This is a genomic window from Rhizobium sp. SRI_017 (genome assembly GCF_057586295.1).
In genome coordinates, this window is sequence record NZ_JBYCZP010000001.1 from 891,052 (window position 1) to 941,133 (window position 50,082).

At 61.7% G+C, this 50,082-nt stretch carries 48 protein-coding genes, 1 tRNA gene and 1 pseudogene (1 of these 50 only partly in view); 18 read left to right on the top strand and 32 right to left on the bottom strand.

What is annotated here, in order from left to right:
• On the top strand, nt 1-626 hold the 3' portion of the coding sequence (locus tag AC2YI2_RS04525; protein WP_487385220.1) for an SDR family oxidoreductase. 298 nt of this gene lie to the left of the window's left edge; the window shows 626 of its 924 coding nt (coding positions 299-924); its start codon lies off the left edge, out of view; its stop codon occupies nt 624-626.
• 255 nt (nt 627-881) lie between these two features.
• Here the strand turns inward: AC2YI2_RS04525 and AC2YI2_RS04530 are convergent, their stop codons facing one another.
• A complete protein-coding gene (locus AC2YI2_RS04530) occupies nt 882-1,766 on the bottom strand; it encodes an NAD(P)/FAD-dependent oxidoreductase (RefSeq protein ID WP_487385221.1) in 885 nt (294 codons plus the stop codon).
• 1 nt (nt 1,767) lies between these two features.
• Nucleotides 1,768-2,223 carry an Rrf2 family transcriptional regulator gene (locus AC2YI2_RS04535; protein WP_487385222.1) on the bottom strand — a complete coding sequence of 152 codons (456 nt, stop codon included), beginning with the start codon at nt 2,221-2,223 and terminating at the stop codon, nt 1,768-1,770.
• A 197-nt stretch (nt 2,224-2,420) separates the two neighbouring features.
• Between AC2YI2_RS04535 and AC2YI2_RS04540 the strand changes: the two genes are divergently transcribed.
• On the top strand, nt 2,421-2,906 hold the full coding sequence (locus AC2YI2_RS04540; RefSeq protein WP_487385223.1) for a VOC family protein: 486 nt from the start codon (nt 2,421-2,423) through the stop codon (nt 2,904-2,906).
• Between the two features lie 153 nt (nt 2,907-3,059).
• On the opposite strand, the gene AC2YI2_RS04545 is transcribed toward AC2YI2_RS04540, so the two are convergent.
• The gene (locus tag AC2YI2_RS04545) at nt 3,060-5,621 is read right to left on the bottom strand and encodes a GcvT family protein (protein ID WP_487385224.1); all 2,562 of its coding nucleotides are present in this window, start codon (nt 5,619-5,621) and stop codon (nt 3,060-3,062) included.
• Between the two features lie 381 nt (nt 5,622-6,002).
• Here AC2YI2_RS04545 and AC2YI2_RS04550 point away from each other — a divergent pair, with 381 nt between their 5' ends.
• Nucleotides 6,003-6,245, top strand: a complete 243-nt coding sequence (locus AC2YI2_RS04550; RefSeq protein ID WP_487385225.1) for a hypothetical protein — start codon at nt 6,003-6,005, stop codon at nt 6,243-6,245.
• A gap of 116 nt (nt 6,246-6,361) precedes the next feature.
• Here the strand turns inward: AC2YI2_RS04550 and AC2YI2_RS04555 are convergent, their stop codons facing one another.
• The 4 genes from AC2YI2_RS04555 to AC2YI2_RS04570 are packed head-to-tail and all read right to left on the bottom strand — an operon-like array spanning nt 6,362 to nt 9,934.
• Nucleotides 6,362-6,718 carry a hypothetical protein gene (locus tag AC2YI2_RS04555; RefSeq protein ID WP_487385226.1) on the bottom strand — a complete coding sequence of 119 codons (357 nt, stop codon included), beginning with the start codon at nt 6,716-6,718 and terminating at the stop codon, nt 6,362-6,364.
• A 24-nt stretch (nt 6,719-6,742) separates the two neighbouring features.
• On the bottom strand, nt 6,743-7,150 hold the full coding sequence (gene mce / locus AC2YI2_RS04560; protein WP_487385227.1) for a methylmalonyl-CoA epimerase: 408 nt from the start codon (nt 7,148-7,150) through the stop codon (nt 6,743-6,745).
• A complete protein-coding gene (gene scpA / locus AC2YI2_RS04565) occupies nt 7,150-9,291 on the bottom strand; it encodes a methylmalonyl-CoA mutase (RefSeq protein ID WP_487385228.1) in 2,142 nt (713 codons plus the stop codon). The genes mce and scpA overlap by 1 nt, the downstream gene beginning before the upstream one ends.
• Nucleotides 9,284-9,934: a hypothetical protein gene (locus AC2YI2_RS04570; protein ID WP_487385229.1), complete on the bottom strand. Its 651-nt coding sequence runs from the start codon at nt 9,932-9,934 to the stop codon at nt 9,284-9,286. The genes scpA and AC2YI2_RS04570 overlap by 8 nt, the downstream gene beginning before the upstream one ends.
• Nucleotides 9,935-10,004: 70 nt before the next feature.
• On the opposite strand from AC2YI2_RS04570, the gene AC2YI2_RS04575 reads away from it, so the two are divergent.
• Entirely contained in the window at nt 10,005-10,274 is a 270-nt protein-coding gene (locus AC2YI2_RS04575) for a type II toxin-antitoxin system ParD family antitoxin (protein WP_487385230.1), read from the top strand.
• Nucleotides 10,275-10,629: 355 nt separating this feature from the next.
• Here the strand turns inward: AC2YI2_RS04575 and AC2YI2_RS04580 are convergent, their stop codons facing one another.
• The 5 genes and pseudogenes from AC2YI2_RS04580 to AC2YI2_RS04600 form a co-directional block, all read right to left on the bottom strand.
• Nucleotides 10,630-11,178 carry a biotin/lipoyl-containing protein gene (locus AC2YI2_RS04580; protein WP_487385295.1) on the bottom strand — a complete coding sequence of 183 codons (549 nt, stop codon included), beginning with the start codon at nt 11,176-11,178 and terminating at the stop codon, nt 10,630-10,632.
• Nucleotides 11,163-12,633, bottom strand: a pseudogene (locus tag AC2YI2_RS04585) (acetyl-CoA carboxylase biotin carboxylase subunit); the annotation flags it as partial. The gene AC2YI2_RS04580 and the pseudogene AC2YI2_RS04585, both read right to left, overlap by 16 nt.
• An 85-nt stretch (nt 12,634-12,718) precedes the next feature.
• Entirely contained in the window at nt 12,719-13,615 is an 897-nt protein-coding gene (gene yghU, locus AC2YI2_RS04590; RefSeq protein ID WP_487385231.1) for a glutathione-dependent disulfide-bond oxidoreductase, read from the bottom strand.
• A 113-nt stretch (nt 13,616-13,728) separates the two neighbouring features.
• Complete coding sequence (locus AC2YI2_RS04595) at nt 13,729-14,031, bottom strand: hypothetical protein (protein WP_487385232.1); 303 nt, start codon at nt 14,029-14,031, stop codon at nt 13,729-13,731.
• 341 nt (nt 14,032-14,372) lie between these two features.
• The gene (locus AC2YI2_RS04600; RefSeq protein ID WP_487385233.1) at nt 14,373-15,905 is read right to left on the bottom strand and encodes an acyl-CoA carboxylase subunit beta; all 1,533 of its coding nucleotides are present in this window, start codon (nt 15,903-15,905) and stop codon (nt 14,373-14,375) included.
• Nucleotides 15,906-16,051: 146 nt separating this feature from the next.
• Between AC2YI2_RS04600 and AC2YI2_RS04605 the strand changes: the two genes are divergently transcribed.
• Both AC2YI2_RS04605 and AC2YI2_RS04610 read left to right on the top strand, forming a co-directional pair.
• Nucleotides 16,052-17,470: a helix-turn-helix domain-containing protein gene (locus AC2YI2_RS04605; RefSeq protein ID WP_487385234.1), complete on the top strand. Its 1,419-nt coding sequence runs from the start codon at nt 16,052-16,054 to the stop codon at nt 17,468-17,470.
• Between the two features lie 104 nt (nt 17,471-17,574).
• Nucleotides 17,575-18,315 (top strand): TerC family protein, encoded by a 741-nt coding sequence (locus tag AC2YI2_RS04610; protein ID WP_487385235.1) that lies wholly within the window; start codon nt 17,575-17,577, stop codon nt 18,313-18,315.
• A 259-nt stretch (nt 18,316-18,574) separates the two neighbouring features.
• Here the strand turns inward: AC2YI2_RS04610 and AC2YI2_RS04615 are convergent, their stop codons facing one another.
• From AC2YI2_RS04615 to AC2YI2_RS04660, 10 genes are all read right to left on the bottom strand, one after another.
• On the bottom strand, nt 18,575-19,555 hold the full coding sequence (locus tag AC2YI2_RS04615; protein WP_487385236.1) for a type II secretion system F family protein: 981 nt from the start codon (nt 19,553-19,555) through the stop codon (nt 18,575-18,577).
• A 13-nt stretch (nt 19,556-19,568) separates the two neighbouring features.
• Complete coding sequence (locus tag AC2YI2_RS04620; protein ID WP_487385237.1) at nt 19,569-20,579, bottom strand: type II secretion system F family protein; 1,011 nt, start codon at nt 20,577-20,579, stop codon at nt 19,569-19,571.
• A gap of 12 nt (nt 20,580-20,591) precedes the next feature.
• Complete coding sequence (locus AC2YI2_RS04625) at nt 20,592-22,076, bottom strand: TadA family conjugal transfer-associated ATPase (RefSeq protein WP_487385238.1); 1,485 nt, start codon at nt 22,074-22,076, stop codon at nt 20,592-20,594.
• Between the two features lie 30 nt (nt 22,077-22,106).
• On the bottom strand, nt 22,107-23,393 hold the full coding sequence (locus AC2YI2_RS04630; protein ID WP_487385296.1) for a CpaE/TadZ family protein: 1,287 nt from the start codon (nt 23,391-23,393) through the stop codon (nt 22,107-22,109).
• Nucleotides 23,394-23,446: 53 nt separating this feature from the next.
• The gene (locus AC2YI2_RS04635; RefSeq protein WP_487385239.1) at nt 23,447-24,127 is read right to left on the bottom strand and encodes a CpaD family pilus assembly protein; all 681 of its coding nucleotides are present in this window, start codon (nt 24,125-24,127) and stop codon (nt 23,447-23,449) included.
• A 14-nt stretch (nt 24,128-24,141) separates the two neighbouring features.
• Nucleotides 24,142-25,716 carry a type II and III secretion system protein family protein gene (locus AC2YI2_RS04640; protein ID WP_487385240.1) on the bottom strand — a complete coding sequence of 525 codons (1,575 nt, stop codon included), beginning with the start codon at nt 25,714-25,716 and terminating at the stop codon, nt 24,142-24,144.
• Nucleotides 25,717-25,733: 17 nt separating this feature from the next.
• On the bottom strand, nt 25,734-26,552 hold the full coding sequence (gene cpaB / locus AC2YI2_RS04645; protein ID WP_487385241.1) for a Flp pilus assembly protein CpaB: 819 nt from the start codon (nt 26,550-26,552) through the stop codon (nt 25,734-25,736).
• A 118-nt stretch (nt 26,553-26,670) separates the two neighbouring features.
• Entirely contained in the window at nt 26,671-27,177 is a 507-nt protein-coding gene (locus AC2YI2_RS04650) for an A24 family peptidase (RefSeq protein ID WP_487385242.1), read from the bottom strand.
• Nucleotides 27,178-27,355: 178 nt separating this feature from the next.
• Nucleotides 27,356-27,526: a Flp family type IVb pilin gene (locus AC2YI2_RS04655; RefSeq protein WP_487385243.1), complete on the bottom strand. Its 171-nt coding sequence runs from the start codon at nt 27,524-27,526 to the stop codon at nt 27,356-27,358.
• Nucleotides 27,527-27,739: 213 nt separating this feature from the next.
• On the bottom strand, nt 27,740-27,913 hold the full coding sequence (locus AC2YI2_RS04660) for a Flp family type IVb pilin (RefSeq protein ID WP_487385244.1): 174 nt from the start codon (nt 27,911-27,913) through the stop codon (nt 27,740-27,742).
• Nucleotides 27,914-28,365: 452 nt separating this feature from the next.
• Between AC2YI2_RS04660 and AC2YI2_RS04665 the strand changes: the two genes are divergently transcribed.
• The 6 genes from AC2YI2_RS04665 to AC2YI2_RS04690 all read left to right on the top strand — a co-directional run bounded on the left by AC2YI2_RS04665 (nt 28,366) and on the right by AC2YI2_RS04690 (nt 32,850).
• Nucleotides 28,366-28,782: a pilus assembly protein N-terminal domain-containing protein gene (locus tag AC2YI2_RS04665; protein ID WP_487385245.1), complete on the top strand. Its 417-nt coding sequence runs from the start codon at nt 28,366-28,368 to the stop codon at nt 28,780-28,782.
• Between the two features lie 127 nt (nt 28,783-28,909).
• Nucleotides 28,910-29,527, top strand: coding sequence for a TadE/TadG family type IV pilus assembly protein (locus tag AC2YI2_RS04670; protein ID WP_487385246.1), 618 nt, complete (start codon nt 28,910-28,912; stop codon nt 29,525-29,527).
• Nucleotides 29,524-30,138 carry a TadE/TadG family type IV pilus assembly protein gene (locus AC2YI2_RS04675; protein WP_487385247.1) on the top strand — a complete coding sequence of 205 codons (615 nt, stop codon included), beginning with the start codon at nt 29,524-29,526 and terminating at the stop codon, nt 30,136-30,138. The genes AC2YI2_RS04670 and AC2YI2_RS04675 overlap by 4 nt, the downstream gene beginning before the upstream one ends.
• Before the next feature lie 72 nt (nt 30,139-30,210).
• Nucleotides 30,211-31,431, top strand: a complete 1,221-nt coding sequence (locus tag AC2YI2_RS04680; RefSeq protein WP_487385248.1) for a phosphopentomutase — start codon at nt 30,211-30,213, stop codon at nt 31,429-31,431.
• A 126-nt stretch (nt 31,432-31,557) separates the two neighbouring features.
• Nucleotides 31,558-32,187, top strand: a complete 630-nt coding sequence (upp, locus tag AC2YI2_RS04685; protein WP_487385249.1) for a uracil phosphoribosyltransferase — start codon at nt 31,558-31,560, stop codon at nt 32,185-32,187.
• Between the two features lie 144 nt (nt 32,188-32,331).
• Nucleotides 32,332-32,850 carry a TIGR02281 family clan AA aspartic protease gene (locus AC2YI2_RS04690; RefSeq protein ID WP_487385250.1) on the top strand — a complete coding sequence of 173 codons (519 nt, stop codon included), beginning with the start codon at nt 32,332-32,334 and terminating at the stop codon, nt 32,848-32,850.
• Here AC2YI2_RS04690 and deoA read toward each other — a convergent pair.
• From deoA to AC2YI2_RS04715, 5 genes are read right to left on the bottom strand one after another with little or no spacing between them, the layout of a single operon-like run.
• On the bottom strand, nt 32,843-34,153 hold the full coding sequence (gene deoA / locus AC2YI2_RS04695) for a thymidine phosphorylase (RefSeq protein ID WP_487385251.1): 1,311 nt from the start codon (nt 34,151-34,153) through the stop codon (nt 32,843-32,845). The two genes, AC2YI2_RS04690 and deoA, sit on opposite strands and share 8 nt — an antisense overlap.
• Nucleotides 34,154-34,156: 3 nt before the next feature.
• Nucleotides 34,157-34,561, bottom strand: a complete 405-nt coding sequence (locus tag AC2YI2_RS04700) for a cytidine deaminase (RefSeq protein WP_487385252.1) — start codon at nt 34,559-34,561, stop codon at nt 34,157-34,159.
• Between the two features lies 1 nt (nt 34,562).
• Nucleotides 34,563-35,534: an ABC transporter permease gene (locus AC2YI2_RS04705; RefSeq protein ID WP_487385253.1), complete on the bottom strand. Its 972-nt coding sequence runs from the start codon at nt 35,532-35,534 to the stop codon at nt 34,563-34,565.
• Between the two features lie 3 nt (nt 35,535-35,537).
• Entirely contained in the window at nt 35,538-36,665 is a 1,128-nt protein-coding gene (locus AC2YI2_RS04710; RefSeq protein ID WP_487385254.1) for an ABC transporter permease, read from the bottom strand.
• Entirely contained in the window at nt 36,662-38,197 is a 1,536-nt protein-coding gene (locus AC2YI2_RS04715; protein ID WP_487385297.1) for an ABC transporter ATP-binding protein, read from the bottom strand. Before AC2YI2_RS04715 ends, AC2YI2_RS04710 begins: the two co-directional genes overlap by 4 nt.
• A gap of 113 nt (nt 38,198-38,310) precedes the next feature.
• Between AC2YI2_RS04715 and AC2YI2_RS04720 the strand changes: the two genes are divergently transcribed.
• Nucleotides 38,311-38,544, top strand: a complete 234-nt coding sequence (locus AC2YI2_RS04720) for a SlyX family protein (RefSeq protein WP_487385255.1) — start codon at nt 38,311-38,313, stop codon at nt 38,542-38,544.
• A gap of 89 nt (nt 38,545-38,633) precedes the next feature.
• Here the strand turns inward: AC2YI2_RS04720 and AC2YI2_RS04725 are convergent, their stop codons facing one another.
• Both AC2YI2_RS04725 and AC2YI2_RS04730 read right to left on the bottom strand, forming a co-directional pair.
• Complete coding sequence (locus tag AC2YI2_RS04725) at nt 38,634-39,629, bottom strand: BMP family lipoprotein (RefSeq protein ID WP_487385256.1); 996 nt, start codon at nt 39,627-39,629, stop codon at nt 38,634-38,636.
• A gap of 224 nt (nt 39,630-39,853) precedes the next feature.
• The gene (locus tag AC2YI2_RS04730) at nt 39,854-40,171 is read right to left on the bottom strand and encodes a hypothetical protein (RefSeq protein ID WP_487385257.1); all 318 of its coding nucleotides are present in this window, start codon (nt 40,169-40,171) and stop codon (nt 39,854-39,856) included.
• Between the two features lie 218 nt (nt 40,172-40,389).
• On the opposite strand from AC2YI2_RS04730, the gene AC2YI2_RS04735 reads away from it, so the two are divergent.
• Nucleotides 40,390-40,479, top strand: a tRNA-Ser gene (locus tag AC2YI2_RS04735).
• A gap of 73 nt (nt 40,480-40,552) precedes the next feature.
• Here AC2YI2_RS04735 and AC2YI2_RS04740 read toward each other — a convergent pair.
• Nucleotides 40,553-41,332 (bottom strand): phosphodiester glycosidase family protein, encoded by a 780-nt coding sequence (locus AC2YI2_RS04740; RefSeq protein ID WP_487385258.1) that lies wholly within the window; start codon nt 41,330-41,332, stop codon nt 40,553-40,555.
• A gap of 107 nt (nt 41,333-41,439) precedes the next feature.
• Complete coding sequence (locus AC2YI2_RS04745; protein WP_487385259.1) at nt 41,440-41,679, bottom strand: DUF6074 family protein; 240 nt, start codon at nt 41,677-41,679, stop codon at nt 41,440-41,442.
• A gap of 214 nt (nt 41,680-41,893) precedes the next feature.
• On the opposite strand from AC2YI2_RS04745, the gene AC2YI2_RS04750 reads away from it, so the two are divergent.
• Entirely contained in the window at nt 41,894-42,469 is a 576-nt protein-coding gene (locus AC2YI2_RS04750; protein ID WP_487385260.1) for a hypothetical protein, read from the top strand.
• An 8-nt stretch (nt 42,470-42,477) separates the two neighbouring features.
• On the opposite strand, the gene AC2YI2_RS04755 is transcribed toward AC2YI2_RS04750, so the two are convergent.
• Complete coding sequence (locus AC2YI2_RS04755) at nt 42,478-46,101, bottom strand: FecR domain-containing protein (protein WP_487385261.1); 3,624 nt, start codon at nt 46,099-46,101, stop codon at nt 42,478-42,480.
• Nucleotides 46,102-46,392: 291 nt separating this feature from the next.
• Between AC2YI2_RS04755 and AC2YI2_RS04760 the strand changes: the two genes are divergently transcribed.
• The 3 genes from AC2YI2_RS04760 to AC2YI2_RS04770 all read left to right on the top strand — a co-directional run.
• The gene (locus AC2YI2_RS04760) at nt 46,393-48,360 is read left to right on the top strand and encodes a CHASE2 domain-containing protein (RefSeq protein ID WP_487385262.1); all 1,968 of its coding nucleotides are present in this window, start codon (nt 46,393-46,395) and stop codon (nt 48,358-48,360) included.
• Between the two features lie 27 nt (nt 48,361-48,387).
• Nucleotides 48,388-49,089 carry a Crp/Fnr family transcriptional regulator gene (locus AC2YI2_RS04765; protein ID WP_487385263.1) on the top strand — a complete coding sequence of 234 codons (702 nt, stop codon included), beginning with the start codon at nt 48,388-48,390 and terminating at the stop codon, nt 49,087-49,089.
• 711 nt (nt 49,090-49,800) lie between these two features.
• Nucleotides 49,801-50,082 (top strand): helix-turn-helix domain-containing protein (locus tag AC2YI2_RS04770; protein WP_487385264.1); only part of this gene is annotated, 282 nt, incomplete at its 3' end.

The window sequence follows — 50,082 nt, forward strand, 5'->3', positions numbered from 1 at the left end:
TGCTGGTCAATGATATCTGGGGCGGCGAGACCATGTTCGAATGGGACAAGCCGGTCTGGGATCACGACCTCGACAAGGGGCTGAGGATGATGCGGCTCGCGATCGACACACATCTCATCACCGCTCATCATGCTTTGCCCTTGATGATCGAGAGGCCGGGCGGGCTGCTGGTCGAGGTGACGGACGGCACCTCTGACTATAATGCTACCCATTATCGCATCTCGCCCTTCTACGATCTCTGCAAGACCTCGGCGACGCGGATGGCATGGTGTCACGCCAAGGATCTGGAAAAGCACGGCGCGACCGCGGTCTGCATTACGCCGGGATGGCTTCGATCCGAGATGATGCTGGAGGCTTTCCAGGTGACCGAAGCCAACTGGCGCGATGCGACAAAATTCCAGCCGCATTTCGTGATCTCGGAAAGCCCGCATTTTGTCGGCCGCGCAGTGGCAGCGCTGGCCGCCGACCCGGACCGGGCGCGATGGAACGGCCAGTCGCTGTCGAGCGGACAGATGGCCAAGGTCTATGAATTCGACGATCTCGACGGGTCGCGGCCGGACTGCTGGCGCTATCTCGACGAGGTGCAGGAGGCCGGCAAGCCCGCCGATGCGACGGGGTATCGGTGAACTGAGTAGTCGCATGTGGGCTTTGAGACGAGCCAGCGGCTTCCCCCTCTCGCCTTGGTGGCCCGAAGGGCCGGATGAGGGGTTCTCATCAAGGTCGAGTATGCCTCTGGAAACCCCTCATCGCCTCGCATTCGCTCGGCACTCGCCGGGGTCGAGACACCGGTCTCGCCCCGTCCTTCGGACCCCCAAGGGGAGAAGCGGGGCGCCCGCCAAGCGCCCTCAACTCCATATGCGATTGTCCTCCGTCGCTGCCCCTCACCCAAACATCAGCTTGCGATGCGTCGCAGCACCTGCCATGGCGCCATCACCCACAGCCATCGCGACGTTACCTGCAGCACGGGCGGCATCGCCGCAGGCGAAGACACCGGGGACGGATGTGGCCTTCATCTCGTCGGTCCTGATGTAGCGGCCGGTCGGGCCATCGGCGAAATCGCAGCCGAGCTGGCCGGCGATCGGGCTCGACACTTCGGTCTTGGTCGCAGTGAAGAGGCCGTCGAGGGCGACGCGGCGGCCGCTCTCGAACACGACGTCGACGGGGTCACCCTCCAGCGCACGGATCCGTTCATGCTCGACTGCGACGCCGCGTGCGGCGAGCTGAACCAGTTGCTCCTCCGACGGCTCGAAGGCACCATTGATGAAGAAGGTCGTGGCGCCCCAGTCGGGCAGCATCAGCGCGTGGTGCATCGAGATTTCGGAAACCGCGAGCACGCCGATCCGGCCCTGGTTGAGCTCATATCCGTGGCAATAGGGGCAATGGAACACCGCCTTGCCCCAGCGTTCGGAAAGGCCGGGAATGTCAGGCAGGCCATCCTTGATCCCGGTCGCCAGCACCATGGTGCGGGCCTGATGGCGGACGCCGCTGTTGCCGGTGACGGCAAAGCCATTGTCCAGGCGCTCCGCGGTTGCCGCACGATCTGCGAGCCAGGTCACGTTCGGGTAGGCCAACAGCTGCTCGCGCGCATCGTCGGCAATCGCAGCGGGGTCGCGGCCGTCCTGGCCGAGGAAACCGTGCGAATGGCTGGCAAAGCGGTTGCGGCGCTTGCCGTCGTCGATGACGAGGATGTTGCGGCGGGCACGGGCGAGCTGGAGCGCGGCGGACTGGCCGGCATAGCTGCCGCCGACGATGATGGCGTCGAACATGTCAGAGATCCTTGTTTCGGTGGTTCGCGCGATGCAGCGCGGCGTGGTGGCGGAAATCCGCGGCGAGCTCGGCGAGCGTCACGTCGGCAAGACGTGAGATCAGCAGCGCCTCGGCGTCGCGGAAGGCGGAGGTGAGCGAGCGGTTGACCGCCTGCTCGACGAGGCAGGCCGGGTGTTCGAGATTGATGCCGACCGCCAGCAGGGTCGGGGCGCCGAGCGCGTCGTAGATGTCCTTGAGCGTCACCTGGGCGAGATCGCAGGCTATCTCCCAGCCACCGCCATGGCCCTTCTCGGAGCGCACCAAGCCGCGCTCGCGCAGGCCCGCCATGGTGCGGCGGACGACGACGGGGTTGGTGCCCATATGGGCTGCGAGTTCCGCCGAGGTCATCGGCTTGTCGCGCTCGGCCATGTGCAGGAGCACATGGAGGGTGACAGAGAGTCTGCTATCGGCTTTCATGTAACTTTATATGTTACGTGATATGCACGATGTCAAGATCGGGCCAATTCATTGGCTCCGCAGTGGAACATGAGATAAGTTTTCGCATTTCGGGTCAGCGGCTTGTGCAAAAGCGAAGGCATATTCGGGCCGCGCCAATTGACTACATACCAACTAGTCGGTATGTTCGCGGCATGATCAAGCCAATGGAGGATACGATGGCTAACAGAAAGATTTCGACGGTCCTGTGGTTCGCCAAGGGGGGTGAGGACGCCGCGAAGTTCTACACATCGCTCATTCCGAATTCACGCATCGTCGGCAGCTACGCACCGCCCATGGGTGACGATATGGGTCAGCCAAAGGGTGAACCGCTGGTCATCGATTTCGACCTCGACGGTGTGCCCTATCAGATCCTCAATGCCGGACCGCATTTCAAGCAAAGCGAAGCGGTCTCGATCATGGTGCAAACCGACGACCAGGCTGAAACCGATCGCCTGTGGAATGCGTTGATAGCGGACGGTGGCGAAGAGAGCATGTGCGGTTGGCTGAAGGACAAGTGGGGCGTTTCCTGGCAGATCACGCCGAGGAAGCTGCTCGAGGCAACGACCAGCAGCGACCGTGCTGCCGCCAAGCGCGCCATGGATGCGATGATGAAGATGCGGAAGATCGATATCGCCGCGATCGAAGCCGCTTTTAACGGCTAATCCGGCGTTCGCCGCTGGATGGCCTCCACGGACGAATCGATCGGCCCGCCGAATTGCAAATTGTGAGAGAAGTAGCAGGCCCATTGCTGTCTGCGTAAACGGAAACGCCGGGCTTGAGGCCCGGCGTTCCTGTGTCTGGCGGTCTGCCGGCGCTTAGGTGCGCGGCTTGAGGTTCTGCGGGTCGTAGAGCGGCTTGTAGCCGACGCCGGCGACTTCGACCGGGTAGGTTTCGTCGAAATAGGTCACTTCGAGCTTGCGGCCCTCCTGGCAATACGCCCAGGGCAGGTAGGCGAGCGCGATGTTCTTGCCGATCGTCGGGCCGAAGGCGACCGAGGTCGTGTAGGAGCGGCGGCCGAGCTCGTCGATCAGCACTTCCTTGGTCTCGGGATCCATCACCGGCATGGTGCCGACGGGGTAGCGGGCGACGCCCTTGCTGTCGACATTGTCGGTCATGACGAGCGTGCAGAGCATGGCCGGCTGGTGGTCGCGAGCCTTGTATTCGAGATGCTTGGCCTTGCCGCGGAAATCGTTCTCCTTGACCTTCGGGCGGGCGAGGTCGGCTTCGATGAGGTTATACTGGGTCAGCAGGTCGGCATTCTGCAGGCGCAGGCTCTTTTCCATGCGGCGCGAATTGGCATAGGTCTCGACGCCGAAGGCCATGACACCGGTCGAACGCAGTGCATCCCAGACGGCGAGGCCGTCGTCGTATTTCATATGCAGTTCCCAGCCCTGCTCGCCGACATAGGAAATGCGGAAGGCGGTCACGTTCTTTCCGCCGATCTCGATCTGCTTGATGGCGGCGAAGGCGAAATTCTCCGCGTCCAGCCCGGCGGGATCCTTGACGACCTTCTTCAGCGTCTCGCGCGCATTCGGGCCCCAGATGCCGATGGTGATGAACTTTTCGGTCACATCGGTGATGGTGACGTCGAGGCCACGATCCTCGGCGACGCGCTTCATGTAGTGGAAGTCGCGCGGGCCGGCATCGGCGCCGTTGATCAGGCGGCAGCGGTCGGCCATGCGGATGACGGTGAAGTCGGCGCGGACCATGCCCTCGTCGTCGAGGAAGTGGGTATAGATGCCCTTGCCGATATTGCCGTCGCCGCCGATCTTGGCGGCACAGAGCCATTCGAGCAGCTCGACGTGATCGGGGCCTTCGATATCGACCATGTGGAAATGCGAGAGATTGACGATGCCGCAATCCTCGGTCATCGCCAGATGTTCGGCATTCGACACGCGCCAGAAATGTCTGGAGTCCCACTCGTTCTCGCGGACCGGAACGCGGTCGCCATATTTCTCCAGCAGGTGCTCGTTGGCCGCGTAGCCATGGGCACGCTCCCAGCCGCCGAGTTCCATGAAGTAACCGCCGAGTTCCTTCTCGCGCTCGTGGAACGGCGAGCGCTTGGCGCCACGGCCCGAGGCATAGGGCTCGCGGGTGTGGACAGCCGGGAAATAGATCTTCTGGGCGGCTTCGAAGCAGCGGCCTTCGATGAATTCCTCGGTCAGTTGGTGTGGGTAGAAGCGGGAATAGTCGATCGAATTGTGATCGATCTCGGTGCGGCCGTCGGTCATCCAGTCGGCGATCAGCTTGCCGTAGCCCGGGCCGTCCTTGACCCAGATGGCGCAGCAGTACCAGAGGCCGCGGACCTTCTGGCTCTCGCCGCAGGAGGGGCCGCCGGCGGCGGAGACCTGCAGCAGGCCGTTGAAAGAATGGCCTTCGTTATAGCCGAGCTCGCCGAGGATCGGCGTCAGTTCCATCGCCTTTTCGAGCGGCTCGATAATCTGCTCCATGTCGAGGTCGCGCTGCGAGGGCGACAGGCGCGCCTGGTTCTTCTCGAGAATGTCGCGCGGATGGCAGAGGCGCGGATTCTTCTGCTCGTAGTAACCCCACTCGATCTGGCCGCCTTCGGTGGTCTTCGGGTCGCCGGTGTCGCGCATATAGGCGGAGTTGCCCTGGTCGCGCAGCAGCGGGTAGCCGATTTCCTTGCCCGTGCCTTCGAACTCGTTATAGGGGCCGAAAAAGGTGAGCGGGTGGTCGACCGGCATGATCGGAAGGTCTTCGCCGACCATTTCGGCGATCAGGCGGCCCCAGATGCCGGCGCAGACGATGACATGATCGGCCATGATGGTGCCGCGATGGGTAACGACGCCCTTGATATGGCCGTTTTCCACGATCAGCGACTGGGCCGGGGTGTTGGAATAGGACGAGAGCTTGCCGGTCTTTTCGGCCGCATCGACCAGCTTGCCGGCGACGGTCTGCGAGCGCGGGATGACGAGGCCGGCATCGGGATCGAACAGGCCGCCCATGACCTGGTCCTGCTCGATCAGCGGGAACATCGCCTTGATCTCGGCGGGACCGACATAATGCGCACGAGTGCCGAAGGCCTTGGCGGAGGATAGCTTGCGCTTTATCTCTTCCATCCAGGCCTCGTCGCCGGTGCGGGCAACTTCGAGACCGCCGATACGGGCGTAGTGGCCCATCTTCTCGTAGAAATCGATCGAATACTGGGTGGTCCAGACCGAGAGATAGTCGTGGCTGGTCGTGTAGCAGAAGTCCGAGGCATGTGCCGTCGAGCCGATATCGGTCGGGATGCCCGACTTGTCGATGCCGACGATATCGTCCCAGCCGCGCTCGATGAGGTGATGGGCGATGGAGGCGCCGACGATGCCGCCCAGCCCGATGATGACGACTTTAGCCTTGGACGGAAACTCTGCCATGGTCCTGCGATCCCAATTGAAATTTCGGCGGATATTAGGGCGTGCCGCGATGTCGTTGCAGCCTGTATGCGACATTCTTCGGAGACGTCACGCCAGCGTGGCGGAAGGTAGAGATTTTGCTGGAAGCGGCAAGGGGGGATGCGTTGGCTTCGTGTTTGGGATTGCGGGGTGGGTTGGGTGTGCCTGCGCCTGAGGCAATGACCCTCCCCGTCCCTCCCCACAAGGGGGAGGGTTTGGGCGGGGTCTTTATTTCTTGAATATTTGACCTGTTTCCCCGGAAACAGCGCCGTTCCTCGGCCTGTGCGAAAACACACTCAACGAACGGGACAACACGGTCGTTAAGCCAAACCCACCCAACCCCAGATCACAGGATTTACGACCATGACCAAGATCATCCTCGCCTCCACCGCCGCCGTCATCGCAACGCTCTCTTTCGCCACCGCGTCCGAAGCCGGCTGGCGCCACCGCAACAACCATTTCGGCCATTTCAACGTCGTCATCGACGCCCCCCGCTATGTCGTCGACGACTATGGCTATGACGAGCCGGAGTGCTATGTCCGCAAGATCAAGAAGATCAACCGCTACGGCGAACTGGTCATCAAGAAGGTCCAGGTCTGCGACTGATCGCACCTCGCCTGATTGATTGTCCCAATAGAGACCCTGCTCATCGAGCGGGGTCTTCTGCTTTCCAACAGTGCATGGGGCCTGTCGCCGAAGACTTGGCCATGTCACGGCGCGATCTATAGGGCGTAGTACTTGCGGTAGGCCGGGTCCGTTCCAAACCAGCGCTCGTATGAGTCCGCGATTCCTAGAATGTCGATGTCAGGGGCTTCGTCGACATATACATCCAGCAGATCGCCGATCAGAATTCCTCCGACCGCTTCAATGCGATCGCCTTCGTGTGTGTGGGCTTTGAGATCGAGAATGCTCCAATCCGGATGCGGGTCCCTGTTTAACGAATCGATCATCCGGCGGATTGCGTCATAGGCGTCGTTCACGACGAGCTTTCCACTCGCCACGCCCATCGGCGGATCGCTGGCGAAGAGGTCGGCCGTGCCGATCATCGTGTCGCCGCTCAGTATCTTCACGCTCAGCATGCTGGGCCTTTCAACACGAAGATCCTATTTCACTTCCTCGAGCTCGACCAGCGTGCCGAAGAAATCCTTGGGATGGAGGAAGAGCACCGGATTGCCATGGGCGCCGATCCTGGGCTCGCCATTGCCGAGCACGCGGGCGCCTGCGGCCTTGAGGTGGTCGCGGGCGGCGAGGATGTCGGCCACTTCGTAGCAGATGTGGTGCATGCCGCCATCAGGGTTCTTGGCCAGGAAGGACGCGATCGGCGAATTGTCGCCGAGCGGTTCGAGAAGTTCGACCTTGGTGTTGTCGAAGACCACGAAGACGACGGTGACGCCGTGTTCCGGCAGCGGCTGCGGCACGGAGACGGTCGCGCCCAGGCTGTCGCGATATCTGGTAACGGCAGCTTCGAGGTTCGGTACGGCAAGCGCGATATGATTGACCCGTCCCAGCATCATTCGTTCCTCAGTCTGCCTTCGGCGAGATCGAGCACCGCGCGGGCGGCGTCGACGACATTGGTTCCGGGGCCGAAGACGGCAGACACGCCGTGGTCCATCAGGAACTTGTAGTCCTTGCGCGGGATGACGCCGCCGCAGACGACGATGATATGGCCGCCACCCCTCGCCTTCAGCTCTTCGACCAGCTCCGGCATCAATGTCTTGTGGCCGGCAGCGAGCGAGGAGACGCCGATGATGTCGACCTTTTTCTCGATCGCAAGATCGGCGGCCTCGTCGGGCGTCTGAAACAGGGGGCCGGCGACGACCTCGAAGCCGATGTCGCTGAAGGCCGAGGCGATGACCTTGGCGCCGCGGTCGTGGCCGTCCTGGCCGAGCTTGGCGACGAGGATCTTCGGCCGCTTGCCGGTACGGTCGATCTCTGTCCTTAGCCGGCTAACGAGATTCTGGTACTCAGGATCGCCTGAACTGGCGGGACCGTAGATCTCGTTAACGACTTCCGGGATGGCGGAGTGATCGCCGAAGGATTCACGCATCGCGTCCGAGATCTCGCCGACCGTGGCGCGAGCGCGGGCCGCCTCGACGGCGGCTTCGAGCAGGTTGCCCTTGCCGGTGCGGGCGACATATTTCAGCCGGTCGAGGCGGTCCTTCCAGATATCGGGGTCGCGCAGCGCGCGGGTCTTTTCGAGCCGTTTGACCTGGCCGTCGCGGACGGCGCGGTTGTCGATTTCCAGCGTCTCGATATCGGCTTCCTCGTTGAGGCGGTATTTGTTGACGCCGACGATGACTTCCTCGCCGCGATCGACGGCAGCCTGCCGGCGGGTGGCAGCTTCCTCGATCAGGCGCTTGGGCAGGCCGGTGTGGATGGCCTTGGTCATGCCGCCGAGGCCTTCGACCTCCTCGATCAGCGCCCAGGCCTTTTCGGCGAGCTCCGAGGTCAGGCTCTCGACATAATAGGAGCCGGCCAGTGGGTCGACGACCTTGGTGATGCCGGTCTCGTGCTGGAGGATGAGCTGGGTGTTGCGGGCGATGCGCGCCGAGAATTCCGTTGGCAGCGCGATCGCCTCGTCGAAGCTATTGGTGTGCAGCGACTGTGTGCCGCCGAGTGCCGCCGATAGAGCCTCGTAAGCCGTGCGTATGATATTGTTGTAGGGGTCCTGCTCCTGGAGCGACACGCCGGATGTCTGGCAATGGGTGCGCAGCATCGAGGACGCGGCCTTCTTCGGCTGGAACTCCTCCATGATCCGCGACCAGAGCAGTCGGGCCGCGCGGAGTTTTGCCGCTTCCATGAAGAAGTTCATGCCGATGGCGAAGAAGAAGGAGAGGCGCCCGGCGAAATCATCGACGTCGAGGCCCTTGGCAATCGCGGCCCGGACATATTCCCGGCCGTCGGCCAGCGTGAAGGCGAGCTCCTGCACCAGCGTCGCCCCGGCCTCCTGCATATGGTAGCCGGAGATCGAGATCGAGTTGAACTTCGGCATTTCCTTCGAGGTATATTCGATGATGTCGGCAACGATCCGCATCGAGGCCTCGGGCGGATAGATATAGGTGTTGCGGACCATGAACTCCTTGAGGATGTCGTTCTGGATCGTGCCCGAGAGATCGGCGCGGGAGACGCCCTGTTCTTCGCCCGCAACGATGAAATTGGCGAGGATGGGGATGACCGCGCCGTTCATCGTCATCGACACCGACATCTCCTGGAGCGGTATCCTGTCGAACAGGATCTTCATATCCTCGACCGAGTCGATCGCCACGCCCGCCTTGCCGACATCGCCGGTGACGCGGGGGTGGTCGGAATCATAGCCCCGGTGGGTGGCAAGATCGAAGGCGACGGAGAGGCCCTTCTGGCCCGCTGCGAGCGCCTTGCGGTAGAAGGCGTTGGATTCCTCGGCGGTCGAGAAGCCGGCATATTGGCGGATCGTCCAGGGGCGGCCGGCATACATGGTGGCGCGCGGGCCGCGGGTGAAAGGCGCGATGCCGGGCAGCGTGCCGAGATGGGCGAGGTTGGCGGTGTCCTCCTCGGTGTAGAGCGGCTTGACGGCGATGCCTTCCGGCGTTTGCCAGGTCAGCGTATCCGGCGAAGCCCTGAGCTCGCGCTCGGCGAGTTTCTGCCAGTCGGCGAGCGTCTTCTTCTCAGTCATGGGCGTGGTCCCAATTCATTGGTATCGTCGGGGTACCGCCTGAAAACCAGGCATAGTCTTCCGAATGCTTGCCGTCCCAATTGGCCATGCCGCGCTTGGTCAGCGTGCCCTTGGGAGCGATGTAGGAGTCGATCCGGCGCTCCGGATCCTCGCGCCAACGGATGTTGAGGGCGGCGCGGATGGGGAAGAAATAGAGATGCGAGTAAGGTAGGTGGTCGTGGATCCACCAGGCGAGCGCGCGCCAGTCGGCGCCCTTCTCGTAGCGATCGGCGAACCAGGGGATGACGATGGTGGCGGTGGCGCCCATGCGGCCCATCGTGTCGCGCCGGTCCCAGATATGGTCGGCCCAGGTCGATTCATTGCGGGCGCAGCTGTAATTGTGGCGGTTGCCGAAGGCGTTGACCTCGCCGGTGCGGTAGCCCGAGCGGAGCGCGATGCGGCCGAAGCGGTCCTGCAGCGGTTCAAGCAGGTCCTCGCAGAGGCGGGTGCCGGCTGCGATGGCAAGGTCGGGGTCGTCGGGGACATTGGGCATGCCGTGGAGATTGGCGATTTCCGAATAGAGGAATTCGCGCATGAAGAAGGATTTGGAGAGGCGGACGCGGCCGAGCTTTTCGAGGGCGGCCCAGGAGGTGGGCTTTTTCATGGGGCGCCACCGTTGATTGACGACGGTGCTACTGAGTGGTAATGATAGATCGAATGAGGAGTGATATCTGATGGTCGTGAAAACATCCGTTTCGATTTCCGAACAGCAGGACGCCTTTGCCCGGAAGTTGGTAGAGGACGGGCGCTTTTCGAGCGTGAGTGCTGTGATTCAGCACGGGCTGGAGCTTCTTCGCGAGGAAACCGAGCTGAAGGAAGCTGAGATTGAGGCACTGAGGGCTCTAATTGCCGAGCGGAGGGCCGGCGAGTTCGTGAGTCTCGAGGAAGGGCGCGAGCGCACAAAAGCTGTGATGGCGGCAAAAAGAGCTCGTTATGGCCTTTAAGGTTGTGCGTACCACCGCGTTCGAACACGACCTCGATCTTATACACGATCATCTGGTCCAGTCTTACATGGGATTGGGCGAGGCCTTTGCCGATGCCTTCGCTCACGCAGAAGCGCGAGTAGAAGCTATTGAAGCTGAGCTTGAGACTTTCGTGCGAGCGCCGCATCAGGGCACGCTGTCGCCCAACATTTCGCCGAGGCTGCGTCACGTCACAAAGAGCCGAGCCATTTTCTATTTTGAAGTTGATGAAGAGCATAGCGTCGTCTCGGTCTTCACGGTTTTTTTTCGGCGGACAGGACCACGGGAAACGCATTCTGGAGCGTTTTGGCAGAGCGAACTGAACCCGAGGAATTCATCACTCGAACTCCATGATCACTTCGTCCACCGCCAGGCTCTGCCCCGGCTCGACCTTGATCGCCTTCACCACCGACTTCTTTTCAGCCTTCAGCATGTTCTCCATCTTCATCGCCTCCACCGTGGCGAGAGGCTGGCCGGCTTCGACGGTGGCGCCTTCGCTGACCAGCACCTGGGTGATGACGCCGGGCATGGGGCACAGGAGTTGTTTCGACGTGTCCGCCGCCTGTTTGACCGGCATATATTGCGAGAGTTCGAAGACCCTGGGCGTCATCACGCGGTGGACCAGATCCACGCCGCGGAAGCGTAGGCGCCAGCCGGTCGAGGCGCGCGAAATCTTCACGCTGAGCGGCTGGCCGTTGATGACGAAGGTCGAGAGCGTCGCACCGGGCAACCAGTCGCTCTCGACCGTATGGGTGATGTCGTCGCCATAGGCGATATTGGTGACGCCAACCTTATAGGTCACGGTCTGCGGCCAGAAGTGATCCCCGCCGACGGCTACGAAGTCATTGCCGAGCTTGCGGGTGTGGTTGGCGAGCGTGCCGGAGATCTTGGTGCGGCGGGCCTCCTCGACGAGGTGGACATAGGTTGCCACCGATGCGAGCTGGCGCGCCTGGTCATTGTCAGGCGAAACGCCGTGGAAACCTTCCGGCCATTCCTCGGCGATGAAGGCGGTGGTGATGCTGCCGGAATAGAAGCGCTGATGGGCCATCACCGCCGAGAGGAAAGGCAGGTTGTGGCCGATGCCTTCGACCTCGAAACGGTCGAGCGCCTTGGCCATCGCCTCGATCGCCTTCGGACGGTCCGGCGCCCAGGTGCAGAGTTTTGCGATCATCGGGTCGTAATACATCGAGATCTCGCCGCCCTCCTGGACGCCGGTGTCGTTGCGGATCACCGTGCCATCTGGCTGCTGGCCTTCCACTGGCGGACGGTAGCGGGTCAGCCGGCCGATCGATGGCAGGAAGCCGCGATAGGGATCCTCGGCATAGAGGCGGCTTTCCATCGCCCAGCCGTCAAGCCTGATATCGGCCTGTGTCATGGCGAGCTTTTCGCCGTTGGCAACGCGGATCATCTGTTCGACGAGGTCGATGCCGGTGACAAGCTCGGTCACCGGGTGCTCGACCTGGAGGCGGGTGTTCATTTCGAGGAAATAGAAATTCCTCTTGCCGTCGACGATGAACTCCACCGTACCGGCGGAGAAATAGCCGACGGCTTTCGCCAGCAGCACGGCCTGTTCACCCATGGCTTTGCGGGTCGCCTCGTCGAGGAACGAGGACGGCGCCTCCTCGACGACCTTCTGGTTGCGGCGCTGGATCGAGCATTCGCGCTCGCCGAGATAGAGCGTGTTGCCGTGCTGGTCGCCCAGGACCTGGATTTCGATATGGCGCGGCTGGTCGACGAATTTCTCGATGAAGATGCGGTCGTCGCCGAAAGAGCTCTTGGCCTCGTTCTTGGAGGCCTGGAAGCCCTCGCGGGCCTCGGCGTCGTTCCAGGCGATGCGCATGCCCTTGCCGCCGCCGCCGGCCGAGGCCTTGATCATCACGGGGTAGCCGATGCCGGAGGAGATTCTTACCGCCTCGTCGGCGTCCGCGATCAGGCCCATATGGCCCGGCACGGTGGAGACGCCGGCTTCGGCGGCGATCTTCTTCGAGGTGATCTTGTCGCCCATCGCCTCGATCGCGCCGACCGGCGGGCCGATGAAGATCACGCCTTCCTGCTTCAGGCGCTCGGCAAAGAGACGGTTCTCGGAAAGGAAACCGTAGCCGGGATGCACGGCATCGGCTCCTGTCTGCTTGACGGCATCGATGATGCGGTCGATGACCAGATAGGACTGCGCTGAGGGCGCGGCGCCGATATGAACGGCCTCATCGGCCATGCGGACATGCATCGCCTCGCGGTCTGCATCGGAATAGACGGCGACAGTCTTGATGCCCATGGCCCGGGCCGTGCGGATGACGCGGCAGGCGATCTCGCCCCTGTTGGCAATGAGAATTTTGGAGATCATCTGCGGCTGCTTTCCGTGGGCGAAACGGTGTTGGTGTCTGGACCGGCCCGGAGCATCGCGCCCCGGGCCGGTCCGTGTTTCAGTTTCAATTCGTCGCGAGCTTGTCCGCCGTCCTGGTCTCGAAATCCGAAGCATCGTGGCGTTCCGGCAGCTGGCCGGCGAGGTCGCCAGAGATGCGGTTGACCATCACGCCGCGCTTGACCGCCGGGCGGGCGCCGACTTCTTCCGTCCAGCGAAGGACATGCTTGTAGCTGCGGCCTTCGAGGAACTCGGTGGCACGGGGATAGGACTGGTCGATGGTGACCTTGCCGTACCAGGGCCAGATCGCCATGTCGGCGATCGAGTATTCGCTGCCTGCCATGAACTGGTGGTCGGCAAGATGGCGGTCGAGCACGTCCATCTGGCGCTTCGTTTCCATCGCATAGCGGTCGATCGCGTATTTGATGTGCATGGGTGCATAGGCGAAGAAATGGCCGAAACCACCGCCGAGGAAGGGCGCCGAGCCCATCTGCCAGAACAACCAGTTCATCGTCTCGGTGCGGCCCTTGTGGTCTTTCGGAATGAAGGCGCCGAACTTTTCCGCGAGATAGACGAGGATGGAGCCGGATTCGAAGACGCGGGTCGGCTCCGGTGTCGAATGATCCATCAAAGCCGGGATCTTGGAATTCGGATTGACGCCGACAAAGCCGGAGCCGAACTGGTTGCCGTCGCCGATCTTGATCAGCCAGGCGTCATAGTCAGCGCCCGTGTGGCCGGCGGCGAGCAGTTCTTCCAGCAGGATCGTGACCTTCTGGCCGTTGGGCGTGGCCAGCGAATAAAGCTGCAGCGGATGTTTTCCCACCGGCAGTTCCTTGTCATGGGTCGGGCCGGCGATCGGGCGGTTGATGTTTGCAAACGTGCCGCCATTGCCCTTGTCCCAGGTCCAGACCTTGGGGACTTCGTAGCCGGCGGGGAAATTGTTCTCAGGGAGTTTTTCAGTCATGGAAATCTTGTCCTTGCTGTGCTTGGGCGCGCTGGGAGGGCGCAAAAGTCATATAGGAAGGCGATGGCCGTACCGCCGCTCCGCCAAGCCAGTCTAAAGCAAGGATTGTCTCTTCAGAACGGCTCCCGACCGTTCGTTCGCTCATATTTCGCCTCATAGGGCAGCACCCAGATCGCGATGCTGAGGAGCACGGCGCCAAAGGTGAGTCCCATCGGCAGGGCGATGAGGATCACGGGAATGATCGGATTGTCCGTGCGTGAAAGCCGGGTGCCGAGGCTGCCGATGTCGAGCACGAAGACCAAGGTCGCGCAACACAGCCCGAAGCCCAGGCCGAGTACGAACCACTTGGCCATGTAGCGCAGCATCGCCTCGTGGTCCCGCCGCGCCTCTTCCGGCGTCATCTTCAGCTTGGTCATCGAAAGCGCCCTCCCGGCACCGCTTCGGAACGAGAGCAAGAGTGGGGCGGATCGCCGCAGATGTAAAGACAGAAATCGTAATGAAATCTGCTAGTTGATTGACGAATGTCAGGTTTGCCATGGCGACCCGAGGACCCCCCTCCGTCCTGCCGGACATCTCCCCCTCAAGGGGGGAGATTCGATTGAGCTTTGTCTTACGTCTCTTGAATGTCGTGTATTCGGCTCCCGTCACCAGCTTGTGGCTGGTCGAACGCGTCTTGCAAATCTCCCCCCTTGAGGGGGAGATGTCCGGCAGGACTGAGGGGGGTGCGGCCATGAGCGCGAACATCAACGCATCCACCTCACAACGGCATCGTGTCGTGCTTGCGCCAGTGACTTTCCAGCTTCTTGGTGCGCAGCATCGCAAACGCGCGAGCGAGGCGTTTGCGGGAGGAATGCGGCATGATGACCTCATCGATGAAGCCGCGCTCGGCGGCGACGAAGGGGTTGGCGAAGCGGTCTTCGTATTCCTTGGTGCGGGCCGCGATCTTTTCGGGGTTCTTGAGCTCGGAACGGTAGAGGATCTCGGCCGCGCCCTTGGCACCCATCACGGCGATCTCAGCGGTCGGCCAGGCATAGTTGACGTCGGCGCCGATATGCTTGGAGGCCATGACGTCGTAGGCGCCGCCATAGGCCTTGCGCGTGATCAGCGTGACCATCGGTACGGTGGCCTGGCTATAGGCGAAAAGCAGCTTGGCGCCGTGCTTGATGATGCCGTTATATTCCTGCGCCGTGCCGGGCAGGAAGCCGGGCACGTCGACCAGGGTCAGGATCGGGATGTTGAAGGCATCGCAGAAGCGGACGAATTTCGCGCCCTTGCGCGAGGAATCGATGTCGAGGCAGCCGGCGAGCACCATCGGCTGATTGGCGACGACCCCGACCGTCTGGCCCTCGATGCGGATGAAACCCGTCAGGATGTTGCGGGCGAAACCTTCCGAGATCTCGTAGAACTCGCCTTCGTCGGCGATGGCGAGGATCAGCTCGCGCATATCATAGGGCTTGCTGGCGCTGTCGGGGATCAGCGTGTCGAGGCGCTCCTCCAGCCGGTCCGGATCGTCGAAGAACGGGCGGACCGGTGGCTTGTCGCGGTTGTTGAGCGGCAGGAAGTCGAACAGGTCGCGGATTCGCAGCAGCGCCTCGATGTCATTGTCGAAGGCGCCGTCGGCAACCGACGACTTGGTCGTATGGGTCTTGGCGCCGCCGAGGTCTTCAGCGGTTACGATCTCGTTGGTCACGGTCTTCACCACATCGGGGCCGGTGACGAACATGTAGGAACTGCCGCGCACCATGAAGGTGAAGTCGGTCATGGCGGGTGAATAGACCGCGCCGCCGGCACAGGGGCCCATGATCACCGAGATCTGCGGGATGACGCCCGAGACTTCGGCATTGCGGCGGAACACTTCGGCATAGCCGGCAAGCGAGGCGACACCTTCCTGGATGCGGGCACCGCCGGAATCATTCAGCCCGATCACCGGCGCGCCATTGCGGACGGCCATGTCCATGATCTTGCAGATTTTCTGCGCATGGGTCTCGGAAAGCGAGCCGCCGAGCACGGTGAAATCCTGGGAGAAGACATAGACGAGCCGGCCATTGATCGTGCCCCAGCCGGTCACCACGCCATCACCGGGCACCTTGTTCTCGGCCATGCCGAAATCGGTCGTCCGGTGCGTGACATACATGTCGTATTCCTCGAACGACCCCTCATCGAGGAGCACGTCGAGGCGCTCGCGTGCGGTCAGCTTGCCCTTGGAATGCTGGGTGGCGATACGGACTTCGCCGCCGCCGATGCGGGCAGCCTGTCGGCGGGTTTCGAGCTGATCGAGGATTTCGCGCATATCTCTCCCAATCCATCCGGTGGTGCTGGCGGATGCTGACTTTGCACTACGCCCGCAGGATTTCCAAGAAAACCATTGATCGGGCGAAGTTGTGCGGTTTACATAAGTGAAAAGTGTATTTTGCAAATTTGCAAAGAGGTTCCAAGATGGTCGTCGGCAAGCTCTATATCGGCCGCAAGGTTCGTGAACTCAGGCAGGCGAACAAGGCGACGCAGGCGCAGTTCGCCGACCGGATCGGCATTTCGATCAGCTATCTCAACCAGATCGAGAACAACCAGCGACCGGTCTCGGCCTCGGTATTGCTGTCGCTGGCGGAGAAGTTCAAGATCGACCTCTCGGGACTGGCGGCCGGGGAGAGCGATCGGTTGATGTCGGCGCTCTCGGAGGCCATGACCGATCCGATCTTCGCCAGCCACACGCCGACCCTGCAGGAGGTGAAGCTGGTGGCACAGAACGCGCCTGCTATCGCGCATGCGCTGATCGCGGTGCATCAGGCCTATCGGCACAATTCCGAGCAGCTTGCCAGCATAGACGACACGCTGGGCCGCGGCGCGGGGCTGACGGAACACACGCCCTATGAGAAAGTGCGCGACTTCTTCCACTTCCTGGACAATTACATCCACGCGATCGACCTCAAGGCAGAGGCGCTGGCGGGTGAACTCGGTATCGGCGAGATCGACAGCTATGCGGTCCTGTCAGGATATCTCGAGCGGCAGCACGGCGTTCGCGTGACTCGCGCCGGCCGCGACGACGACCTGATCCGCAGCTTCGACCCAAAGACCCGGGTGCTTACTCTCAATCCCTATCTGCCGCCAGCCACCCGTGATTTCCAGCTCGCGATGCAGATCGCGCAGCTCGGTGCCGCCGAGGAGGTCGATGTGATCGCTGGGAATGCGTCGTTCCGGACGTCGGAAGCCTACGAGATCTGTCGCATCGGGCTGCACAATTATTTCGCCGGCGCACTCTTGCTGCCGTACCGGAAATTCATGGAGACGGCGCGGGAGGTTCGGCACGATCTCGAACTGCTCTCGGTGCGCTTCGGCGCAAGCCTGGAACAGGTCTGCCATCGTCTCTCGACGCTGCAGCGGCCCGGGCAGAAGGGCATTCCGATCTTCTTCGCCCGCATCGACCGGGCCGGCAACATCACCAAGCGGCACAGCGCCGCAAAACTCCAGTTCGCCCGTTTCGGCGCGGCGTGCCCGCTTTGGAATGTCCATCGGGCCTTCGAGGCGCCGGGGCAGATCATACGGCAGCTCGCCGAGACACCGGATGGCGCGCGCTATCTCTGTCTTTCGACCCAGATCACCAAGGGCGGGCGCGGCTTCCGCTTTCCGCGGCAGCACTATGCGCTGGCGCTCGGCTGCGAGGTCTCCTATGCCGACAGCTTCGTCTATGCCGACGACATGGATCTCGGCAATCGCGCCAGCTTCGACCCGATCGGCATTTCCTGCCGGATCTGCGAGCGGACCAATTGCGCGGCCCGCGCGATGCCGCCGCTCAAGGGCCGGCTGATCATCGATCACGACCGGCGCGCGGTCCTGCCTTACCGGCTCAAGGAAAATTGATCGCACAATCTCTTGAACCGGGGTTTTTATGCCGCGCCACGCTTGCGGATCGTCAAGCCGTCCCTACATTCCGACCACCAAAACGGGGCAAGGAAGGGACATTTATGGATAGTTTGGCGGTGTTGATTCAGGATCCGGCGGCTTGGGTGGCGCTGGTGACGCTGGTGGTGATGGAGGTCGTGCTCGGCATCGATAACCTGATCTTCATCTCGATCCTCACCAACAAGCTTCCCCCCGAACATCGGGAACGGGCCCGCAAGATCGGCATCGGGCTCGCGCTTGTCATGCGGCTCGGCCTGCTCGGCACCATCGCCTGGATCGTCCAGCTGACGACGCCGGTGTTCGAGGCTTTCGGCCACGGCTATTCGTGGAAGGACATGATCCTGATCGCCGGCGGCCTGTTCCTGGTCTGGAAGGCGACCAAGGAAATCCACCACAATGTCGATCCCGAGGACAAGAACGAGGACTTCATCGCGAGTTCGGCGACGACGGGCTTTGCCGCGGCCATCGGCCAGATCCTGCTGCTCGACCTCGTCTTCTCGGTCGATTCCATCATCACCGCCGTCGGCATGACGCCGCATCTTCCGATCATGATCATCGCGGTCGTCGCCGCCGTTGCCGTCATGCTGCTCGCCGCAACGCCGCTCGCCAATTTCATCGAGCGCAATCCGAGCATCGTCATCCTGGCGCTCGCCTTCCTGCTGATGATCGGCACGACGCTGATCGCAGAAGGCATGGGCTTCCACGTGCCGAAGGGCTACGTCTACGCCGCCATGGCCTTCTCGGCGCTGGTGGAGGTGCTCAACATGTTCTCGAGGAACGCGCGACGGAAGAAGGTGGAGTGAGACGGTAGTCCTGGCCTGATGCTTGGCGGGCGGGATTCACCCCTCACCAAGCGCGCCCAGAACTCGACTTCGTCTCGTTCGGACTTGCTATCCTCTCCCACAAGGGGAGAGGTAAACCAGCGGCGCTCACCGTGCCACAAGTGAAGGCCGAGAGCGTGGCGCCCTACCTCTCCCCTTGTGGGAGAGGATACGAAGGCCCAAGAGCCGTAGGCGATTGGTTGGCCGGAGTTGGTGAGGGGTGAAAGCCCTAGGCAACGCCTCAGAACTTATCCGAAACCTGAATACCCGCCGGCCCGAGAATAACCGCGATCAGCACCGGCAGGAAAAACAGGATCATCGGCACGGTCAGCTTGGGCGGCAGCGCGGCGGCCTTCTTTTCGGCCTCGTTCATGCGCTGGTCGCGGCTTTCCTGTGCGAGAACGCGGAGCGCCGTGGCGATCGGCGTGCCGTAGCGTTCGGCCTGGATAAGAGCCTGGGTGACGGCCTGGACGATGTCGAGTCCGGTGCGCTTGGCGAGGTTCTCATAGGCCACGCGACGCTCCTGCAGGAAGGAGAGCTCGGCATTGGTGAGCACCATTTCCTCGGCGAGTTCGGGCGAACTCACCGTCATTTCCTCCGACACGCGCTTGATCGCGGCTTCGATGGAAACACCCGATTCCACGCAGATCAGCATCAGGTCGAGGGCATCCGGCCAGGCGCGGCGGATCGAGTGCTGGCGCTTGCCCACTTTGTTGGAGATGAAGATATTCGGCGCATAGAAGCCGAGATAGCCGAGACCGATGACGGTGAGGATGCGCACCATGAAGGTCTGCTCGGCGAGGAAGCCGAGGACGAAGACGTAGAAACCGGCAAACGCCATGAAGATGAAAGGCAGCGTGAAGCGCGCGACGAGGAAGGTGTTGAGTGCGTTCTGCGAACGAAAGCCGGCCGTTTTCAGCTTGTCCATGGTTCCCTGATCGACCAGGGCCTCACGCAGGTTGAGCCGGTCGACAATGTTGCGAATCGACGAATTGTTCTGATGACGGAGCGAAGCGCGCTGCGATGCGGATTCGGCACCGATGCGCGCGCGTTCGCGACTGCGCATCTGCTCCCGCTCCGAGGTGACAGCCTTCATCCGTTTGTCGAGGCCGCCGGAGTCGAAGTAGGGAAGCACCAGCACATAGAGCGTGGCAAAGACGGCGATCGCGACGAGGCCCGCCAGGATGACCTGTGGATCGGTGAGCGTCCTTATGAGATCCATGGTCGCGCGCTCCTCAGATGTCGAAATTGATCATGTTGCGCATGACGAAGATTCCGATCGACATCCACACGGCAGAGCACCCCATGATGAGATGGCCGCGCGGATCGGTAAACAGGATCATCATGTATTCGGGCGATGTCAGGTAGACGAGCGTCGCGACGATGAAGGGCAGCGCACCGATGATGTAGGCCGAGGCCTTGGCTTCCATGGAAAGCGCCGTCACCTTGGCCTTCATCTTCTTGCGGTCGCGGATGACGCGGGAAAGATTGCTGAGCGCTTCCGACAGGTTGCCGCCCGCCTGCGCCTGGATCTGGATGACGATGGCGAAGAAGTTCACTTCGGAGAGCGGCACCGTCAGATACATGCGGGCGATCGCGTCGGGCACCGAGAGGCCCATCTGCTGGGATTCGACGACGCGGCGGAATTCGGTCTTTACCGGATCCTTGGCTTCGTTGGCGATGAGGCGCAACGCATCATTGAGCGGCAAGCCCGATTTGATCGAGCGCACCATGACATCAAGTGCATTCGGCAACTCATCGAGGAATTTCTTCAGGCGACGCTTGAGGACGAAGTTGACGAAGAAGCGCGGAACGCCGGCACCCACGACGAAGGCGATACCAAGCACGACGAAGATCTGCATGCCGGCGAGGAAGGCGAAGGCTCCGGCCGCAAGCCCGAGCACAATGCTGGCGATGTGGAACTGCATTTCGGTGAAGCCGAGGCCGGCCTGGGTGATCTTGGCCTTGAGCGTCGCCGCCTTCTTCTTGTTGACCTCAGCCTGCTTCTTTTCAAGGTCCTTGAGCGAATCCTGCACCGACTTGCGGCGCTTGCTCATTTCGGCCAGCCGATCGCGGGAAGCCTTGATCTTGACGCGGTCGGTTTCGGCCGACTTGACACGGTCGAAGCGGCTCTGCGCTTTCTTGTCGTTTTCGAGACGAGAGAAGAGCACGCCATAGCTGACCGCGCCGGCCGAGACGGCCGCCAGAGCGATGATCGCCAGAACTATCGGGTCGATGCCAAACATCGTCTCTCCGCCTTACTTCGACTGTGCTTCCATCGTGTCCAGGGCTTCGGCGAGACGCTTGTCTTCGCCGAAGTAGCGGGCACGGTCCCAGAAATGGGGCTTGCCGATGCCCGTCGACTTGTGCCGGCCAATGATCTTGCCATGGGCGTCCTCGCCCTCGATCTCGTAGCGCATCAGGTCCTGCGTCACGATGACGTCGCCTTCCATGCCGATCACCTCGGTGATGTGGGTGATGCGGCGGGAGCCGTCGCGCAGGCGCGCGGCCTGGACGATCACGTCGATCGAGCCGGAAACGATTTCGCGCACGGTTTTTGCGGGTAGCGTGAAGCCACCCATGGCGATCATCGACTCGATACGGCTCAGACACTCGCGCGGGCTGTTGGAGTGGATCGTGCCCATCGAACCGTCGTGGCCGGTGTTCATCGCCTGGAGCAGGTCGAAAACCTCGGGGCCGCGGACTTCGCCGACGATGATGCGTTCGGGACGCATGCGCAGGCAGTTCTTGACCAGTTCGCGCATGGTGATCTCGCCTTCGCCTTCGATATTCGGCGGGCGGGTTTCGAGGCGCACGACATGCGGCTGCTGCAATTGCAGTTCCGCCGAGTCCTCGCAGGTGATGATGCGCTCGGTCAGGTCGATGTAACGCGTCAGGCAGTTGAGCAGCGTGGTCTTGCCCGAGCCGGTACCGCCCGAGATGACGACGTTGCAGCGGACACGGCCGATGATCTGCAGCAGCGTCGCGCCCTCGGGCGTGATCGCACCGAAGCGGACGAGCTGGTCGAGGGTCAGCTTGTCCTTCTTGAACTTGCGGATGGTCAGCGCCGCGCCATCGATGGCGAGCGGGGGTGCGATGACGTTGACGCGCGAACCGTCGGGCAGGCGCGCGTCGCAGATCGGCGAGGACTCATCGACCCGGCGGCCGACCTGGCTGACGATGCGCTGGCAGATCGAGAGCAGCTGGCTGTTGTCGCGGAAGCGGACGTCGCTTTCCTCGATCTTGCCGCCCACTTCGATGAAGGTCTGGCCGGCGCCATTGACCATGATGTCGGAAATGTCGTCGCGAGCAAGCAGCGGCTCGAGCGGGCCGTAACCCAGAACGTCGTTGCAGATGTCCTCGAGCAGTTCCTCCTGCTCGGAGATCGACATCGCATAGTTCTTGATGGTGATGATGTCGTTGACGATGTCGCGGATTTCCTCGCGCGCGCTTTCGACATCGAGCTTGGCGAGTTGGGACAGGTCGATCGTGTCGATGAGCGCCGAGAAGACCTGGCTCTTGGTCGCGTAATAGTCCTCCGAGCGAGCCGTCCGGCGGCGCGGCTGGGGAGGAGGCGCGGCGGGGCGCGACGTCTGGCTGTCGCGCGCTGGCTCCTGCAGCACGGGCACGGGCGCGAGCGGCGGCGGCTGGATCATCGTGGGTTGCTGCTGAGGCGGCGGCGGGGCGGTTATCGTCCCCCCGGCTGGCCTCACAGGACCTTCATTTCCACGCTTTCCAAACATCGGTCGCTACCAATCCAAACTGAAATTCACTTACTTCTTGCCGAGGCGGCCAAGAATGCCGCCGAGACCACTCTTCTTCGGCTTCTTCACCGTGGCCCGACCCGTCACCACATGGGCGACCTGAGTCAGGATCTCTGATATCGGCGACTTCGAATCCATCTCACCGATCATGCGACCGGAATTGCCGGCCTGGCCGAAGAGCTGGATGTCGAAAGGGATGATGGCCATCGGCTCCGTCTCGAGCGTCTGGCAGAAGTCCGCGGGCGGGATTTCGGGCCGCTTCGGCATGCCGACCTGGTTGAGCAGGAGATGCGCGCCCTTGTCGTTGGGCCGCATCTTGCGCAGCTGGTCGAACAGGTTCTTGGCATTGCGGAGATTGGCAAGGTCGGGCGCCGCGACGAGGACAATGTCGTCGACATCAGCCATCAGCGACCGCGTCCATTCGTTCCAGGCATGCGGGACGTCGAGGATCGCGACCGGCGCTGTGCGCTGCAGGATCTCGACGATCGGTTGGAAGGCCATGCGGTCGAAATCATAGGCACGGTCGAGCAGCGAAGGCGCTGCGAGCAGGGACAAATGCTCGGAACATTTCGTTAGCAGCCGGTCGAGGAAGACGTCGTCGAGCCGTTCAGGCGCGAAGACGGCTTCTGCGATGCCCTGGGCAGGATCCTGGTCGAAGTCGATATTGGCGGTGCCGAAAGGCAGGTCGAGGTCGGCGAGGATGGTCTCTGACGAGAACAGCGTTGAGATGCCCCAGGCGACATTGTGCGCGATGGTCGACGCGCCGACGCCGCCCTTGGCGCCGATGAAGGCGATCGTGCGACCGAGCGGTTCCGCCTCCGGGTCGACGAAGATCGAGGAGATCGCGGCGATGATGTCGGCCAGCGAGACCGGCGCGACCATATATTCGGAAATGCCGTTGCGAATGAGGTCGCGATAGAGCGGGATGTCGTTGTAGCGGCCGATGATGACGACCTTGGTCGAGGGATCGCAGACCTCGGCGAGCGGCGCGAGTTCTTCCATCATCGCAGCGGCAAGCGCGCCGGTTTCGAGGAGGATGAGGTTCGGCGTCGGTGCCGAGGAAAACATGTTGGCGGCGGCCTGGGTAGACCCTTGCGTGATGCGGAAGCTGACCTTGGCCATGCGCCGGTCCTGCGCCAGCTTTTCCATGACAGTGAACATGCCTTCCGACTCGCAGAAGGCATGCACCGAAATGCGGGGCAGCGGGCGAAGATGGTCGAGATCGCCTGGCCGGATCTGGACCTCAGCCGCTGGCCCGTCTTCGCCTTTGTTGATGCCGTATTCGACTGCGCTCATGGTCATGTTGCTTTCGTTCCTGTTCCTGCCGGGCCTCGCCTTGGCTCTCGCGATCAACCGGCCGGATTGCCGTCCGTACGGTAGATCTTGATGACTTCGGCGCGCCGCTGCGCGTCGATCGGCGTCATGCCGCGCGGGCCAACAAGATCGGCTGGGTTGGCGATCTGGGCAGCGAGGTTCTGCTGCGAGGCGCAGCCGAAGTTCTCCCAGTTCGTATTGTCGCGGATCGTCGGACCGAAGAGATCGGTCGGCCACAGCCCGCAATCGCCGGTGATGGCGGTGACGGCGACGAAGTTCAGGCGAACCGGGGCGGAGGCGGACGCATCCGATGGATCGTAGCTCGTGAGCACGATGTGGTTGCTCTTGACGCCTGCTTCGATGAGGACCTTGCGGATCTCACCCTTCACGTTGTTTGCGGCACCCGCATTCGCCGACGAAACGGGTACGGCGATCGAGACCGTGCTCTTGGAGAGGGCGAGATAATCCTGCGCAAAGCCGCGCACGAGATCGCGTAGCGGCGTGGTCAGCTTGCGTTCGCCGGTGCCGATCGGGACGTCCAGACTATGCTGCACTTCGGCGAGCGTGATCGGGTGGGCAGTGCGGTAATCATTCGAACCCGGCACGGAGTTCGTCGTCACCCGGTCGGGGCGGGCCGCGCAGGAGGTGAGCAGGGCGGCGACTGAAATGGCAGTCGCAATCCCTAGGACGCGGAACGTGCTGTTGTGGCTGGTCATGGTCGCGTGCCTTCTCACTTATAGATGAAGCCGATGGTGCCGTTATAGGCGCCTGGCTGCTTTTCCTTGCGGCCGTAGATCTTGTTGACGCGGCCGAGGAAGAAGCCGGTCACGTCGTTCTCGGGATGGAAATTGTCATCCGGCCGGGCGAGCTTCGAACGCTCGACGGGCCTGACGAGATAGGGGGTGGCAATGATCACCAATTCCGTCTCGTTGCGCTGGAAATCGCGCGAGCGGAACAGCGCTCCGAGGATCGGCACGTTCATCAGGCCGGGCGTACCCGTCGTTGCCTGCCGGATATCGTCGCGTACGAGGCCGGCGATGACGATCGAACCACCCGAGGGAAGCTCCACGGTGGTCGACGCTTCGCGTTTGCGGAGGCCGAGCATGGTCGAGGCCGGGAAATCCACATCCTTCTTCTTGCCGAGGATCGGCCACATCGCACCGGCGGACGTCTGAGACCCTTCGAAAGTGGGCTCGGAGACATGCGTTTCGACCGCCAGCGAAATGCGGCCGGGAGAAAGGACGACCGGTTTGAAGTTCAGGCGGATGCCATATTCTACAGTCGAGAACTCGCGAGTCACGCCGCCGTCCTCGACATCCTGCCGGTCGAGCACACGGAATTCGCCGCCAACATAGAATTTGGCCTGTTCGCCGGAGATGGCGGTCAGGCTGGGTTCGGCGAGCGTGCGCATGACGCCTGCCTGTTCCATCGCATTGACGAAGGAGGTGATATCGAGGCCGCCGATCGTGCCGGTGGCGTTCGTCGAATTGATCCACTTTGTCGAGCCGCCGAGATTCGTCGGATACTGGAAGGAGATGTTGCCGTTGGCACCCGACACGGAGCTGTTGAAGCCGAGTTGCTTGACGACGCTGCGGCTGACTTCAGCAATGGTGACCTTCAGTGTCACCTGGTCCTCGGCTTCGATGGTCAGCATGTTGACGATTTGCGAGGACTGGCGCTCTTCGTTGAACATTGCGACTTCGGTATCGCCCGTCGTCGAATTCGAGGATGCGGTGGAGTTGCGCGTGGTCGCTTCACCGCCCTTGACGAAGATCTCGGCGAGCTTCTCGGCCTGCGAAGAATCCTGCGGCGTGCGCACCGTGCCGGACAGAACGATATTGTCCGAAATGATCTCGACCTTGATGTCCGATTCCGGAATGAACCGCTTCAGATTTGCCTCGAGGCCAGAGATGTCACGTTCGATTTCGAGATCGACGGAAACAAGCTCTTCGCCGCCGGGTCCAAAGATGAAGACATTGGTCTGGCCGACTTGCTTACCGAAGACATAGAGGCGGCGCGAGGTGCGCGTCACGGCGTCGGCGATATTTGGGTCAGCGACCAGGATATCGTGTGCATCGGTCGGCAGGTCGATGACGATCGCCTTGTTGAGACCAAGCTTGACCTTGCGGGTGATGCCGGGTCCGACCTGCGAAATCTTGATCATCGATTGGCCGGCCAGCGCGTCCGGCACAGTACCGACACCGAGGGTGAGACGGCCGTCGAGGCCGGGCACGCCGGCGATGGCGAGGGCGAGGCCGAGGGTTACCTTCAACGGCGCCATGAGGAACTTCGAACGCATGGTCATGTCTCTCTTGCTCCCGCCTACTGCGCCGGCTGCTGGCTGGCTGCGTCGTTCATCTTCTGGATGACGCCGGACTTGATAATCTGAATCGTGGCCTGATTGCCTTCGCCCGAGAGCAGGTGCTTGGCGACCAGCGCATCAGGCTCCTGCGCGTCGGCAACCGAGCGCAGCGCCAGGGTCAGCCGGTCGGCCATCTGCTGGGCGACGGCGATGACCTTGGCCTGTTCGGGCGTCAGCTCCAGCGTCGCGGTAGTGCCAACGACAGTCTTGCTCTCGTCTTTTTCCTGAACTTCCTGGTCGATGGCGAGGACGCGGATGTTGCTGAGGATCGTCTCGGTCTGATAGCCGCCCTCTTCGCCCTTCTTGACCATGATGACGTCGACCCGGTCATTGGGCAGGATGAAGCCGCCGGCCGAGGTCGAAACGGAGATTTCGGTGGCAACGGCGCGCTTGCCCGACGGCAGCAGCGACGACATGATCGCACCATTGGCGTCGGCGATCTTCTCGGCACGGATCGGCTCGCCTTCGAAGATCGGCATGCGAATGATCGCATCCTTGAGTTCGGTCAGAGCGTTCGGACGGGTTTGATCCGTGATGAAACCTTCCACGATACCGTTCTCGGGAAAGCCCTGCCAGCGCATGGATTCCTCGGTAAGGCGGGAGCCGACGGGCAGGTTGGCGCCCGCGACGAGCACGTTGATCACCGGCTCCTTCTTCACGACCGTTTCGGCCTCCATCTGCACGACCGTCTCGCGTCCGGTCAGATTCATGGCCAGATACGCTGCGGCGCCGGCTGCAAGCAGAGCGACGGAAAGGATGATGACTCGGGCGGGCTTCATGAGCGATCCCTGCGGATTGACTGATTTCAACGCGCAGAATGCTCAGCAATTGGTGTAATTATAGTTAACGGGATGCTTACGATTATAGTTAATCAGTCCTGAACGCTGATCAGAACTATCAGAAGGCCAGCGCCAATTTCACGATCGGCGACATTGGATAGGCCATGAGGGCCGCGGCGCCGATCGCGATGCCGTAGGGCACCTTCTTCTTGTGCAGCATCGTCTCGGGGATCGGGATGCCATAAGCAAGGATGAGATTATGCTGCGTGCGCATCATCAGGATGATGATGCTGAGGAATCCACCCAGGATGGAAACATAGGCTAGATAGTTGATCAGGCTGTCGTTAAAGCCGAACCAGATCGAGCTCGCCGTCAGGATCTTTGCATCACCGCCGCCCATGATGTTGAAGGCGAAGAGGACGAAGCAGGCGGCAAAAACGGCCCCTCCGGCACCGAAATGCATGAGAATGTCATGCAGGGAAAGGCCGGAGAAGGGCGCGATCAGGGCGAAGGAAGCGATCAGCACCACGGAGAGGCGGTTCGGAATTGTCATAGTGAGCAGGTCACTGCAAGCCGCCATGGCCAGGCAGAGCGGAAAGATCACCATAATAGCAGCCGGAATCATCACCATCTCCGTGCGGGGGCAATCCGGTCCAAACTGCTCCCTTTCTGAATTGACGGCTATCCAGGTCCAACTGTCACGAGTGTCCTGAAACAGCCTCTTGGCCGCTTCGATCATCGCATGTCGGGCTTAACGAATTGCGACCAGCAACAATTGCATCGGCTGGAGGCGACCGACGAAATCAAGTGACGTTGAGGTTGGTGGAGAGACCATTGAATTGGGTGTTGATCGAGTTGCCGAGAGTCGACGCTCCGGTGATCAGGGCCACGGCGATCAGAGCCGCGATGAGGCCGTACTCGATTGCAGTCGCGCCGGATTCGTCCTTCAGCATACGAGAGATCAGGGTAGCCATCGTTAACTCCTTGGTGCGAGGGCGGAACTCAGACAGCGCGAAAGTAGCAATATTTTCTTGATTAAGCTTTAAAGCGATAAGTTAACGGCACGAGAATTTCCGGCAATCGGGAGATCATTCCGATACAATTTCGGGAAACTGAAAACGATATTGTCGGCGCAAAAGAAAAGGCCCGCCTCTCGGCGGGCCTTTCGGGTATGAAACCGTCCGATATCAGCCGGTGTAGTTCAGCTTGGTGGACAGCGCGTTGAACTGCTTGTTCAGCGAGTTGCCGAGCGCGGTGGCACCGGTGATGAGAGCAACGGAAATCAGCGCGGCGATGAGGCCGTATTCGATTGCGGTCGCGCCGGACTCATCTTTCATAAAGCGTGCGAAAATCGCAGACATGATCGTCTCCTTGGTAACTTGACATCAGCACTTCCGCCAACTGTTCGCCGTTGGATCGGATGAGCACAATTTACAGAGGGGGTATTTCGCGCCGCTTAAGAAAGTCGGTAAACAGAGTGTAAATCCGGGGCAAAACTAGACTTGGTGAAGGATTTCCAAATCCGATTGATAATATTTTAGCGACAATCCGGCAAACCGGTGGAATAGACTATTCTTTTCTGCACATCTCTCCGCCAATGCGTGATGCGCATGAGAACAGATGGGCGCAATCCAATGCCCGTCTGGTATTACTATAGGATAATCCGCGTCGCCCGGTAAACATTTCCTTTGCAAGAGCAGGAGCCGATGGCCGTAATCGATCTGTCACAAAGGTAAACGCGCCCGCGACCTTAAGCCTTCATTCATCATTCTCCTCCACACTTCATTCAGCAAGACCATCTGGAACCAGCACCATGCCCATCCGGACTCCCATCTCCCTTACGCGCGCGGGTGCCATAGCTCTCGCGCTCCTCTTCACATGTGCGGCCAATGTCCGCGCAGACGATGAGGGTATGATGCGGGTATTCCTCAATCACGCGAAGGTGCTGAAGCTCGACCAGCCGGTCTCCAAGGTGATCGTCGGCAATGCCGATGTCGCCGATGCAACGGTGGCGGATTCGCGCACCATCGTTCTCACGGGCAAGGCATTCGGCACGACGAATATCGTTCTGCTCGACGCCGACGGCAATGCGCTGCTCGACGAACGCATCCTGGTTTCCATCGATGAGGCCAATACGGTGAGAATGTACCGTCAGGTCGAGCGCAGCGTGCTCTCCTGCACCCCGAGCTGCGAAGAGCATCAGGCACTGAACGGCAACAAGACCAACTGATGCCCTAACACCGGCTATTTCTTAAAGCCGCGTTGAAATAATGCTTAAAAAGCTCTGACCCCGGCAAACTGGCATTTAAAGCTTTGTCGATAGTGTGGCCTTTCACATCTGGTGAGCGGGCAACCCTATGGATTTGACGGACAGAACGAAGAAGCAGCGGCGATTTCGATCGCTTCTCCGTTTTGGCCGTGAGCGCGAGGGTGCGGCGGCGCTTGAATTTGCGATTCTCGCCGTACCCTTCATGCTCTTGATGTTCGCGACCTTCGAGACGTTCTTTGCCTTCGCCGGCGAACAACTGATGGCAAATGCCGTCGAGACCATGGCCCGCAAGATCCGCACCGGCGAGATTACTTTCGGCCAGGGCAAATCCACCGATGTGACGGAAGCCGAGTTCCGCCAGCTGTTCTGCGACGAGATTTCCATCATGCGGATGTGCTCGGAAACGGAAGCCAACAATCCGAGCAAGCTCTATCTCGACGTCCGGACCTTCTCGAGCTTCGCCGATATGCCGCGTGAGGTGCCAAAGGTCTCCACCGCGGACTATGCCGACCTCGATACGACCGACTTCGCCTTCTCTCCCGGAGGCGCCAACAGCAAGAACAGTTTTCGGGCCTATTATCGCTGGCAGATCTTGACCGACCTGATGCGGCCCTACATCACCAATATTCGCCCCGCCAATAAGCCGGTGCCCACCGACTTCCTGATCGTACAGACGGCAGCCTTCGAGAACGAGGACTACGAATGACTGAGGCTGTCGACGAACCGACGACGCAGCAGCTCGGACTTTTCACGAGGCTCCGTGCGCGTATCCAGCGCTTTGCCCAAGAGCGTTCCGGCGCCAGCGCCATCGAATTCGCCTTCCTCGCACCCATCCTGATCGCGATCTATATAAGCTCCTTCGAGATCACGGCTGGTTATTCAGTGTCGCAGAAGACCCTCAAGGCCGCCGGCTCCATCGCCGACATCGTGACCCGGCAGGACGCCGTCACCAAGGCCTTCCTCAGCGAGATGATCGATGCCGCGGAGTCGACGATCGCACCGAGCCCGGCGCTCGGTCTCACGCTCAAGATCACCGGCGTGACGATCGACAGTACCGGCAATGCCAAGGTCCTGTGGTCGTGGAACGAAAGCGGCGGAACGCCTTATACCAAGGGATCGGTGGTCACCGTGCCCGCCGACATGAAGCAACCGAGTTCCTTCCTCGTCCGGTCGGAACTTTCCGTGCAGCACACGATGCTGCTTTTCTTCGGCGGGCCGACGAGCCTCGAACCTTCGAGCCGCAGCATCACGATCCGCCGGGAATTCTTCTACCGTCAGCGTCTTGGCTCAGACGTGCCCTGCTCGGATTGCGGCTGATATTGCCAAATCCCCATTGCCGCGTTACCCCCATGCGAACGACTGGCCTCAAGCCGGGTAGCGGAGCATGGTATGGCGCGGGCATTTCTCTTCGTGCTGGATTCTTTCGGCATCGGCAGCGCGTCCGATGCGGCCGAATATGGCGACCTCGGCGCCAACACGCTTGGCCATATCGCGGAATTCTGCGCGGCGGGCGCGGGCGACCGCGTGGGCCTGCGCGAAGGGCCGCTCCAGCTTCCCAATCTGGCGATGCTCGGCCTGCTGCATGCCCATCACACCGCTTCGAAATACTGGCCCGCGGGCATGGAGCGGCCGAACAAGGTGATCGGCGCCTATGCCGCCGCCAATGAGATCTCGCGCGGCAAGGATACGCCGTCGGGCCACTGGGAGATCGCGGGCACGCCCGTCAGGTTCGATTGGGGCTATTTCCCAACCGAGGGCGACGCCTTCAGCGAGCAACTGGTCGCCGATATCTGCGCCGCCGGCCACCTGCCGGGCATTCTCGGCAACAAGCACGCCTCCGGCACGGATGTGATCGCCGAACTCGGCGAGGAACACATGCGGACCGGTATGCCGATCTGCTACACGTCCTCAGACTCGGTTTTCCAGATCGCCGCGCATGAAGTGACCTTCGGGCTGACTCGGCTGCTGGATCTCTGCCAGAAAGTGCGGATCATCCTCGATCCGCTCAATATCGGCCGCGTCATCGCACGACCCTTCCTCGGCAAGAACCGCGACACCTTCCATCGCACCGGCAACCGCCGCGACTTTTCGGTGCCGCCGCCGGAACCCACCCTGCTCGACCGTGTCGAGGCGTCTGGCAGCCAGGTGCATGCCGTGGGCAAGATCGGCGACATCTTTGCCCACAAGGGCGTCACGATCGAGAGCAAGGCGAGCGGCAATTCAGCCTTGTTCGACACCACACTGACGGCGATGGATCGCGCCCAGGATGGCGACCTTGTCTTCACCAATTTCGTCGATTTCGACCAGCTCTATGGCCACCGGCGCGACGTGCCCGGCTACGCTGCGGCGCTCGAGGCCTTCGACGCACGGCTTCCCGCCATCGCACGGAAGATGAGGCCTGACGACCTGGTGGTCCTGACCGCGGACCATGGTTGCGATCCGACCTGGCGCGGCACCGACCACACGCGCGAGCGCGTGCCGGTGCTCGCCTTCGGCCCGAATGTCCGGCCCGGCCCACATGGCGTGCTCGGCAGCTTCGCCGATATCGGCGAGACGGTCGCCAGGCATCTCGGCATTCCGGCAGGTCCGCACGGGCGGAGCTTTCTCTGACCGCGAGCTCGCTGCAGTGTGCTCCCCGGCTGGGGATGAGCCGTGCAATCGATGGCTCAATGCTTGCGAATAGCGGCCGGGCGTGAAAAGAGTTCTGACAATACACTTATCCTGGAAGGCATCCCCATGAACGGCGTCACGGTCATCGATCATCCGCTGGTGCAGCACAAGCTCACCATCATGCGCAAGAAGGAAACTTCAACTGCCGGGTTCCGGCGGCTCCTTCGCGAGATCTCGACGCTGCTCTGTTACGAAGTCACGCGCGACCTCGAACTGACCTATGAGGAGATCGAGACGCCGCTGCAGACGATGAAGGCGCCGATCCTCGAAGGCAAGAAGCTGGTCTTCGCCTCGATCCTGCGCGCCGGCAACGGCCTGCTCGAAGGCATGCTCGACCTGGTGCCGTCGGCCCGTGTGTCGCATATCGGCGTCTATCGCGACCACGAGACGCTGATGCCGGTCGAATACTATTTCAAAGCGCCCGACGACATCGACGAGCGCCTCGTCATCGTCGTCGATCCGATGCTGGCGACCGGCAACTCCTCGATCGCGGCGATCGACAAACTCAAGGAGCGGAACGCCAAGAACATCCGTTTCCTTTGCCTCCTCGCCGCACCCGAAGGCATTAAGAATTTCCACAGTGTCCATCCCGACGTGCCTGTTTATACGGCCTCGATCGACAGCCATCTCAACGAGAAGGGCTATATCGTCCCCGGCCTCGGCGATGCCGGCGACCGCATGTATGGCACGAAATAGGCCAGAGCATCGGCTCGCGACGAGACAGCGTTAACCTTCCGGTCAGTGTTCGACTTCGGAAAACCCCTGAAAATTACAGGGTTTACCATTTGCTTAGGAATTGGGCCTAGCGTTTTCGGGTAGTCTCAACCCGGAATATCGCCCATGGTCGGTCGCGCGCTCATCATCTGGTCATCGACTATCTTCGTCGCCGTCAACGTGCCGAGCATGGTCGGCTTCATGGACAAGGGCGGCAAACCCGCGGCCCAGTCGGACGTTGCAGCAAGCGTGGTCACGGCTTCGATGGAAGACGGCCGGTACTACGTGCTCAAGGCAAACGAAGGCGGGCATTTCGCCGGACGGTTCCGCATCAACGGCAAGCCGGTGGACTCAATGATCGATACCGGCGCGACTTTCGTCACCATGAGCGAGACGACGGCGCGCAGCCTCGGCTATGGCGGCAACGAACTCAGCTTCCGCTACGAGGTTTCGACCGCCAACGGCAAGGTGAAGGCGGCACGCATCAACCTGAAGACCATCGAGATTGGAACGGTCTCCGTCCGCAATGTTGATGCGATGGTGATCCGCGGCAAGGCTCTCGCTTTTCCGCTGATCGGCATGAGCTTCCTCAAGAAACTCTCCGGTTACCGCGCGGAGAATGACGAGCTCAAGCTGCTCAACTGACCGTTTCCAGTATAGCCGGCGCAGATTGCGGCGGCTCCTCTGCAAGCTTGACGCTTGCGAGGAATTCCGTGATCGCGCGTTCGGCGGCGGCCTCGTCCGCGGCATGAACCATGGCGACAGGATCGCCCCTCCCTACCTTCGTTCCGATCGGCTGGATGCCGCTGAAGCCGGTGCGATGATCGATCGTGTCGTCCGGCCGTATGCGGCCGCCGCCAAGACCGATCACGGCAAGGCCGATCTCACGTGTCGCATAGGCTGACACCCAGCCATCCGCCGGTGCCGGCACGTGGCGGATAACGGGGGCGGCAGGGAGATGGCTCTTCCACTCTGTCGCGAAGTCCGCCGGGCCGCCTAGCGCGTGGACCATGCGGCCGAAGCAATCGAGAGCGTCGCCGCTTTCCAAAGCATACCTCGCTTTTTCAGCGGCATTCTCAAGCGATTCGGCAATGCCCGCATTGACCAGCATATGCGCGGCGAAGGCCATGACGATCTCGTGAAGCCGCGTGCCGGACTTGCGGCCCTCCAGGAATTCCATGGCATTCACGATCTCGACCGCATTGCCGGCACAATCCGCAAGCGGCTGGTTCATGTCGGTGATGAGGGCGGAGGTTCGGACGCCGGCGCCATTGGCAACATCGACGATCGAGCGGGCGAGTGTACGGGCTTCCTCGATCGTTTGCATGAAGGCGCCGTTGCCGACCTTCACATCCATGATCAGCGAGCCAAGGCCGGCGGAGAGCTTCTTGGACAGGATCGAGGCGGTAATCAGAGGGACCGAGTCCACGGTCGCAGTGACATCGCGGATAGCATAAAGTCTCTTATCGGCCGGTGCGATCTCACCGGTCTGGCCAATGATGGCGCAGCCGACCTCCCGCACGATGTTGCGGAAGCGGTCCACGCTCGGCAGGATGTCGTAGCCGGGAATGGATTCAAGCTTGTCGAGCGTGCCGCCGGTATGACCGAGCCCCCTGCCCGAGATCATCGGCACGGCGGCACCGCAGGCGGCCACGATCGGCGCCAGCATCAGCGAGACATTGTCGCCGACACCGCCGGTCGAATGCTTGTCGGCCACCGGCCGATCAAGGTCCGGCCAGGCCATGACGTCGCCGGAATCGCGCATCGCCAGCGTCAGCGCCACCGTCTCGTCGCTGGTCATGCCGTTGAACCAGACGGCCATGGCGAAGGCGGCGATCTGGCCCTCCGACAGTTGGTCGTTGGCGAGTGCCGCAATGAAGGATGCGATGTCGCTGGCCGCCAGCGCCTTGCCGTCGCGCTTGGCCTTTATGATCTCCTGCGGGAGCATCGCTCAGCCCTTGTCGATCGTATCGGTCTGGAACGACAAGGGCAGCAGCTCGTCCATGGTCATGGTCTTCACAGCACCCGCCGCGTCATAGAGGTGGATCAGTGTCTTGGCATCGGCAAACTCGGCGATCTTCTGCCGGCAGCCGCCGCAGGGCGGGCAGTAGGCCATCTTCTCGGCGATGACGCCGATCTCGACGATCTTTTTCGCGCCGCCCATGACCATGGCGCCGATCGCCGTGCATTCGGCGCACCAGCCCTGCGGGAAGGCGAGGTTCTCGATATTGGCGCCCTTGTAGACCTTGCCGTCCTCGGCGAGGATCGCGGCCCCCACCGGGAACTTCGAGTAGGGCGCATAGCAGCGGGCCATTGCGTCGCGCGCGGCGTCAAACAGCATGTCGGTAACGGCCATGTCATCGCTCCTTCACGTAAGGCGTGCCCGACGCCTTGGGCGGGATCGCCTTGCCGATGAAGCCGGCAAGCAGAACCACCGTCAGCACATAGGGCAGCGCGGTCCAGACCTGCACCGGGATCGCGCCGATCAGCGGAATCGCCTTGCCCTGGAAGGCGATCGACAGCGAGTCGAGGAAGCCAAACAGCAGGCAGGTGAAGAGAATGTTCTTCGGCTTCCAGTTGGCGAAAACCAGCGCTGCGAGCGCGATGTAACCCTTGCCCGCCGACATGCCCTTGGTGAAGCCGGCGCTGACCGCCATCGACATGAAGGCGCCGGCGAGGCCGACAAAGACACCGCCCAGCAGCACTGCCATGTAGCGCAACCTGATGACCGAGATGCCGGCTGTATCGACCGCACCCGGGTTCTCGCCGACCGCGCGCAGGCGCAAGCCGAAGCGTGTGCGATAGAGCACCCACCAGGTGATCGGGATCAGCGCATAGGCTACATAGGTCAGCAAATGGTGACCCGACAGGATGCGCGAATAGATCACGCCGAGCACCGGCACACTGGCCAGCGCTTCGGCAAAGGGCAGCGTGATGGTTTCGAGCTTGGCGCCCGGTCCGAGCGACGGCGTGCGGCCGGCCATGTTGAACCAGGCCTGGCCGATGATGACGGTGGCGCCGAAGGCGATGAAATTGATCGCCGTGCCCGACACGATCTGGTCGCCACGCTGCGAGATCGAGGCATAGCCATGGACCGCGGAGAATGCGACGGCGCAGAGGATGGCGGCCACGAGACCGAGCGTGGCCGAGCCGGTGAAGGCCGCGGCGGAGGCTCCCGCGAAGGCGCCTGCCAGCAACTTGCCCTCGAGCCCGATATCGACGACGCCGGAACGTTCGGCATAGAGCCCGGCCAGTGCGGTGAGGATGAGCGGCACGGACGTGCGGATCGTGCCCTGGATGATCGAGACGTAAAGATCGATGTTGCCCATGGCTCAGGCTCCCGTCGCGCTGGTTGATGGCCCGCTTCGCGCTCGAGCGAAGGCGGCGACTACCCATGGCCGGAACAGATGCTCGAGCGCGCCGGCAAACAGGATGACGAGACCCTGGATGACGACGATCATGTCGCGCGATATGTTCGGCATCTCAAAGGCGATCTCGGCGCCACCCTGGTAGAGCATGCCGAAAAGAACGGAAGCGATGACGATGCCGATGGGATGCGAGCGGCCCATCAGCGCCACCGCGATGCCGACAAAGCCGGCGCCGGAGACGAATTCCTGCTGGATGCGATGCTGGTCGCCCATGATCGAATTGATCGCGAGAAGACCGGCAAGTCCGCCCGATATCAGCATTGTGATGATGACGATGCGCTTCTCGAAGATTCCGGCATAGCGGGCGGCACCCGGCGAAAAGCCCATGGTGCGGATCTCGTAGCCCAGCCGCGAGCGCCAGATCAGCACCCAGACCAGAAAGGCGGCAACCAGCGCCAGCAGGAAGGTGAGATTGAAGGGCGAGTTGCGGTTGTCGAGGCCGAACATCGCCAACAGCCAGTCGAGCTTGGGCACCTCGCCACCCGGGCCGAAGGTGCGCGATTGCGGCGCCATCGAACCGAGCGGCTTATAGACATTGTTCAACATCCACAGCATCAGCGCATAGGAGATGTAGTTGAACATGATCGTCGTGATCACGATGTGGCTGCCGCGATAGGCCTGCAGCCAGGCCGGGATCAGCGCCCAGAGCGCGCCGAAGAGCGCGCCGCCGATGATGGCGAGCACGAAGACCAGGTACCAGGGCAACGTGGCATCGAAGGTGAGTGCCGCGGCCGCGACGCCGATGCCGCCGACATAGGCCTGGCCCTCGACCCCGATATTGAACAGGCCGGCGTGAAACGCGACCGCGACCGCGAGGCCGGCGAAGATGAAGTTGGTGGCGTAATAGAGCGTGTAGCCGATGCCCTCGCCGGAACCGAAGGCCCCCGACACCATGAGATAGGCCGCCTTGAACGGATTCTCGCCGGCAAAGACCACGACCAATCCCGAGATCAGGAAGGCCACGATCAGATTGATCAGCGGGATGAGACCGTATTCCGCCCAGTTCGGCAGTTTCGCAAAGGGCGCGCTCATTCGGCTGCCTCCAGTTTCTGTTCGACGCCGGCCATCAGCAGGCCGATCTCGCCCTCGGGTGTTTCCGGCGAGCGTTCACCGACGATGCGGCCCGCGAACATGACGAGGATGCGGTCGGCGAGTGAGCGGATTTCGTCGAGTTCGACCGAGACCAGCAGGATCGCCTTGCCGGCGTCGCGCATTTCGATGATGCGGCGGTGGATGAACTCGATGGCACCGACATCGACGCCGCGTGTCGGCTGGCCGATGATCAGCACGATGGGGTCGCGTTCCATCTCGCGTGCGAGCACGATCTTCTGCTGGTTGCCGCCCGAGAAGTTCGCCGTCTTCAATCGCGGATTGGGCGGCCTGATATCATATTGCTCGATCTTGGCCTGGGCATCGGCGCGGATGGCATCGACGCTGAGCAGGCCGGCGCGGCCATATTTGGGATCGTCGTGATAGCCGAGGATGGAATTCTCGCTCTCCTCGAATTTCAGCACCAGACCCATATGGTGGCGGTCCTCGGGGACATGAGCGAGGCCGCGCTTGCGCAGGCCGGCGGGATCGCGATGGCCGGTGGCGTCCGTGTCCTGGCCATTGAGTTCGACGCTGCCGGACACTGCGCGGCGCATGCCCGAGATCGCCTCTAGCAATTCCGACTGGCCGTTGCCGGCGACGCCGGCGATGCCGACGATCTCGCCGGCCCGGACGTCGAAGGAAACATTGTCGACCATCGTCACGCCACGGCTATCCTTGACGGTGAGACCGCGCACGGAAAGCTTGACGCCCTCGGGCTTGGCCTCGCCCTTTTCGACGCGCAGCAGTACGCGGCGGCCGACCATCAGTTCCGCCAGTTCCTCAACCGAGGTCTTGGCGGTCTCGCGGGTGGCGACCATCTCGCCGCGGCGCATGACGGAGACTTCGTCGGTGATCGCCATGATCTCGCGCAGCTTGTGGGTGATAAGGATGACGGTCTTGCCCTGTTCCTTGAGCTGGCGAAGGATGCGGAACAGGTGATCGGCCTCGGCCGGGGTCAGCACGCCGGTCGGCTCGTCGAGGATCAGGATCTCGGCGCCGCGAAACAGCGCTTTAAGGATTTCCACGCGCTGCTGGATGCCGACGGGGAGCTCCTCGATGACCGCGTCCGGATCGACCTCCATCTCATATTCTTCTTCGAGGCGCTTCAACTCCTTGCGCGCCTTGGCGATGCCCTTGTTGAGGATCGGGCTGTCCTCGGCGCCGAGCATGACATTTTCCAGCACGGTGAAATTCTCGACCAGCATGAAATGCTGGTGGACCATGCCGATGCCTGACGCGATGGCGGCGCTCGGATCCTTGATGCTGGCGTGCTTGCCACCAATATGGATCTCGCCCTTGTCGGCCTGGTAGAAGCCGTAGAGGATCGACATCAGCGTCGATTTGCCAGCGCCGTTCTCGCCGATAATGCCGTGGATGGTGCCCTTCTTGACCTTGAGGTCGATGGCCTTGTTGGCATGGACAGGCCCGAAGCTCTTGTCGATGCCCTTGAGTTCGATGGCGAGTTCGCTCATGACGATCCAATCGCTGGCTGCGCTGCCCCCCATGGCTGCGCGCATGCAACAGATTTGAAGGTTCCGGACCACTTGTCCAGCACCTTTGACGAGAAAGACCGAGGATTGCACCGATGAATGCCGCGCCGGACAAGAACCGCGACGACCAGGAACAGCGCATCATGAAGCTGGAGGAGCTCGCCGCCCATCAGGCGCGGACGATCGATGAACTGTCGGCCGAACTGGCAAACCAGTGGACTCTTGTCAATCAGCTGCAGAAGAAGCTCGATCGTCTGGCCGAGCGATTCTCGACGCTTGAAGAGGCAAGCCTGGAAGCCCCGGCCATTACCCGACCGCCGCATTACTGACGGCAGACGAGCACTGCCCTACCCCATCCCCGGATACAGAACGCCCGCGCAACCCGGAAGGGCAACGCGGGCTTTCGTTTCCGTCAGTCTCAGTAGGGGCACTTCTCGTCGGACATGTAGTCGTGGACCTGCAAGGTCCCCGAGATGATGTCGGCCTTGGCCTTGTCGACGGCCGCCAGCATTTCCGGATTGACAAGCGCCTTGTTGTTGTCATCGAGCGCAACGCCGACGCCGTCTTCCTTGACGCCGAGATTCTGGATGTCGGCGACGAACTTGTCGTTCTTGGCATCCATGAAGGACGAATAGACGGCGACATCGACGCGCTTGAGCATCGAGGTCAGCACCTTGCCCGGCTGCAGGCCGTTCTGGTTGGAGTCGACGCCGATACCGAGCTTGTTGGCTTCGGCCGCGGCCTGAAGCACGCCGACACCGGTGCCGCCGGCAGCGTGATAGACGACGTCAGCGCCCTGAGCGATCTGCGACTTGGTGATCTCGCCACCCTTAACCGGATCGTTCCATGCAGTGTAGTCGGTGCCGGTATAAGCCTGGAAGACCTCCGCATCGGCCTTGACCGACTTGACGCCACCGACAAAGCCACAGGCGAACTTGTGGATCAGCGGGATGTCCATGCCGCCGACGAAGCCGACCTTGTTGGACTTGGCAGCCATCGCAGCCATGATGCCGGCGAGATAGGAGCCTTCCTGTTCCTTGAAGACGATCGACTTCACATTGGGCTTGCCGGCCACGACCATGTCGATGATCGAGAACTTGGTGTCGGGATATTCAGCAGCCACCTTTTCGAGGGCTGCCGCCCAGGAGAAACCCGCCACGACGATCGGGTTGTTGCCGTCGCCGGCGAACTTGCGGAGCGCCTGCTCGCGCTGGGCGTCGTTGGCGATTTCGAATTCGCGATATTCGATGCCGGTCTCGGCCTTGAACTTCTCGGCGCCGTTGAAGGCCGCCTCGTTGAACGACTTGTCGAACTTGCCGCCCAGGTCATAGATGAGTGCGGGCTTCACATCGGCGGCGAGCGCCGAGGCCGCCATGGATGCGGTCGCCATGAGTGTCAGAAGAATCTTTTTCATTGTTCAGCCCTGTTTTTTGCCAACACGTTCTTTGGTTCAGCCCGGGCACGCGTCGCCAAAAGCGTAAGCGCGCCACGCGGCTGCCGACCGGCCTCATAACCTCCCGAGACCCGGCTGGGCGGCATCCTTGCATGGCGGAAGAAAAAATTCACCAAAAATTTTTCAAATGGTAAAAATAGCAGATCACGAACAGGAAATGACGTGAAATCAATGATTTGCGAGGCTCAAGCGGCGAAGCGCCCGGCCAGGGGTTCGCGCTTGAAAGCCAGTACCCAGAACAGGAAGGAGAGGAAGAGGAAGACGGCGAAAGCGGGCTGCAACAACAGCCATTCGGCGATCCCGTTCCACACGAAGGGCGGCAGGTGGGTGAGCACGTAGCTTTCAGCGGCCGCAAGGATATCGGGATTGACGCTGAAGATCGCCGCGCCGAAGGGCATGATGACCACGGCTTCGCTCGCAACGGACTGGATCGAGTCGATGATGCCGGCCATCACGGCAGCGACAAGGAACAACAAGCTCAGAAAACGCAACAGGAAACGCATCACCAACTCCCGACACCGGCCTCCGGCTCAAGTGCGCTCAGGGATCACATAATTAAGTGAAATAACGGTTTCAATGTTTCCCGATGACGACAGTGTGACGAAGTGCCGAAAAAAGCGCCGCGGAGGGTTGCTATAGGGGAAAACCTCGGTGTATATCCGCGCCCGGAAGCCCGGACGGGTGGTCAAATCGAGGACCACCGATATCGCCCGCTTCATTAGGACAGGTGGCCGAGTGGTTGAAGGCGCACGCCTGGAAAGTGTGTGTACGTGAAAGCGTACCGCGGGTTCGAATCCCGCTCTGTCCGCCATATCTTTTTCTCAACTGAATTAGTCGCGACATTTTCTGGTTTGCAGTGAGCCAGGATTTCGGCTCAGTCGCCCTCACTCCACGAACCCGACCATCGGCCCAAACCCGCCGTGTCCGGACCAGTCCTCCCGGCTCATGGACGGCACGTAGATCCCCGCCCCTCGGCCCCCGTCGAGAAACAGCGCATCCCGGCATTTCAGTTCGTCGCGGAAGAGTCGGGCGAAATCGTGGAAGTTCACGGGGGCGTCGCTGATTGCGAATCGGAGCGTGTCGGCTTCGCAGATGCCGACGCCGCTTCTGAGTTTTCGGTCAGTTGATCCGGGGATGAAGATCGGGTTCGTCTTGCCGGCAATGACCAGCATCGGGCCGGACTGGGTCGCGAAGCGCAGTTTTTCCTTGCGTTTCAGATAGATCTCCGTCGGCAGTATCCCGGCACCTGACTCATCCAGGAAGAACACGCCGTTCGGCTTCTTGTAGAAGTTCGGGACGGGGTTGGTCGAGGGCTTCGGCTCAAAGGTATTGGCGGGATGCAATTGCTCGCCGTCCTCGACATAGAGTCCCATCGGCGAGAAATCATCGGTGTACATTCCGGCGTTCATCGCGAATGTCAGCGATTTTCCTTCGTCGGCAACGGCTTTGGCTACGCTCGCGAATGTGCGGTAGGGCTGACCGTCAGCGTTCTTCCAGAACAGGCGTGGGCGCGCGGTTTTCATGTCGATGGCACAGACGACATAGTCCACCGCCTCGAAGGTCTGCTCTGCGCAGGAGAGGGGACTCTCGGACTCGGCCGACGATGCCGCGCCGCACAACGCGATCGCAACGGCAGCTATGAAGGTCCTCAACGAGCCCGGCATCGAAATTGGCTCCCGTTCAATCCCCAGTCGCTATAAGCGCGAAATAACCGCATTGTGGTGATCGGCCGGGCGCCATGCAAGACGTTCGGGTCGCAACGGACCGGAAATCAGGCCATCTCGGATTGAGCCTGGAGTTCCAACTGAACCGCAGCCTGGAACTCGAGAACCTGCTGCCGCATCTCTCCGGCGGAGACGCCCATGGCAGTCAGTTGGGCCGCCATCGAGCGCATCAGGGATCGCCATGCCTCGTTGGCGGCTTCGCCATGCGTCTGGTTCAGCATATTGACGGCATGCAACACTTCCGCACGGCGCCGGGCGGATGGAAACGCGATAACTTCACTCGACACTGCTGGGCTCCGAAGCTACTCATCTCGCCGGACCGTAAGGGCAACGTGGTTAATGAACCGCTACGGCCCAAGCTGCCGCATGAATTCCGGCCTCGCGCCGAGAGGCCGCCAGGGCGCGCCGCCGAGATCGACGCGCGTTACAAATGCGACAACGCACTGAATCCGGCGATGCTAGGCATGGTTTCAAGAACGGGATTTGCAAGAGGATGAAGCCATGCGGACCGCGACGCGCATAGCGCTGGTGCTGACGGGAACGGCCATGGTGATCGGCGTCTTCGCGACCCCAAGCGCCCATGCCGACCGGAGCAGGATCGGGGTCAACGGGATCAATGCTCTGACCGCGCAGCAGCGCGCCCGGCCGCCAGCGCAGCTTGGCCGTATTGACTATGTCCTGGCCACAAAAGTCGTGAGCGTAGCGACGGCCATAGTCCATCTGTCCTCTGCGCCGACAGTCGCAAATTTCGACCGTGGCGACGGATGGATCGAGAGCGAGTTTGTCGCCGCGACCAAGTCGGCCAGGATCGCGGATAAATCGACCACGAAACCCACCGATTGCGAGCGCGACACTTTCGCTGACCAGCAGCGCAATGCCTCGGATGGAGGCCGCAGCGCTATGGCAAGGTCCGCCGAGCATGCTTCATGCCTGTCGGACAAGTCGCCCAAGCGCCGCACGCGTCAGGTCGTCATTGCCGACATGGCTTCGCTACAGGTTCGGAAGCCGGAGGCTGCGCCCGTCGTCTTCAAGTTTGAGGCAGTCATCAAGATCGATCTTGCCGGATTGACCTGGTGATTGGCGGATCAGAATTTCGTCGTCAGGCTCGCACTGATGGTCCGCCCGGGGGCCGGAACGTCGAAGGCGGATTGAACGCGCTTGTCGAACATGTTCGTCACCGCGACAGTGACATCGAGATTGCCGTTCGGAGAGGACCAGGTGATGGCTGCGTCCGTCGTCGTATAGTCGTCAAGTCTACGAATGACGGGTTGCGGATCGCCGTTCACGAACCTGTAGTCCTGCCCCCCGACACGGTGGCCGACGAAGTTCTGAGCGATGGTAGTGGTGACACGCGAGGAATGGACATATTTCAAACCGACCTGCGCGACGTAGTCCGGGACGAGCGGCACGTCGTTTCCGGCCCAGAAGCCTCTCGTGTCGTCGCTTTCGTTCAATGCCAATGAGGCGAACGTGCCGAAGCCGTTGCCAAGCCAATAGTTAGCGCCAAAATTCAGACGGTCGATCGTTCCGGCTTTCGTCTGCACGCCGAGGACCATATCGTCATAGGACGCCGCCAATCGGCGGAACTCCTGGTGCTGGTATTCCGCCGTGGTGAAGAAGCGGTCGCTCCATTCGGCATCCCATCGCGCCGCCGCCGTGCGGGTCTGGCCTCCAGTGAACAGCGGCAGTTCCATCGGCGACAGGCCGACAGTGGAAATCGGTGACAGCGTGTAGATCGACAAAAAGCTCGTGTCCTGCCGGTAGTAGGCGCGCAGCCACTGTCCATCTGATGGTGACCATGCGCCGCCGAGCCTGAAATCGAGCGGACCCCATTTGGCCGAACTGCCGTTGACCTGAACCCAGTGGACGCCGCCCTGGAATTGCAGGTCGCGGGTGACATCCCAAGTCGTATCGAAATAGGTCCGGGTTCCAAGCTGATCGGTCGACGACCAATTTTCTTCGATCATATAACCTCCGACGAGTTCCAGTACCCTTTCGTGGGATCGGCCGTCGAATTGTGAGGCCTCCAGGCCGTAGCGCAGTGTGAAAGGCCCGATGCCGTAGAGATGGCTGAAACCGCCGGAGAGGGATCTTTGGTTCGACACGACATCGTGATCCAGAAGAACCGCGTTCTCATTTGCCACCCTCGCCCAATCGCGGCTGTCCACCTCCTTCCAGACGGCAAAGGCTTGCAGCACATTGCGTTCCTCGATCGTGTGACTCCAGGCGCCGCCGAGCGTTTCGGAATTGAACCTCGAGTGATCGAACAAGGTCGGCGTCTTTGTTGGCCCGGGGAACTCCTCGTAGATCCGGGTCTTGTCGCCGAAGAGCACGACGCTGTCGCTCAACGTCGGTCGGATGCCGAGCTGAAATAGCCCACCCTCGAGGTCGTTGGCATCGTTATCTCTGGTACTTTCGGGCCGCGTTATCGCGCCCTGAATGAAATAGCTCACGGGAAGACCCGCATAGCTGGTTCCCTGTAGCGTCAGATCGACCCCCCAACCGGGCCGCCGCGCGCCGTCATCGAGCAGCGACCCGCCGAGCGCACCTTCAAAGAAGGTGCGACGCTCCAGTGAATTGCGCCGCGTCTCTCCCGCCAGAGCCAGCGGGTCCATCAACATGCCCTGCAGCTCTGAAGACGATGTGCTGGTCCCTCGGTGGAAACGCTCGAGGCCGTCGATGATAGGGCTGACAAAGGGCGTCTGCCGCCCCTGTACGGCCTCGTCGACATAGGTCGTCGCCTTGAACGGATCAGCGGAGCGGTCCGCATAATACTGTCCCCATTCGGTCATACCGAGATTGTCGAGCGACACCCCGAGATAAGACGACGCATGACGGTTTACGTCATAGCCCGTGTAATAGCCCCCGCGCAGCTGGCGCCGCCGGAGCGCCTCGCGGGCCTGGATAATGGCTTCATCCGCCTGATACTGGTCGATGGCGACGCCGGCGCGGATCAGCGACGTCGACGGATTGTTGGGGTCGAAACGGTCGGCATTATCGAGCGCCTGCATGGTTTCTTCGGGCGCGTTCTGCTGATAGGTCGCGATCGCAAGGCCGATCAGCGCATCGCCATAGGTCGGGCTGACCGCGGCGGCATCGAGCAGTGCCTTCTCGCCCTCGGCGGTCTTGCCGATCCGCAGCAGATAGCGGCCCTTGGCGGCGAGGACGGGATAAGCATTCGGGTCAAGGGAGGCGGCAATGTCGATCTGGCGCTTTGCGGCAATGATCTGGTCGTTGTCCATCAGGAAGCGGGCGTAGTTGGCGTAGATCGCCGGGTTTTCCGGATTGATTTCGACGGCCTTGCGATGCGCCTTGTCGGCTTCGACAATGGCGTTACGTTCACTCTGTACCAGGGCGATCTCGTTCCAGATCGCACTATCACCCGGCGCAATCGCAATAGCATGCTGCAGTTCGGCGAGCGCGCCATCGACGTCGCTCGACACGACGTTCCGGAACTGAGCGCTCGTCAGAAGCTGCGTGGGATCGTCGGGATCGATCGCCTTTGCCCGGGCAAGTGCTTCCCTCACCTCATCGCGCCGGTCGAGCGAAAGCGCCAGCGACGCACGGGCAGCCGGAAGGCGTGCGTCATCGGGAAAACGATTCTCCGCCGCCCTGATCACCTCGATCGCTTCCGCCTGCCCCTTCAGATAGGCCGTGGCATCCGCCTGGGCGAGGGCCGCGGTCGGGTCATCCGCATAGGCAGCCGCATTCGGCGGCGGAAAGGCACGGGTCGGCTCGGCCAGCGAGCGGGCAAACCACAGGCCATAGGCGGCGGTCGCCTTGCGGTCGCGCGGTACACCCGGCAGTGCTTCGGCGAAAAGCCCGGCGGCCTTGGCATAGTGCATTTCCTGGCCGGCCAGCATCGCCTCGACCAGCTTGGCGCGCGCCTCCAGCGAACCCTTGAGGGGCCGCTTCAGGTGGGACAGCGCTTCGCGTGCATCCTTGCGGCCGGAAATGGAGAGCGAGGTTTCGGCGAGCGACAGCCAGTCCTCGGCACTGCGAGAACCGGCATCTGCGGCCAGAATGCGGCGGCGCTCGGCGCGGGATCGGGTGCCGTCCATGCCGCTCGGCGACATCGCGCCGAACACGTCCCGGAGCTCGTTGTAGAGCAGCATCTGCTCGCGCTCTTTGAGATTGACGAGCGTGTATTTCCGCGGCGCCTGGCCGATCGTCACCGTTGCGCCCTCGCCCTGGTTGACGACGACCGAGCCTTGCGCGTTGGAAAGCTCGACGCTGCCTTCGAGCACCGTCAGCGTCGTCTGCTTGCCGCTCACCCTGAGTGTCCAGTCGGTACCGCGGATCGCCGCGGTCGCCGCCGGCGTGTCGACCTGGACCTTGCTGCCGCCGCGCGCCGCACGCGCCCAGATCGCGCCTTCGGTCAGGCCGAGAACGCTGTCGGTCACGTTGGAGATCTTCTTGACCAGCATGGTGGTGTTGCGGCCCATGCGGACCAGCGACTTGTCGGCGAAGCGGATGGTCAGGTTGCCGGTCGCATTGGTCCTGAGCGTATCGCCGGCCAGCAGGCCTTGGTTCACGTCGACGGGTTGCCAGGCGGGCACATCAACGAACTGCGCCTCTTCGCCGGTCTTGCGCGCCACGACCGTACCCTCGGCTTCGGAGACACGCGGAAAGACATCGGCGCGTGCGCCAGCAAAGCCTGATGTCAGGAATGTGGTGGCAAGGATGGCGGTGCGCAGGAGCGTGAACAACGGCCTGTGCAACGGCGCCGGCCACCGCAGGCAGCCCGCGCTTTCACCCGTCAATCGACCCCGATGCCGCAAACCCGCCCCCGAAAGCACTCTGCGTCCGCGTGCCATCATAGCAGCGACGACGTGTTCCTGATCATGTTTCATCTCTTGCGGGCCGCGGAATTTCAAGTGCCGCCATGGTTTCCCGGTGCTTTGGCTTTGCGCAAAATGGGGACTGTTGTTATCTCACTACAGAATTCTTCCCATGCGCGGCGCGTCTTGGAAGCGGACACCTTATCGAATTCGGGTCGGATGAAAGAAAAGAACGGGGCGGCATTCGAGACCGGGGCACAAGCCGCGAAGCATCGAAAGCGGCGCGCACTGCAGCTCTTTGTTGTTTCGCTTGCGACACTTCTCGCCATCGGATTGCTGTCGCAGCTGCCCGCCTGGAAATTGTTCGACCTCCGGCTCTTCGATTATATCTCGACCTTCCGCCACCAGCCTCTGCCCGACACCGCGCCTATCATCGTGGCGATCGACGAGCCGTCGCTCTCCGACATCAACATCCAGTGGCCCTGGCCACGCAGCCTGCATTCCAGGCTGGTGAGCCGATTGCGCGCAGCAGGCGCCAAGGCGATCGGGGTTGATATCATCTTCGCCGAGCCTTCCACGGAAGAAAATGATGCCGCGCTGGCCAAGGTGCTGGGACCGGATGTGGTACTGGCGGCCGACGAAACCTTGATCCAATCGCCGCAATCCGATCAGCTTGTCCGCACCGAGCCGCTCAAGCGATTCACCGATGCGGGCGCGCTGAGCGGCATTGCCTCGATCACGCTCGAGCGGGACGGGATCTTTCGGTCGATGCCCTTCTATGCCGACGGCTTTGCCGCCCGTCTGGCGCAGGCGGCTGGACTGACATACCCGCCCGCCGACGATCGCCTGATCCAGTGGCCCGGCCCGGCCCGGACCTATCCGACCGTGTCCTACTACCAGGCGCTGGATCCCGAAAACATGCTGCCGCCTGGCTTCTTCAAGGACCGCATCGTGCTCGTCGGCCTGAGCCTGCAGAATGCCGCCGATCTCAACGACAAGGTCAGCGACGCCTTCGCCACCTCCTACACCGTCCATACCGGCCAGCTGGTGTCAGGCGTCGAGATCCAGGCGGCGATCCTCGACAATCTCACGCGCAATCTCTCGATCGGCCATCCCGGGCAGGCGGCGCAACTGCCGCTGCTGCTGCTTGTGGTGCTGGCGGCGGCCATCGTCTCCTGGCAGCCGCTCAGCTGGATGAATGCGATGGCTGCGGTTTCGGCGGTGGTCGCGCTGGTGGGAATGAGTTATTTCGCACTGACCTTCGGCCGGATCTTCATCTCGCCGCTTGCGCCGGCTGCGGCCTATTTCATCACGGCAGCGGGGCAGACCGCGCTCGACTATATCGAGGAGCGGCACAATCGAAAGCAGATCATCCGCGCCTTCTCGCAATATCTCTCGCCGGCTCTGGTGCAGCGGCTGGCGCAGGATCCGTCGCAACTGCGCCTCGGCGGCGAGCGGCGGACGCTCTCGATCCTGTTCTGCGACGTGCGCGGCTTCACCACGATTTCCGAGGAGCTGCGCAACGACCCCGAACAGCTGACCTCGCTGATCAACCGCCTGCTCACCCCGCTCAGCGACACCGTGCTCAAGCACAATGGCACGATCGACAAATATATCGGCGACTGCGTCATGGCCTTCTGGAATGCGCCGCTCGACGACCCGGACCATGCCCTGCATGCTGTCTCCGCCGCCGTCGAGATGCTGGACGCCACCAAGCGGCTCAATCTCGAACTCGCCGAGGAGGCCCGCATTTTCGGCCGTCCGCCACGCGTGCTGCAGATCGGCATCGGCGTCAATACCGGCGAATGCGTCGTCGGCAATATGGGCTCGGCGCGGCGCTTCGACTATTCGGCACTCGGCGACAGCGTCAATCTCGCCTCGCGCCTCGAGGGCCAGTCGAAGAATTACGGCGCGCCGCTCCTGATCGGCGAGCAGACGGCAATGGCCGTCGCCGGCAGCCTCAATGTCGTCGAACTCGACCGTATCCGGGTCAAGGGGCGAAGCGAACTCTCGCCCGTCTTTACCGTGGTGAAGGCGCTGAGCGATAACCAACGCAGGATGCATGAGGCGTTTCTGGCGGCGAGTTACGCCGGCGCAGCGCTGCCGGAGACCGATGAACAGCCGGTGCCGGAACTTGAATCATATTATCAGCTTGTCCGCAGCAGGCAGAATGCCGTATCTGCCTGATAGGGAACCTGACGCTCGGGGGCGCGCATGGCAGAGATCAACAAAAGCTTGGCATTCTGGAAATCCTTCCCGATTTTCGAGGAATTTCCCAAGGAACTGATCGACGAGGTCACCGGCCTTGCGCAATGGCGGCGCTGGGCGGCAGGCACCGTGATCTTCCAGCGTGGCGACGAGGGCAATTACATGATCATGGTCACCGGGGGCCGGATCAAGGTGTCGCTGTTCACCACCCATGGCAAGGAACTGTCGCTCAGGCATTTCGAGGCCGGATCGCTGATCGGCGAAATGTCGGTGCTAGACGGCGAGCCGCGCTCGGCCGATGCCGCCGCCGCGATTGCCAGCGAAGGCTATGTGATCGGCAAGAAGGAATTCCGCGCCTTCATGGCGCGGCATTCGGCGGCAGCGGACGCCGTCGTCAACTTCCTTTGCAAGCGACTGCGCGAGACCAACCAGACGCTGGAGACCATCGCGCTCTACAATCTCGACGCCCGTGTCGCCCGCTTCCTGCTGGCGACGCTCCGCCAGATCCATGGCGAGGAATTGCCGGATACTGCGAGCCTCGATCTCGCGCTCAGCCAGGTGGAAGTCGGCGCCATCCTGGGCGCATCGCGGCCGCGCATCAACCGGGCGATCCTCGAACTCGAGGAAGGCGGCGCCATCAAACGGCGCGGCAACATCATCGACTGCAACATCCCCCGGCTGGTGAAATTCGCCGATCCGGATGATTGACGGAGGAAAAGTTTGGTGGAGCTAAGCGGGATCGAACCCGATACTCCTTTGCCATTGAAAACTAAAGATAAAAATGGTGCATCTAGACTTTCTCTGTAGCACGTCAACGTGTCTTGGGCAACGCCACTGAGTGCGTTCTGGTGCTTTCAGCGAAGCTAGAAAACTTATTGTGTCCCATTGAATGGCGATAGCGTCATCAGCCCTGAAGGCGGATAATGGACGTTGACTAATCAAATACCCTCCGGCGATATGATCGTCAAAGTGGTAGCTCCCAAGAATCGATAGAATGGAAGATCGCCTAGCCGACTGAAATCAACGGTCGCCGAAGATGAACAGGCGTGACTTCGCTCTCCGAAGAGGCAAGTTCGCCTCCGCACGGGCTCTCTGCCCTTTCGTTTTAATAATAGCAACCTGGCGCCCGTTCCTTGCGCTGAATCGCCGGCGTAATTACCATTGCCGTATGAGCCCGGCGCGGCAACGCACAGACTTAAATTGTTGATAATGCAATCTTATCGGGCGTTATGTTTTGTAGACAGAGCGTGCGGTTTACTACCTAAAAGATGACCTAAACTGCGCGCAAGGGTTATCCTTCGTCGCATGGATTCGTTCCCTCCCCCTGCAACTTCTACCAACCGTCATTGAGCGTGACTCTGTCGAGGGATTCCCACAAGCCGACGAATCTGAATCTGTGGCGCAAACAGGAGGTTTGTGATGGGTTCAGCGATTTCTTTGCAGTCGGATTTCGATGGGGATGGGTTGCGGCGTCTGGCTCGGCAGACACGAGATGCCGACCAGGCTCGACGTCGTCTCGCGCTCGCATCGATCTATGATGGCGGCTCGCGCGCCGATGCGGCTCGCCTCGGTAGCGTCACGGTTCAGATCGTGCGCGACTGGGTGGTGCGTTTCAACGCACGCGGTCCCGACGGGCTGATCAACGGCAAGGCTCCGGGCAAGCCGTCACTGTTGACCGAAGATCAGCGCACAGCCCTGGCA

Bases quoted from the DNA above. Each gene is read 5' to 3' on its own strand.
- AC2YI2_RS04530 (WP_487385221.1), bottom strand. From the start codon at position 1,766: ATGTTCGACGCCATCATCGTCGGCGGCAGCTATGCCGGCCAGTCCGCC.
- AC2YI2_RS04535 (WP_487385222.1), bottom strand. From the start codon at position 2,223: ATGAAAGCCGATAGCAGACTCTCTGTCACCCTCCATGTGCTCCTGCAC.
- AC2YI2_RS04540 (WP_487385223.1), top strand. From the start codon at position 2,421: ATGGCTAACAGAAAGATTTCGACGGTCCTGTGGTTCGCCAAGGGGGGT.
- AC2YI2_RS04545 (WP_487385224.1), bottom strand. From the start codon at position 5,621: ATGGCAGAGTTTCCGTCCAAGGCTAAAGTCGTCATCATCGGGCTGGGC.
- AC2YI2_RS04550 (WP_487385225.1), top strand. From the start codon at position 6,003: ATGACCAAGATCATCCTCGCCTCCACCGCCGCCGTCATCGCAACGCTC.
- AC2YI2_RS04555 (WP_487385226.1), bottom strand. From the start codon at position 6,718: ATGCTGAGCGTGAAGATACTGAGCGGCGACACGATGATCGGCACGGCC.
- mce (WP_487385227.1), bottom strand. From the start codon at position 7,150: ATGCTGGGACGGGTCAATCATATCGCGCTTGCCGTACCGAACCTCGAA.
- scpA (WP_487385228.1), bottom strand. From the start codon at position 9,291: ATGACTGAGAAGAAGACGCTCGCCGACTGGCAGAAACTCGCCGAGCGC.
- AC2YI2_RS04570 (WP_487385229.1), bottom strand. From the start codon at position 9,934: ATGAAAAAGCCCACCTCCTGGGCCGCCCTCGAAAAGCTCGGCCGCGTC.
- AC2YI2_RS04575 (WP_487385230.1), top strand. From the start codon at position 10,005: ATGGTCGTGAAAACATCCGTTTCGATTTCCGAACAGCAGGACGCCTTT.
- yghU (WP_487385231.1), bottom strand. From the start codon at position 13,615: ATGACTGAAAAACTCCCTGAGAACAATTTCCCCGCCGGCTACGAAGTC.
- AC2YI2_RS04595 (WP_487385232.1), bottom strand. From the start codon at position 14,031: ATGACCAAGCTGAAGATGACGCCGGAAGAGGCGCGGCGGGACCACGAG.
- AC2YI2_RS04600 (WP_487385233.1), bottom strand. From the start codon at position 15,905: ATGCGCGAAATCCTCGATCAGCTCGAAACCCGCCGACAGGCTGCCCGC.
- AC2YI2_RS04605 (WP_487385234.1), top strand. From the start codon at position 16,052: ATGGTCGTCGGCAAGCTCTATATCGGCCGCAAGGTTCGTGAACTCAGG.
- AC2YI2_RS04610 (WP_487385235.1), top strand. From the start codon at position 17,575: ATGGATAGTTTGGCGGTGTTGATTCAGGATCCGGCGGCTTGGGTGGCG.
- AC2YI2_RS04615 (WP_487385236.1), bottom strand. From the start codon at position 19,555: ATGGATCTCATAAGGACGCTCACCGATCCACAGGTCATCCTGGCGGGC.
- AC2YI2_RS04620 (WP_487385237.1), bottom strand. From the start codon at position 20,579: ATGTTTGGCATCGACCCGATAGTTCTGGCGATCATCGCTCTGGCGGCC.
- AC2YI2_RS04625 (WP_487385238.1), bottom strand. From the start codon at position 22,076: ATGTTTGGAAAGCGTGGAAATGAAGGTCCTGTGAGGCCAGCCGGGGGG.
- AC2YI2_RS04630 (WP_487385296.1), bottom strand. From the start codon at position 23,393: ATGAGCGCAGTCGAATACGGCATCAACAAAGGCGAAGACGGGCCAGCG.
- AC2YI2_RS04635 (WP_487385239.1), bottom strand. From the start codon at position 24,127: ATGACCAGCCACAACAGCACGTTCCGCGTCCTAGGGATTGCGACTGCC.
- AC2YI2_RS04640 (WP_487385240.1), bottom strand. From the start codon at position 25,716: ATGACCATGCGTTCGAAGTTCCTCATGGCGCCGTTGAAGGTAACCCTC.
- cpaB (WP_487385241.1), bottom strand. From the start codon at position 26,552: ATGAAGCCCGCCCGAGTCATCATCCTTTCCGTCGCTCTGCTTGCAGCC.
- AC2YI2_RS04650 (WP_487385242.1), bottom strand. From the start codon at position 27,177: ATGATTCCGGCTGCTATTATGGTGATCTTTCCGCTCTGCCTGGCCATG.
- AC2YI2_RS04655 (WP_487385243.1), bottom strand. From the start codon at position 27,526: ATGGCTACCCTGATCTCTCGTATGCTGAAGGACGAATCCGGCGCGACT.
- AC2YI2_RS04660 (WP_487385244.1), bottom strand. From the start codon at position 27,913: ATGTCTGCGATTTTCGCACGCTTTATGAAAGATGAGTCCGGCGCGACC.
- AC2YI2_RS04665 (WP_487385245.1), top strand. From the start codon at position 28,366: ATGCCCATCCGGACTCCCATCTCCCTTACGCGCGCGGGTGCCATAGCT.
- AC2YI2_RS04670 (WP_487385246.1), top strand. From the start codon at position 28,910: ATGGATTTGACGGACAGAACGAAGAAGCAGCGGCGATTTCGATCGCTT.
- AC2YI2_RS04675 (WP_487385247.1), top strand. From the start codon at position 29,524: ATGACTGAGGCTGTCGACGAACCGACGACGCAGCAGCTCGGACTTTTC.
- AC2YI2_RS04680 (WP_487385248.1), top strand. From the start codon at position 30,211: ATGGCGCGGGCATTTCTCTTCGTGCTGGATTCTTTCGGCATCGGCAGC.
- upp (WP_487385249.1), top strand. From the start codon at position 31,558: ATGAACGGCGTCACGGTCATCGATCATCCGCTGGTGCAGCACAAGCTC.
- AC2YI2_RS04690 (WP_487385250.1), top strand. From the start codon at position 32,332: ATGGTCGGTCGCGCGCTCATCATCTGGTCATCGACTATCTTCGTCGCC.
- deoA (WP_487385251.1), bottom strand. From the start codon at position 34,153: ATGCTCCCGCAGGAGATCATAAAGGCCAAGCGCGACGGCAAGGCGCTG.
- AC2YI2_RS04700 (WP_487385252.1), bottom strand. From the start codon at position 34,561: ATGGCCGTTACCGACATGCTGTTTGACGCCGCGCGCGACGCAATGGCC.
- AC2YI2_RS04705 (WP_487385253.1), bottom strand. From the start codon at position 35,534: ATGGGCAACATCGATCTTTACGTCTCGATCATCCAGGGCACGATCCGC.
- AC2YI2_RS04710 (WP_487385254.1), bottom strand. From the start codon at position 36,665: ATGAGCGCGCCCTTTGCGAAACTGCCGAACTGGGCGGAATACGGTCTC.
- AC2YI2_RS04715 (WP_487385297.1), bottom strand. From the start codon at position 38,197: ATGAGCGAACTCGCCATCGAACTCAAGGGCATCGACAAGAGCTTCGGG.
- AC2YI2_RS04720 (WP_487385255.1), top strand. From the start codon at position 38,311: ATGAATGCCGCGCCGGACAAGAACCGCGACGACCAGGAACAGCGCATC.
- AC2YI2_RS04725 (WP_487385256.1), bottom strand. From the start codon at position 39,629: ATGAAAAAGATTCTTCTGACACTCATGGCGACCGCATCCATGGCGGCC.
- AC2YI2_RS04730 (WP_487385257.1), bottom strand. From the start codon at position 40,171: ATGCGTTTCCTGTTGCGTTTTCTGAGCTTGTTGTTCCTTGTCGCTGCC.
- AC2YI2_RS04740 (WP_487385258.1), bottom strand. From the start codon at position 41,332: ATGCCGGGCTCGTTGAGGACCTTCATAGCTGCCGTTGCGATCGCGTTG.
- AC2YI2_RS04750 (WP_487385260.1), top strand. From the start codon at position 41,894: ATGCGGACCGCGACGCGCATAGCGCTGGTGCTGACGGGAACGGCCATG.
- AC2YI2_RS04760 (WP_487385262.1), top strand. From the start codon at position 46,393: ATGAAAGAAAAGAACGGGGCGGCATTCGAGACCGGGGCACAAGCCGCG.
- AC2YI2_RS04765 (WP_487385263.1), top strand. From the start codon at position 48,388: ATGGCAGAGATCAACAAAAGCTTGGCATTCTGGAAATCCTTCCCGATT.